Below are 56,008 nucleotides of genomic sequence, written 5' to 3'. Positions count from 1 at the left end.
CCCTGTCCGGCGACTACGACTTCCAGTTCATGCTCGAGGAACTGGCCGTCGGGGCGCAGCACAAGATCCCGTACGTCCATGTCCTCGTCAACAACTCCTACCTCGGCCTGATCCGCCAGGCACAGCGGGCGTTCGAGATCGACTTCCAGGTCAACCTGGAGTTTGAGAACCTCAACTCGCCTGAGCTGGGCGTCTACGGCGTCGACCACGTCAAGGTCGCCGAGGGCCTGGGCTGCAAGGCGATCCGGGTGACCGACCCGAACGAGCTGGGCGCGGCCTTCGAGGAGGCCAGGAAGCTGGCCGCCGAGTTCCAGGTGCCGGTGGTCGTCGAGGCGATCCTGGAGCGGATCACCAACATCTCGATGTCCGGCACCAACGACATCAGCAACGTGGTGGAGTTCGAGGAACTCGCGACGGAGCCCGGGCATGCGCCGACGTCGATCAGGAAGCTGAAGGTCTGACGCCTGTCCTGGACAAACGGCAGCGAGGGGCCGCGCACCCGCCGCGAGTGGGCCGGCCCCTCGTCGTCGTTGTCGGGTTCAGTCCCCGCCGCCTCCGCCACCCCCGCCGCACCCGTATCCGCCGCCTCCGTAGTGGTAACCGCCGGATTCGCCGTCGCCCTGGCCCGGTGCTTCCTCCGCGCCGAACGTCCGGCGGAGGTCGTTGCCCCGGCCGAACGGGAAGCGCCCCTCGTCAGCGAGCACGCTCCGGCCGACGAGCCCCGAGGCGTGGGCGAAACGCGGCAGGAGGGCGGTCAGGGCCCGGTCGCCGAACAGCGCGGCCGCGAGCAGCAGCTCCTCCTCCACCAGCCCGTCCGGGTGCGCGGGGAGCGGGTGCCGCTCGCGGAGGGCCGCCAGGTGGCGGCGGGCGGCGCGGGTCGGGCCGGGCAGCGTCGAGCGCAGGAGCCCGACCGCGGCGAGTTCGCCGCGCATCCGCGCCAGGGCGCGACGTACCACCGACCGGCCGAGCAACTCCCGTATGCCGGCGGGCCGGTAGAGGCCGACGCGTACCGCCTTCTCCAGCGGGTGCAGTGGGGCCGGGGCGTCCGCGCCCGGCGGCGTCGCCTTGCGCAGGGTCCCCGGTCGGCCGGCTTCGACGATGCCCCGCAGATGCAGCGCCAGCACGGCGACCGTGACGGCGGCGCGCGGGCCGCCCCGCAGCAGCGCGATCTCGTGCGGCTCCAGCCGGTCCGTCGTTCCGTCACCCATGACACACCCCCGACCCCACGGGGCCCGCCACCCCCGTGCCGGCGGTCCCATGTGAGGGGTATCTGCCCGCGTCGGCGCGGGGGCGAAGCATCCCGGGGCGGGTTCAGAGGTTGATTTGAGGGTGCCGTAGCCGGCGTACGTCCCTTGACGTACACGCGTCATTCGGTGCCGGGCTGCTCGTGATGCTCCGACAGCCCGGGCCAGTCGTCCGGGCCGCCGCCCTGCCATTCGATGAGGTCGCTCTCCTCGACCTCGATCGTGTCCAGATCGGCCAGACGCAGGATCTCGACGACGTCGTCCAGGTGAGTGGCGATGCCGAGGGTCTCGTCGCCCGAGGTGACCCGGCGGGAGCCGTCGAGGGCAGGGGGGTGCACGACGACGTGCGGGGGCTGTGTGGGGTGTGCCATGCCTCCAGGTTGCTGCGGGCGGGGCGAATCCGCACGTCAGCCGGGAGGGCGGGCGGGTGTGTGACGTTGTGGCCGTCCGGCGGTGCGAGGCTGGGCGCGACAGGACGTTCGCGCCGCCGGACGGAGTCGGTGTGGCTGGGACCGCGGCGGTGCGACGGAACCGGGGCGCCTTCCCTCAGGTCGAGAAGGGAGCCTCGGGACCTTCACCACCGCACTGGCTCGCACGCCGCCGCGGTCCTCGCCTGCCCGCCCCGTCCGAGCGACCACCCCTCATTCGGGTCGCTCGGTCTCGGCGGGCTGTGCGCCCGGGATCCGACCTCCCGTCAGATGCCGGACGCAGTACAGGGGGCGTGGGTTCCGGGCGGTGCCGTCGCCTGGGCGCGACAGGACAGGTGTCGGCGGCGGCGCCGCCCGGAGGTTTCAGAGTTGGGCGCCGGAGAGGCGCTCGACCGCGCGCAGCAGCGCGGAGTGGTCCAGGCCGCCGTCGCCCTGCGTGCGCAGGGAGGCCACCAGCTGGGCGACCACGGCACCGACCGGCAGGGCCGCGCCGACGGTGCGGGCCGCGTCCGTGACGATCCCCATGTCCTTGTGGTGCAGGTCGATACGGAAGCCCGGCTTGAAGTCCCGGTTGAGGAAGTTGTCCTTCTTGCGGGTCAGCACGGTCGACCCGGCCAGCCCGCCGCCCAGGACGTCCAGCGCGGCCTTCAGGTCCACGCCGGACTTCTCCAGGAAGACCACGGCCTCGGCGCAGGCCTGGATGTTCACGGCGACGATCAGCTGGTTGGCGGCCTTCACGGTCTGGCCGGAGCCGTGCGGACCGCACAGCACGATGGTCCTGCCGAGCGCCTCGAAGATCGGCTTCGCCTGGTCGAAGTCGGCCTGCTCGCCGCCGACCATGATGGACAGCACGGCCTCGATGGCGCCGGCCTCACCGCCGGACACGGGGGCGTCCAGGACGCGGATGCCCTTGTCCTGCGCCGCGGCGGCCAGGTCGACCGACGTCTGGGGCGTGATCGAGGACATGTCGATCAGCAGGGCGCCGGACCGTGCGTTCTCGAGGATGCCGTCCGGGCCGTAGGCGATGGCCTCGACCTGCGGGGACGCGGGCACCATCGTGATGATCACGTCGACGTCCCGGACCGCCTCGGCGATGGAGGCGGCGGCGGTACCGCCGGCGGCGGCCAGCCGGTCCAGCTTCTCCTGCTCCAGGGTGTAGCCGGTGACGTCATAGCCCGCCTTGATCAGGTTCTCGGACATGGGGGAGCCCATGATGCCGAGGCCGATCCAGGCGATCTTGGGGCGGTTGCTCATGATGGGAGTGCCTCTCTCACTGCATGTGCAATATCAGGGGGTCAGCGGGACAGCCAGTCGAAGGCCTCGGAGCTCGGACGGTCGCCCGGCTTGTACTCGAGGCCGACCCAGCCGTCGTAACCCGCCTTCGTCAGCTGGTCGAGGAGGTCCTCGAGGGGCAGCGAGCCCGTGCCGGGCGCTCCGCGTCCCGGGTTGTCCGCGATCTGGACGTGGCCGGTCTTCGCCGCGTACTCCTCGATCACCGTCGGCAGGTCCTCGCCGTTCATGGACAGGTGGTAGAGGTCCATGAGGAAGCGGGCGTTGCCCAGACCCGTCGCGTCGTTGACCTTGTCGACGATCCCGACGGCGGTCGGCGCCGAAACCAGCGGATACCGCGGCGACTCGGGCTTGTTCAGGGCCTCGATCAGCAGGATCGCGCCGATGCGGTCGGCGGCGCGGGCCGCGAGGGCCAGGTTCTCCAGCGCGAGGGCGTCCTGCTCGGCGGGGTCGACGCCCTCGACCCGGTTGCCGTAGAGCGCGTTGAGCGCCCTGCAGCCCAGGGAGGCGGCGAAGTCGGCGGCCACGTCGATGTTCGCGCGGAACCTCTCCGACTCCACGCCGGGCAGGGACAGGGCGCCGCGGTCCGGGCCCGGGAGCTGTCCGGCGTAGAAGTTCAGGCCGGTGAGCTGGACGCCCGTGTCCTCGATCGCCTTCTTCAGGGCGTCGAGCTCGGACTGCGCGGGGGTGGGGGAGTCGACCCAGGGCCACCACAGCTCGACCGCGGTGAAGCCCGCCGCGGCGGCCGCCGCCGGGCGCTCCAGGAGCGGGAGTTCCGTGAAGAGGATCGACAGGTTGACGTTGAAGCGCTGCTCTGTGAATCCCATGGGGTCGGCGCCCCTTCCCTGCTATTTCCGTATTGCGGAAGTTTATTTCTGCTTAATGGAAGCCTGCCCGGGATGGTCGAGGGCTGTCAAGAGCGACCAGCAAAAAAGGCGCCCCCGCGCAAAGGGCGCGGGGGCGCTGCGGAGACGGTGGCTCAGAGTGCGTCGACGGCGCTCACCTTCCATCCCTCGGACGTGCGGGTCATCGTCATCCGCACCCGGTTCAGGTCCACCCGGGAACCGGTCACCTGGGTGCTCCTGGTCACCTGGTTGACGAAGAGCAGGACCACCGCCTCGTCCGCCGAGGCCGACACCACGGAGGCCGCCGCGGCGCCGCCGGCCGGCTCCGCGACCGTTGCCTTCACCACCCCGTCGTACTTCTTCGCCGTCGGCCCGACCACCGTCCGCGTCGTCTTCCCGTACTCGTCGCGGAACTTGCCGGTGAGGTGGGCGCGCGCCGCGGTGAAGTCACGGTCCAGATGCCGGTGGTCGTACGAGAGCACGACGGGCGCCGCCTTCCGCGCGGCCGCGAGCGCCTGCGCGCGTGCCTGCTCGGCCTGCACGCCCTCCCGGTAGTGCACCCCGAGCACGGCGACGGCGACCAGTCCCGCCACCAGCAGCACGCACAGGATCGCGGTGAGCAGCCCTCTCCGGGAGCCGTGCACGGCCGCCGTCTCCTCCAGGGCGTCCGCGTCGAAGTCCTCCGGCGACGGCTCCGGCGGATCGTCCCAGCCGTCCGGGGGCTCGATGACGACGGTGCGTCCGGCGAGCGGCCTCAGCTCTGCGACGGCGGTCGCCGGGCCCCGCTCCGCACGTTCCGCGCGCTTGGCCGCCGCGCGGGCCGCGGCCGTCATCGTGTGCCGGGTCGGGGAACCGGAGCCGCGGCCTCGGGTGGTGGTTTTCGCCACGGTCTTACTCCTCCACTGGGTGATACGGCAGGGGGTCAGCCCACGAACTCGACGTCGGAGGTCAGCCAGCGGCCGCCCTCGTGGACGAGGTCGAGCTGCAGCCGGTAGGTGCGCGCCTCCCCCTTGGGCACGGCCGTGTTGGTCACCTTGCTGTCGGCGACCACGAGCACGCGGGCCGAGCGCTCGTCGGAGCGGACGATGCCCGCGTCGAGGACCTGGCCCTCGGACACGGACTTGTTCTGCGCGACGAGCTCGGTCAGCTCCTCGGTCTGCGCGGCGAACTCCTTCCTGAAATCGCCGGTGGCCCCCTTGAGCACGTTGGCGCTGTCCCGGTCGTAGCGCCGGTAGTCGAGCGAGGTGAAGTTCAGCGCCGACTGCCGGGCCGCCGCCAGAATGTCCTGCCGGCGCTGCTCCGCCGCGCGCTGCTCGTAGAGGCGGCTGCTCAGCCAGAGCGCCGACGCCGTGCACAGGACGGTCGCCACGACGAGCCCCACGGACAGGGCCCTGGAGCGTCCGGCCCGTGTGAGAAAACTCCGGGTCGCATGGAAAAACACGAGCCCGCTCATGCCATGGGTCCGACGAGCAGCCATTGCCACGACTCCTTTCCGAAGACGGTCTGCTGGCCGCCCGTCGAGCCGATCTCGACGGGCGTTCCGTCCGGGCCGGTGAGAGTTCCGGTCTCCGGGTCGTACGGCGTGACGTACGCCGCCTGGTCGGTGGCCCCGCCGCGGGACGACGCCCCGGGCGCGTTCTGCGCGCCGCGCACCGAGGTGGCGCTGCCACGCGGGGCCGTGCAGCGCGCGTCGGTGTTCGCCTCGCGCGTGCTGGTGTCCGCCGGGTCGCGCCGGGCCGTGCCGTACCCCTGGGTGCAGGGCGGCGGGTCGTCGGCGTTCACCACCAGGCCGAAGTGGGTGGTGCCGTCACCCGGAATGACGGTGTAGCTGCCCGCGACCACCACCGGGAAGGTGACCAGGGCCTGCTCCACGCCGGGCAGCCGCGCGAGCGTGACCTGCCCGCCGCTGATCAGGTTGGCCAGCAGGACCGACAGCCGCGGCTCGATCGACTTCAGCAGCGAGTTGAGCTCGACCGCCGCCGGTTCCGCGTTGCCGATGAGTTTGCGCAGGTCCCCGTCGCTCGACTTCAACTCCTCGGTGAGCAACGCCAGATCGCGCGAGAACGCCTTGATGGACGAGCCCTGGTCGGCCTGCGTCTTCAGCACCTTCCGGGAGTCCTCGATCAGCGAGATCGTCTCGGGAAGTGACTCGGACGCGGATTCGACGAGCGCGTTGCCGGAGTCGACCAGCCTGCTCAGGTGCGGTCCGGTGCCGGAGAAGGCCTTGCCCAGCTCGTCGACGGTGACCCGCAGATCGTCCTTGCCGACCGAGTTGACCAGCCGGTCGAGGCTGAGCACGAGGTCCGTCGTGGGCAGCGGCACGCGCGTGCGGCCGCGGGGGATCGTGCTGCCCTGAAGCAGATACGGCCCGCCGGAGGTACGCGGCTGGAGGTCGACGTACTGCTCGCCCACCGCCGAGCGGTTCGCCACCACGGCGAGGGTGTTCGCCGGGATGCGGGGCGCGCCGTCCTCGATGTCGAGCGAGACCGAGACCCCGCTGGCGCCGGTCAGCCGCAGCGCGCCGACCCGGCCCACCGGGACCCCGCGGTAGGTGACCTCGGCGCCGGTGAAGATGCCCCCGGAGTCGGCGAAGTCGGCCTGCACGGTGTAGCCGCGGCCGAGCATGCTGTCCACCAGGCCCGTGTACTCGGCGCCGACATAGGACACGCCGACGGCGGTGACCGTGGCGAAGGCGAGCAGTTGGGCCTTGACCGTACGTGTGATCACGGCTGTATCCCCTTCAGCATCAGCTCCGCGAGCGCGAGGTCGATCCCCGGCGGCAGGCCCCGGTGGGTGCCGTATCCGGCGGTGCACACCGGCGGGCACAGCAGGTCGCCGCCGGACGGTGCGGAGGGGGTGGCGGGCGCGTCGGGCAGACCGGGCGTGGGCGTGGGCACGCTCGGCAGGTCGGGGAGATCGGGGACGTCGGGAAGGTCCGGAGGATCCGGAAGATCCGGTGCGCTTGGGGCATCGCCCTTGTCATCCGGCTCCTCCGTCAGGTTGCCGTAGAGGCTCGCCAGATCGAGGTCCGCGGTGACGCTGAGGTTGACGTAGTCGCCCTTGATGGCGTCGACCGCGTTGCGCGGGAAGGGGTAAGTGGTGAGCAGCTCGAGGGAGTTGGGCAGGTCGTCGCCCGCCTTGTTGAGCTGTTGCAGGATCGGCCGCAGCTGCTTCAGGTTGGCGACCGTGTCGTCCCGGGATGCGTTGACCACCTTCGTGCCGGTCTTGCCCAGCTTCGACAGAGCGGTGAGCATCTTCGTCAGATCGCGCCGCTGATCCGCGAGCACCTTGAGCGCGGGCGGCATCGTCTCGACGGCCTTGGCGATCGTCTTCTTCTCCTTCCCGAGCCGCTTGGCGAGCCGGTCCACGGCCTTCAGCGCGCGGACGATGTCCCCCCGCTGGTCGTCCAGGCCGCCGAGGAACGTGTCCAGCTCCTTGAGCAGGGACCTGACCCGGTTCTCGCGGCCGTCCAGGGCCTTGTTCAGCTCCACGGTGATTGTCTTGAGCTGGGCCACTCCGCCGCCGTTGAGCAGCGCGGACAGGGCCGACAGCACCTCCTCGATCTCCGGGTTGCGGCCGCTGCGGCTGAGCGGGATGCGGTCGCCGTCGCGGAGCCGGCCCACGGGGGCGGTGCCGGGCGGGGCCGACAGCGCCACGTACTTCTCGCCGAGCACGCTGGTCTGCCTCAGCTCGGCGACCGCGTTGCCGGGAAGCGTCACCGAGTCGGCGACCCGCAGCCGTACGCGCGCATGCCAGCCCTCCAGCTCCACCTTCTCGACGGCGCCGACGGTCACGTTGTCGACCTTGACGGCCGACTGCGGCACCAGGTCGAGGACGTCACGGAACTCGACGGTGACGCGGTACGCGCGGCCGTCCGAGGCCGCGCCGCCGGGCAGCTCGATGTCGTACCAGCCGTTGAACTCACAGCCGGACAGCAGCAGCGAACCGACCGCCGCCCATGCGACCGCACCGCCCTTGCGCAGCCCGCTCATGCCTCGCCCTCCAGGATTCCGCCGAGGGTCCGGTCGACCGTGCCCGACACCGCGGGCTCGCTCGGCACCTCGGGCAGCGAGTCGAAAAGCTTCTGCAGCTCCGCGCAGTCGGGGTTCTCGCCGCCCTCGTCGCCGGTCGTCCGCAGTACGGAGCACAGCAGGGCGGCCGGATCCTGCGGGTGCTGCGGGTTGTTGCGGGTGTCGAGGGTGCCGGAGGAGGCGTTGTAGGCGTTCTGCAGGTTCGACAGACCCGTGGGGGCGACCTCCAACAGCTCCTCCAGCGCGGCGCGTTGGGTGACGAGCACCTTGGTCACCTTGCTGAGGCCCTTTACGTTCGAGGTCAGCGACTTCTTGTTCTTCTTCACGAACGCGGACACGTCGCCGAGCGCCGTGCCGAGGTTGCGCAGCGCCGCCGCGAGGTCCTTGCGTTCCCCGGCCAGCTGCTCCGCCACCTTGGCGAGGCTGGTGTTGAACGACCGCACGCTCTTGTCGTCGGCCGCCAGCGCCGCCGTGAACACCTGCAGGTTCTCCACGGTGCCGAACAGGTCCCCGCGCCCGTCGGACAGCGTGGTGACCGCCTCCGAGAGGTCCTTGACGGTCTGGTGGATGTTCCCGCCCTGGCCCTGAAGGTTGTCCGCGCTCACCCCGAGCAGCCGCGACAGGGAGCCGTCCTTGTTGGCGCCGTCGGGGCCGAGCGCCTCGGCCGTGGTGTGCAGGCTGTCGAAGATCCGGTCCAGCTCGACCGGCACGGCCGTGCGCGACTCGGGGATGACGGCGCCGTCCCGCAACACCGGACCGCTCCGGTACACGGGCAGCAGTTGCACGTAGCGGTCGCTGACCACCGAGGAGTTGATGATCGCGGCCTGCGCGTCGGCCGGCACCTTGCGCCCCTCGTCGTACTCCAGCTCCACCCGCACCCGGCCGCCCTCCGGCGTGATCTTCCGGACCTCGCCGATCCGGACCCCGAGGACGCGGACGTCCGAGCCGGGGTAGATGCCGACGGTGCGCGGGAAGTAGGCGGTGACCTGCACCTTCTCGGGGCGGGGCCACAGCACGAAGGCGAGCCCGGCGACCAGGGCCAGTACGAGAAGCAGCGCCAGACGTTTCCTCATCGCGAGCCTCCCGTGCGCGGCACCACCGGGGCGGCGACCAGGTTCTGGACGTAGGAGTCGAACCAGCGGCCGTTGCCGAGGGTGTTGGTGAAGACCCGGACGTAGGGGGCGAGCAGCTGGACGCTGCGGTCCAGGCTCGACTGGTTGCGTTCGAGCATCTCGACCACGCGGTTCAGGCCCTTGAGCGCGGGTCCGATCTCCTTGTCGTTGTCCTCGACCAGGCCGGAGAGCTCGACGCCGAGCGCGGCGGAGGACTTCAGCAGCTTGCTGATGGCCTTGCGCCGCTTGCTGATCTCTTTGAACAGCTTGTCGCCGTCGTCGACCAGGGCGGTGAAGTCCTCGGAGCGTTCGGCCAGTACGCCGGTGACCCCGTTGGCGTGGTCGAGGAGCTCGCGCAGCGCCTTGTCGCGCGAGGCGACCGTCCGGGAGATCTTCGACAGGCCCTTGATGGACGCCCGCACCTCGGCGGGCGAGTCCTGGAAGGTGGTGGAGATGGTGTCCAGGGCCGTCGCCAGCTGGTCGGTGTCGACCTCCTCGGTCGTGGTGGTCAGATCGCTGAACGCCTGCACCACGTCGTACGCCGGGACGGTCCGCGTCAGCGGGATCTCACTGCCGGGCGCCAGCTGACCCGGCCCCTTGGGGTGCAGCGCGAGGTACTTGGCGCCGAGGATGGTCTGCACCCGGATCGAGGCCCCGGTCGCGGTGCCGAAGTCCGGGTCGCCCTTGACCTTGAAGGTGACCTTGACATGGTCGCCGTCCAGGTCGACCTCCTCGACCTTGCCGACCTTGACCCCGGCGATCCGCACCTCGTCGCCGGGCTTGAGACCGCCCGCTTCAGCGAACGCCGCGCTGTACGTCTCGCCGGCGCCGATCACCGGAAGGGAGTCGGCGTTGAACGCGGCCACGGTCAACAGCGCGAGGGTGGTCAGACCGACGGCGCCGATGGTGACGGGGTTGCGCTCACGGAAGGGGGTGAGGCGCGGTCGCCCTCCGATCCGCGGGAGCCGGAGGCGCGGCAACCGCGGCGGATCGATGCGCACCTTGACCAGCGGCTCCGGGCGAGGCCTGCGTTTCCTGCGCAGCGGGATGGTCATCCTGCGCACCTCGCCCTCGCCACGTGCATCTCCGGAGTGAGCACCTGCTTCGTCTTCGGCAGCACGATCCGGCCGTCGAAGTCGCAGAGGTAGAAGTTGAACCACGAGCCGTAGGACGCCGTCCCGGTCAGCTCGTTGAGCTTGTTCGGCAGCCGCTTCAGGACGCCCTCCACGGTCTTCTCGTTCCTGTTCAGCGTTCCGGTGAGCTCGGTCAGCTCGGCGATGTCGTCCTTGAGCGGCGGGCGGGCGTCCGCGAGGAGTCCCGACGTCGCCTCCGTCAGGTCGCCGATGCTCACCAGCGACTTCCCGATGGGCTTGCGGTCGGCGGACAGCCCCGAGATCACCCGGCGCAGCTGCTTGAGCAGCCCGGAGAAGCGGGTGCCGCGCTTGTCGAGCGTCTCCAGCACGGTGTTGAGGTTGTCGATCACGGAGCCGATCAGCTGGTCGCGGCCGGCGAGTGTGGTGGTGAGCGACGCCGTGTGCGCGAGCAGGCTGTTGACCGTGCCGCCCTCGCCCTGGAGGGTCTTGATGATCTCGGTGGCGAGCTGGTTGACGTCCTGGGGGCTGAGCGCGGCGAACAGTGGCTTGAAGCCGTTCAGCAGCGCGTTCAGGTCCAGCGCGGGCTGCGTCCGCGACAGCGGGATCGTGGCGCCGGGCCGCAGCCGGGTGCCGTCGCCCGCACCTTCGGTCAGGGCGACGTACCGCTGCCCGACGAGGTTCCGGTAGCGGATGACCGCGCCGGTGCCGGTCAGCAGCGGGCGTTTCTGGGTCACCGTGAAGGTGACCTCCGCCCGGGTCCGGTCCTTGATCCGGATGCCCTCGACCTCACCGACGCGCACCCCGGCCACCCGGATGTCGTCGCCCTCCTCCAGGCCGGTGACGTCGCTGAACACCGCGCGGTACGTGTGCTGGGGCGTGAAGGAGAGGTTGCCGATGGTGGCGGCGAGCAGGGCCGTCGCCAGGATCGTCACCAGCGCGAAGAGGCTGAACTTGATCAGCGGTCCGGCGGTCCGGCGCGCCTTCGTCGTGCCGCTGCTCATGCGACGCTCACCGCCGTCCCGCGCGCCATCGGCCCGAACAGCAGCGTCGCGACCGGCGGCACCTCGTCGGCAGGCACGCCGAGCACGGGTGCCACGAGCGAGCCGACGGCGCGCTGCTCGGCCCGGGTACCGGACACCTCGGACGAACTCGCCGCGGCCGTACCGTCATTGAGGTGGGGCTTGGGTCCGGGCACCGGAGGGTGGGGCATGTCGCGGCAGTCCGGCCCCGACCGCTCGCCGTAGTGGGGCTCCTCACCGGGTTCGTACGCCGGTTGCTGCCGCACCACTTCGAGCGTGATGCGCATCTTCCCGCCCCGGAACGCCTCCTCGGAGGCCTCCTCCTGCCGTACCAGGCCGTCCAGGAGGCAGGGGTACTCGGGTGAGTAGCGGGCGAACAGCTCCAGCGTGGGCCGGGAGACCCGGCCCAGGGTGATCAGCCGGTCGCCGTTCGCGGCGAGGAAGCCGTCCGCCGTGCGGGCGGTGGTCGTGGTCGAGGTGAGCGCTGCGGCCAACTGTTCCTTCTTCTCCACCAGAGTGCGGCTGGTCGTGACCGTGTTGCGGAGGATCTTCATCAGGTCGGGCGCCGCGTCGCCGTACACCTCGGCGACGTCCGCGAACCGCGCGATGTCCTCCTTCAGGGACGGCAGATGCGGGTTGAGCTTGCGCAGATAGGCCTCCACGCGCGTGAGGTTGTCGCCGATCCGGTCGCCGCGCCCTTCGAGCGCCGTGGCGAACGCGGAGAGGGTGGCGTTGAGTTCGCCCGGCTTCACGGTCCGCAGCAGCGGCAGCAGGTCGTTCATCAGCTGCTGGAGCTCGATGCCGACGCGGGTGCGGTCCTGGGTGATGACGTCCCCGGCGCGGATCGACCGGGCGGACGAGCCGGCGGGGACGACCAGGTCGACGTACTTCTCGCCGAACAGCGTCTTGGGCAGCAGCCGTGCGTGCACATCGGCGGGGATGTACGAGACGTGCTCCGGCTTGAGCGCGATGTCGAGCGTCGCCTTCGTCCCGTCCGCGCGCACCTCGCGCACCTCGCCGACCAGCAGCCCGCGCAGCTTGACGTCGGCACGCCGGTCGAGCTGGTTGCCCAGGCTGTCCGCCTCCAGCGTGATCCGCACGACCGGCGTGAACGCCTGCCGATAGACGGCGACGGACAGGGACAACAGCAGGGCCAGCACGGCGATGAACACCAGCCCGTACACCCGCAGTCTCACCACTCGCACCCGGCTCACCCCGCTATCCGTACGGTCGTGTTGGCGCCCCAGATCGCGAGGCTCAGGAAGAAGTCCAGGACGTTGATCGCCACGATCGAGGTCCGCACGGCCCGTCCGACCGCGACGCCGACGCCCGCCGGGCCGCCGCTCGCGTAGTAGCCGTAGAAGCAGTGCACAAGGATGATCACGACGGCGAAGACGAGCACCTTGCCGAAGGACCAGAGCACGTCGACCGGGGGCAGGTACTGCTGGAAGTAGTGGTCGTAGGTGCCCGTCGACTGCCCGTAGTAGCCGGTGGTGATGGTGCGGGCGGCGAGGTACGAGGACAGCAGCCCGACCACGTACAGCGGGATCACGGCGACGAACCCGGCGATCATCCGCGTGGTCACCAGGAACGGCAGCGACGGCACGCCCATGACCTCCAGGGCGTCGGTCTCCTCGCTGATCCGCATCGCGCCGAGCTGCGCGGTGAACCCGGCGCCGACCGTCGCGGACAGCGCGAGCCCGGCCACCAGCGGGGCGATCTCACGGGTGTTGAAGTACGCCGACAGGAACGCCACGAAGTTGGAGGTGCCGAGCTGGTTGAGCGCGGCGTACCCCTGCAGGCCCACCTCGGTGCCGGTGAAGAACGACAGGAAGGCGATGACGCCGACCGTGCCGCCCACCACGGCGAGCGCGCCCCGGCCGAAGCTGACCTCGGCGAGCAGCCGCAGGATCTCCTTCTTGTAGCGGCGCAGGGTCCGGCCCGTCCACGCCAGCGAGCGGCCGTAGAAGGAGAGTTGAGCGCCCAGGTCCTCGAGGGACTTCAGGGGGCGGTCGAGAAGTCTCATCGGCTAGCCCCTCTGCGGAACGACCTGGAAATACACCGCGGTCATCACGAAGTTCGTCACGAACAGCAACATGAAGGTGATCACCACCGACTGGTTCACCGCGTCGCCCACGCCTTTCGGGCCCCCCTTCGCGGTGAGTCCCTTGTACGAGGCGACGATCGCCGCGATCGCGCCGAAGACGAGTGCCTTGATCTCGGCCGCCCACAGGTCGGAGAGCTGGGCGAGGGTGGTGAAGGAGGCCAGATACGCGCCCGGTGTGCCGTCCTGCAGGACGACGTTGAAGAAGTAGCCGCCCGCCACCCCGACCACCGACACCAGGCCGTTGAGGAGCACCGCCACCACCATCGAGGCCAGCACGCGCGGCACGACCAGCCGGTGGATGGGGTCGATGCCCAGCACCTGCATCGCGTCGATCTCCTCGCGGATCTTCCGCGCCCCCAGGTCCGCGCAGATCGCCGTCCCGCCGGCGCCCGCGATCAGCAGCGCCGTGACGATCGGCGAGGCCTCACGCAGCACCGCGAGGACGGAGGCCGCACCCGAGAACGACTGCGCGCCCAACTGCCGGGTCAGGCTGCCGATCTGCAGGGCGATGACCGCACCGAAGGGGATGGAGACCAGGGCGGTCGGCAGGATGGTGACGCTGGCGATGAACCAGGCCTGCTGGATGAACTCCCGCACCTGGAACGGCCGTCGAGGCAGGGTCCGGACGACGTCCAGAGCCATCGCGAAGAGGCTGCCGGAGTGGCGCAGCGCGCCGACGGGGTTGAGGCTCATGCGCGTGCCACCTCCTCCTCCCGCTTCGCGATGGCCTGCCAGCGGGGTGGCCGGGAGATGCCGGGGCTGGGCAGCAGCCGGGGAGTGAGGTGCTCGGGATCGGTGGTCTCGCCGATCTGGGCCAGTTCCTGCTCGACCTGGGCGGCGTCCTTCTCCTCCGCCATACCGATCGGTCCCTGCATCCGGCCGTTCAGGAACTGCCGTACGACCGGTTCGTCGCTGGTCAGCAGTTGGTCGCGGGGCCCGAACATCACCAGCTCGCGGCGGAACAGCAGCCCGATGTTGTCCGGGACCTGGCGGGCCGAGGCGATGTCGTGGGTGACGATCAGGAAGGTCGCGTCGATCTGGGCGTTGAGGTCGACGATCAGCTGGTTGAGATACGCGACGCGCACCGGGTCGAGCCCCGAGTCCGGCTCGTCGAACAGGATGATCTCCGGGTCGAGGACCAGCGCCCGCGCCAGCCCGGCGCGTTTGCGCATACCGCCGGAGATCTCCCCGGGCAGCTTCTCCTCGGCCCCGATCAGACCGACCATGTCCATCTTCTCGAGCACGATCCGCCGGATCTCGCTCTCCGGCTTGCGGGTGTGCTCGCGCAGCGGGAAGGCGATGTTGTCGTACAGGTTCATCGAGCCGAACAGCGCGCCGTCCTGGAACAGCACGCCGAACAGCTTCCGCACCTCGTACAGCTCGTGTTCACGGAGCTTGGTGATGTCCCGACCGGCCACCCGGACCGAGCCGCGGTCCGGCTTGAGCAGTCCGACGAGCGTCTTGAGGAACACCGACTTGCCCGTGCCCGACGGGCCGAGCATGACCGAGACCTCCCCGGCGGGCAGGGTCAGCGAGACGTCCTGCCAGATGACCTGGTGACCGAAGGACTTGGTCAGCCCTTCCACACAGATCTCGACACCCATCCGGTTCACCCTTCGTCCGTGCAGTCACCCGTGGAGCAGCTCCGACATCTGCTCTACGGGGAGGGGCGGGGCGTCCGTCGCGGCGAAGGCGAATTTTTTTTGCGGATGGGTTTGAGAAGGGTTACGGCAGCGGGTCCACGGGTGCTTCGAGCGTGGCTGAAGCAGTGGGGTGGTCCGGCACCTCTGGAAGATCCGGCACGTCCGGGGCCGCCGAGACGCGGGGCAGCTCGGGTACGTCGGGCACTGCGGGCACCTCAGGCACCGCGGGCACCTCAGGCACCGCGGGCACCTCGGGAGTCGGCAGCTCCGGCCCCGAGGAGAGGGGGACCTCCGGCAGGGACGGCACGGACAGCGGCAGCAGCGGCCGGTCGCCCGGGGTCCGCGTCGCCTCCGGGGCGCCGGTCCTCGAGGCGGTCGGCAGCTCGCGCGCGTCCGGGGATGTCCCCCCGCCCTCGCTGTCCGCCCGCTGCCACGCCTCCGGGACCGGAGAGACGGAGGGCCGCGGCGCCGTGCCCTGCCCGTCCCAGTCGTGGGCGTACGGCAGGACGAACCCCGCCACCGCCAGCGTCGCCGCCGTCCCGGCCACTGCCGCGGCCTGCGCGTGCGATGCCCCGCGCGGCCTGCCCCGGCCCCACAGGAACAGGGCGAGACCGAGCGTGCCTGCCAGCGAGTTGCGCAGTGTCCGGCGGGCGCGGGCCAGCAGCGACTCGACCGTCCGGTAGCTCAGGCCCATCCGTACGGCGACCTGGCCGACGTCCAGGTCCTCGGACTTCAGCCGGAGCGCCTCCGCCTGGCGGGCGGGCAGCTCACCGCTGCGGACGGCGAGCCACTTGGCCTCGGCCCGGTCGCACACCGCCTCCTCGACCGGCACCGGACCGGGCGCGATCAGCGTCGGGCTGGTACGCACCTCGGCCTCGCGGTTGACCTGCCGGTACCGGTCCACGCACAGCCGGATCGTCACCGTCGTCAGCCAGGCGGCCAGCCGTTCGTCGTCCAGGTCGGGGCGTTCGGCCGCGCGCAGCATCGCCTCGTGCACGGCGTCCTCGGCGTCCTCCAGGGACATCGACCTGCGGCGGGCCACCTTGAGCAGATGCTCGCGGTGGCTCCACATGCGTTCCCACCGGTCGTGGGCCGCCTGTATCTCCGCGGGCATGTCCGTCGTCGCCATCAGGGCCCCTTCGCGCTCACCCGCCGGTCATGTGCGCCCGGCGGGGGGCGACATTACCGCCCGGTAGTCGCGGTTGTGGAGGGGGCTGCGACCCTTGGGTTCTCATCGTTGCCGGGGAGCGGAGCCGTGCTGGGCAGCATGTCCTCGGCGGGCGGGGCGACTTCGGGGTCGGGGAGCGGTACCAAGGGGGCCGCCGATTCTTCGGCGGACGGGCTGCTGTGCGTCGGCCGTGGCTCGGAGGGGCTCGGGGACGGGGACGGCGTACCGGAACCCTCGCCCGCCGGGCGGGCTGGCGGCGTCGGTGACGCCTCGCGCCGCACCGGCGGGGAGGACTCGGGCTCCGGGCTCGCACCGCCCGCCGCCACGGCGTCCGGCACCACCCGATGCCCTTCCAGGAAGTACGCGAACCAGGCCCGCACCGTCCGCAGATAGGCCCTGGAGTGGTTGTAGCCGAGGATCGCCGCGTCCAGGTCGCCCGGCACGGACAGGTCGCGCCCGCCGGCGCACAGGTAGCGCCCGGCGGCGAGCGCCGCGTCGAAGATGTTGTGCGGGTCGGCCCGGCCGTCGCCGTTGCCGTCCGCGCCCCAGACCGCCCAGGTCGACGGGATGAACTGCATCGGGCCGACCGCGCGGTCGTACACCACGTCCCCGTCGTACGCCCCGCCGTCGCTGTCCCGGATCAGGGCGAAGCTGACGCCGTCCAGCCGGGGGCCGCGGATCGGCGTCAGGGTCGTACCGTCCGCGTCCACCCTCCCGCCGCCCGCCTGCCCCGACTCCACCTGTCCGATGGCGGCCAGCAGCTGCCACCGCAGCCGGCAGCCGGGCGCGGAGTGCGCGAGCCGTGTCTCGGCCCGCCGGTAGGCGGCGAACACGCTCGCCGGGAGCGCGCCACCCACCTGTGCTGTCTCGGCTGTCTCGGCCTTCCGCACCCGCAGTGGAGGGAGCTCCATGCGGAACGGCGTGTCCCCGGACACGCTGGGCCCGCGCCCGGCGGCGGGTTCCGCGGGCGCCGCCGCCCGCGCCGATGTCGTCCCAGGCGCCTGCGACGCGGTCAGCGCCGCCATCGCCGCCGCCGCGAGTGCCGTACCCCTGATGCCTCTGACCCTGTGCCCTGCCACGTCGCGGTCCCCTCCCTGTGGTTTCTCCTCGTCTGCTCTACGGGGCAGTGAGGGCGGTCCGTCGCAGAGATCCCGTGCCGGTGAGGACTGCCCGAAAATCCGTGCAGGGCGTTAGGTTGAGCGCGTGCGACTGAGAGTGGAATTCACGACCGAGCCGTTCGACCTCGACGAGGCACCCGCGCACGCGCTGGTGGCGCGTGAGGTCGTGGAGACGGCGGAGCTGGACGCGGTGGACGTCGGTCCGTTCGGCAACACCGCGGAGGGCGGGGCCGACGCCGTGCTCACCGCGGTGGACGCGCTGCTGCGCAAGACTCTCGAGGCCGGCGCCACCCGGGTCTCGCTCCAGGTCAACGTGATCGCGGAGGGCGAGAAGTGAGCGAGGACGAGCCCTTCATCACGGCCGTGAAACCGCTGGTCGACGCCATGGGCGGCGAGATGCTCCCGCCGGACGAGGCCGGCCCCGACGACGTCGTGCTCTCCTGGGAGGGTTCCGATGTCGTCGCCGTACGCCTCCCGCAGCTCGCCGACTCCCTCGATCACATCCTCGCCGCCATGGAACGCAAGAAGGGCAAGCCGCTGGCCGAGCTGGACCGCAAGTCCAAGCAGGAGGTCGTACGGATACTGGAGGCGCGGGGCGCCTTCTCCGTGCGGCACGGCGTGGAGACCGTGGCGAGTGCGCTCGGCGTGAGCCGCTTCACGGTCTACAACTACCTGAACCGCGAGAAGAACGTCTGAGGCGGCCTGCTCAGGTTCCGTTACCGCGAATTTTCAACAAAGTGTTGACGTCTCGTCGTCGCAGGGCGTTAGCTATCGGCACGCCCGTTCAGCACGAAGGCCCTTCGCGGCCACGGAGGCTCCCGTGACGTCGAATTCCACGCCCCCGGGCCTGGCCCGGTTCAACGCCCTGGAGGAGCACGCGGCCTACGCCGCTCTCCACGAGGCGTGCGCCTCCACCACATGGGCCAAGCGGCTGCTCGCCGCCCGCCCCTACGCCACCTCCGACGACCTCTACGCCGCCAGTGACGCCGCGATGGCCGAGCTGACCGCCGTAGACCTGGAGGAGGCGATGGCCGGGCATCCGCCGATCGGCCGCCCCAAGCCGGGCGACCCGACCTCGGCCCGGGAGCAGCGCGGCATGGCCGGCGCCTCCGCGGAGCTCAAGGCGGAGATGCTCGAACTCAACCTGGCCTACCAGGACAAGTTCGGCCATGTCTTCCTGATCTGCGCGACCGGCCGGACCGGCGAGCAGATGCGGGACGCGGTCAAGGAGCGGATCGGGAACTCGCCGGAGCGGGAGCGGGAGATCGTCCGCACCGAGCTGGGGAAGATCAACCGCATCCGACTGGCCAACCTCGTAGAGGAAGATCAGACATGAGCACGAGCACCACCGCCTCCGTGTCCACCCACATCCTGGACACCAGCATCGGCCGCCCCGCCGAGGGCGTCGCCGTCCGCCTCTCCGCCCGCGCCGGGCAGCGCGCCCATTACGGGCAAGGAGGGGACTGGCAGGCGCTCGGCGGCTCCGCGACCGACGCGGACGGCCGGTGCAAGGACCTGCCGGCGCTGCCGGAAGGGACGACCCATGTACGGCTCGACTTCGTCGTCGAACCGTACTTCGAGAAGTTCGCGAAGAAGCAAGCCGATGCGCAGCAGGACGCCCCCGCGAATCGGGACAGCGGTGCCGTGTTCTTTCCGGAGGTGGCCATCACCTTCGCCGTGAAGGCCGGCGAGCACTACCACGTACCGCTGCTGCTCAACCCGTTCGGCTACTCCGTATACCGAGGGAGCTAGCAGACACCATGACCGACATTTCCCGCCCTGCCCGCCCTGCGATTCTGGGACAGAACCAGTACGGCAAGGCCGAGAACCGAGTCGTCAAGATCACGCGGGACGGCGCCACCCACCACATCAAGGACCTGAACGTGTCCGTGTCGCTCTCCGGCGACATGGACGAGGTCCACTACTCCGGCTCCAACGCCAACGTCCTGCCGACCGACACCACCAAGAACACGGTGTACGCGTTCGCCAAGGAGCACGGCATCGAGTCCGCCGAGCAGTTCGGCATCCACCTGGCCCGGCACTTCGTGACCTCGCAGGAGCCGATCAGGACGGCCCGTATCCGCATCGAGGAGTACGCCTGGGAGCGGATCGACAACTCCGGGAAGGGCGAGCACTCGTTCGTCCGCAAGGGCCAGGAGACCCGGCTCGCCCAGATCACGTTCGACGGCTCGTCGTGGGAGGTCATCTCCGGTCTCAAGGACCTGACCGTCATGAACTCGACCGACTCCGAGTTCTGGGGCTACGTCAAGGACAAGTACACGACCCTTCCCGAGGCGTACGACCGCATCCTGGCCACCTCCGTCACCGGCCGCTGGCGCTTCAACTGGTCGGCCGACGAGCAGGAGATGCCCGACTGGGACACGTCCTACGAAGAGACCAGGACGCACCTGCTCCAGGCCTTCGCCGAGACGTATTCGCTGTCGCTCCAGCAGACCCTGTACCAAATGGGCACGCGCATCATCGACAACCGCAGCGAGATCGACGAGGTCCGCTTCTCGCTCCCGAACAAACACCACTTCCTCGTCGACCTGGAGCCGTTCGGGCTGAAGAACGACAACGAGGTGTACTTCGCCGCCGACCGCCCGTACGGCCTGATCGAGGCCACCGTCCTGCGGGACGGCTGCGAGGCGAGGATCCCGGTGGACCTCACCAACCTCTGATCAACCCCGTATTTCGGCACCCGCGGCCGGGGAACACGGTTTTCAGAAGGCCCCCCGGCCGCGGCACTCAAAACTCCCAGGGTCCTGCCGTGCCCTTTCCACATCAGCGCAAAGGACGAACCATGGCAGCAGACCGGCGCATCGTCATCGAGAACTGCGCGATCGCGACCGTCGACGCGAACGACACCGAGTACGCGAACGGTTACGTCGTCGTCGCCGGCAACCGCATCGAGTCGGTCGGCGCGGGCAGGGCCCCCGAGGGCCTGGAGAACGTCGACCGCCGTATCGACGCCTCCGGTCACCTCGTGACCCCCGGCCTGGTCAACACCCACCACCACTTCTACCAGTGGATCACCCGGGGCCTGGCCACGGACCACAACCTCTTCAACTGGCTCGTCGCCCTCTACCCGACCTGGGCACGCATCGACGAGCAGATGGTGTACGCGGCGGCCCAGGGCTCGCTCGCGATGATGGCCCGCGGCGGCGTCACCACCGCCATGGACCACCACTACGTCTACCCGCACGACTCCGGCGACCTGTCCGGCGCGATCATCCGTGCCGCCCGCGAGACGGACGTCCGCTTCACCCTCGCCCGCGGTTCCATGGACCGCAGCGAGAAGGACGGCGGCCTGCCGCCGGACTTCGCCGTCGAGACCCTCGAAGGCGCGCTGGCCGCGACCGAGGAGACCGTCAACAAGCACCACGACGCCTCCTTCGGCGCGATGACCCAGGTCGCCGTCGCGCCCTGCTCACCGTTCTCCGTCTCCACCGAACTCCTCCGGGAGGGCGCCGAGCTGGCCCGCCGCCTCGGCGTACGGCTGCACACGCACGGTTCGGAGACGGTCGAGGAGGAGAAGTTCTGCCACGAGCTGTTCGGCATGGGCCCGACCGACTACTTCGAGTCCACCGGCTGGCTCGGCGAGGACGTGTGGATGGCGCACTGCGTCCACATGAACGACTCCGACATCGCCGCCTTCGCCCGCACGAAGACGGGTGTCGCCCACTGTCCGTCGTCCAACGCGCGCCTCGCGGCCGGCATCGCGCGCGTCCCCGACATGCTGGCGGCCGGTGTCCCGGTGGGCCTCGGCGTCGACGGTACGGCGTCCAACGAGTCCGGGGAGCTGCACACCGAGCTGCGCAACGCGCTGCTCATCAACCGCCTCGGCGCGCATCGCGAGGCCGCCCTGAACGCCCGGCAGGCGCTGCGGCTCGGGACATACGGCGGCGCCCAAGTCCTGGGCCGTGCCGCGGAGATCGGCTCGCTGGAGCCGGGCAAGCTGGCCGACCTGGTGCTGTGGAAGCTGGACACCCTGGCCCACGCCTCGATCGCCGACCCGGTGACGGCGCTGGTCTTCGGGGCGGCGGCTCCGGTCACGGCCTCTTTCGTCAACGGCCGTCAGATCGTCGAGGACAACCGCCTGTTGCACGTCGACGAGGACGCGATCGCGCGCTCGACGCGGGCGGAAGCGCAGCGCCTGGCGCAGATCTCGGCGCAGGCCTGATCGCCGTACTGAATCTCCTTACTGCATACGGCACTTGATCTCCGGCCGGGAGGGACGGCTCCCGGCCGGCAGCCGTGGACCCGAGCGGGGTCCATGGCGGCCGTCTCCGGGGCGCGCGTCGGACGCGTGCGCCCCGGTACGGTCACCGTTCCCCTCCCTGAGAACGGGTCCGTCCTGGTCCCGCACGACCACACGCATCACCTCCATGAAACCCACGTCAACGCCGACGTGTCAGCCGCTCGGAGGAGCCGCCGTGTCCGATCAGCCAGTCGACGCGACCCACCCCGTCGACGAGAAACTCCCCGCCCTGAAAATGGCGACCACCGGCCTGCAGCACGTGGCAGCCATGTACGCGGGCGTCGTCGCCCCACCCCTGATCGTCGGCGCGGCCATAGGCCTGACCGCCACCGACCTGACCTTCCTCACCGGTGCGTGCCTGTTCACCGCGGGCCTGGCCACCTTCCTCCAAACCCTGGGCATCTGGAACATCGGCGCCCGGCTGCCGTTCGTCAACGGCGTCACCTTCGCGGGCGTCGCCCCGATGACCGCGATCGTCGCGCCCACCGAGGACAAGTCGGATGCGTTGCCGATCATCTTCGGCGCGGTGATCGTGGCGGGTCTCCTCGGTTTCCTGGCCGCCCCCTTCTTCAGCAAGGCGGTGCGCTTCTTCCCACCGGTGGTGACCGGCACGGTCATCACGCTGATCGGCATCTCGTTGCTCCCGGTCGCCTTCGGCTGGGCGCAGGGCCCCAACCCGGCGGCGGACGACTACGGTTCGGCGACGAACCTGGGCCTGGCGGCCGGGACCCTGCTGATCGTGCTGCTCCTGCGCCGCTTCACCCGGGGCTTCGTCAAGCAGATCGCCGTGCTGCTCGGCCTGGTCGCCGGCACGTTGGTCGCGATCCCGTTCGGCGTCACGGACTTCGGCCCGGTGGCGGACGCGGACGTCATCGGCTTCCCGACCCCGTTCCACTTCGGCGCACCGCAGTTCCAGCTCGCCGCGATCATCTCGCTGTGCGTGGTGATGGTGGTGTCGATGACCGAATCGACCGCCGACATGTTGGCGTTGGGTGAGATCGTCGACCGCCCGGCCGACGAGAAGACCATCGCGGCCGGCCTGCGCGCCGACACCCTCGGCTCGGCGATCAGCCCCCTCTTCAACGGCTTCATGTGCAGCGCCTTCGCCCAGAACATCGGCCTGGTGGCGATGACGAAGATCCGCAGCCGGTACGTCGTCGCCACGGGCGGCGCCTTCCTGGTCCTGATGGGCCTGTGCCCGATGGCCGCGTCGCTCATCGCGGTCGTACCGCGCCCGGTGCTCGGCGGCGCGGGCGTGGTCCTGTTCGGCTCGGTCGCGGCCAGCGGCATCCAGACCCTGGTCCGGGCCGGCCTGGACAAGGACAACAACGTCCTGATCGTGGCAGTCTCCCTGGCCGTCGGCATCATCCCGATCACGGCCCCGGAGTTCTACCACGCCTTCCCGGAGACCGCGAGGATCGTCCTGGACTCGGGCATCTCGACGGGATGCGTGGCCGCGGTGGCGCTCAACCTCGTCTTCAACCACCTCGGCAAGGGCCGGGACGCGCAGGACGTGACCCATCCGATGGAGGCGGGGGAGGAGATCACCGGGGCGGCGACGACCCGGGCCCCGGCCACTTCATGAGGTTGGCGAACAGCTCGGCCTGCTCGACGGCGTCGTCCAGCGCATGGTGGGTGTGGCGACGCCTCGACAGCAGCTCGCGCGGCATCGTGCCCTTGGCCACCGCCCGCAGGGGCAGGCCCGCCTTCGTGCCCGCCGATCCCGAGGGGTGGACGGCCGCCGGGCTTTGATGCCGCGCGGTACAAGAAGCACAACACCGTCGAGCGGGCGGTCGGATACCTCTACCTCGGCACAGTGACCGCCGCCGCGCTCCTCGTCTGGCTCCGGCCGTGAGCGAAGATGTCGAGGCTACGCCCGGGTGCCGGTGTGCAAGACGGCGAACACCCCCCGGGCGCGGGAGCCATCCGGCAGCTGCCAGGAGCCGCTGACGTGGCCGGTCGCTCCCTGTGGAGGAGCAAACGGGCCGTCCGGGGCGGGCTGCAGGACCCGGTGCAAGCGGAGGGTCGTGCCATGCGGCGTAGCCAGTCCGGTGCCTTCCTGATCGTCGGTGACGGTGACGGTGACGGTGGCGTCCGTGGAGGTGGAGCCTTCACCGGTGCAGGAGGCGATGACCTCCCGGTCGGGGACATCGCTGATGTTCTGGTCCTGGGCCTGCACCCGCCCCTCGATCAGGGCCAGCAACTGGGCGACCAGCACGGGGTCGTAGCAGCAGTCGTAGGCCCAGCGCTGCCCCAGCACACCGTGCTCCATGGTGCCGAGGAGGGCGTGCTCCGCCCCGTCGAGCGGGGCGCCGCGATAGGTGAGCGCACCAGGTAGGTGATCAGGTGAGGGCCGGAGGCGTCGGTGACCACGATGAACTCGATGCCGACCTCGCCTTGCGGGTCGTCCAGCCGGAAGCCGCCGGCCTTCGCCAACTTCGGTTCGCCCGCGCCACCGCGGTACCACGGGCGGGAGGGCAGCCAGGAGGTGAGCAGTTCCAGCTTGGTCGGCTTGAGGACGGTGTGGTGGATGACGACCATGCCAGAGGATCTCTTCCCTTGAGCAGATGCGATGCACGAAATTGTGACAGCCGCCGACAACGGAAGGGCGCACAACCCTCGGCGTATTGAGCCCAGTTACTGACCTTCACGGCGTAGCGTGATCATGGGCGAGCCGGAGGGCTCGGTTCCGCTGTTCATCAGGCGATTCCGTGGCATTTTCAAACCAGACGGACTTCCGGGTGTGAAAGCGACCGAGACGGATGGCCGAGCCTCCGCCCCGGAGAAGGTCATTCGCCGCCTACGGGATGAAAGCCCTCAGAGCAGGGCAGGGACGAGCGTCGCGTATAGGGCCTGACCTGCATAAACGCCTCGTCGTCGGCGTGATGTGCAGCGGTGCGACGGGGCACGTCGGGGTCGCCGTCGAGGTCAAGGACGCCGTCGGGAACCCGTTCGTGGTGGCCGCCTCCACCACGGATGTCTCTGCGAACGGCAGCGCGCAGCAGGTCGTTCAGGTGCCGGTCGCGGTGAGCAAGGTGTGCGTGACGGTGACGCACTGCGTGCCGTGACCGTGCGGTTGTCGGGCCCGCGTCCCCTGCGGTGTTGGCGCGGGCCCGCCCGCGTGCTGAGGCGGCCCTTGACCGGGGGCGCGGCGCGTGAACGGAAATCGGCTGACGGGTGGGATGCGAGGGGTCCGCCCGCAGCGGCAGCACTCCTGGGTCAGCCCGGGCAGCAGTTCGGGGCTAGAGAACACCGCGCGCTTCCACGCCGGCGGCCCAGTTTCTGGTCGGTCTCCCGCGCCAGCAGCGGCTTGGCCTCATCTCCCGCCGCGCTGGCGCGGGCAACCGCTTGACCGCCGCCGACATCCGCTTGCCCCAGAAGCGGCACCCAGGGCAGACGCCCCCTTCAAGAACACATCGGCGGATCGAGGTCCTAACCTCGCCGCTCCCGTTACCTCTGCCGAACCCCACGGCGTCCGGCGCTGGGGGCGTGGGTTAGATTTCGGCACGCATCGCGCGAGTCCGGCCGCGGAGAGGGGCAGGTATTTGTCGACACATGAGTCCGCGGGCTCCGAGTGGCAGCGGCTGTGGAGCCACCGGGAGGCGCTGCTGAAGGTGGCGCGACGCCGGTCCGTGAGCATCGAGGACGCCGAGGACGCGGTCCAGGAAGCGATGGCCCGCGCCGTGGAGAACCCGGAAGTCGATCGTGAGCGGCTGGGTGCCTGGCTGACCTCGGTGACCGTACGGCTCTGCGTCGACCGGCACCGGCAGCTGAACCGGGACGCGGCGCTGGGCCTGCGTGCACGCTCCGTCCTGACCGGCCCTCACATCGAGTCCCCCGAGGACACCGTGTGCGACAGGGCCGAAGCGCAGTGGCTCGCCCTCCAGAGCACGGCACTCCCCCGGCGCCAGGCGGAGGCGCTGCACCTGAAGGCACAGGACCTCGACGTGACACAAGTCGCCCAGCGGATGGGGCTGACGTACAAGGCGACCGAATCCCTGCTGGGGCGGGCACGGCAGACCCTGCGCGCAGCGCTGGCGACGACGCTGGCCCTCGTCATGGGCCTGTGGCGGGGCCGTCCGCGGGTGGACGGAGGATCGTCGGCCGCGGCGCCCGCGACGGCACTGGCGTCCGCGGGCGTCGCCGTGGCGATCGCGGGCTTCGTGCTGGTGGCGCCCGCGGAGGTTGAGGGTCCTCCGGTTCCCCGGCCGTCCCTGTCCGGCCCTGCCGACACGGCGGCCTCGCTTCTCCTGGACGAGGCGGGCTCGGCGAAGGCCGGCGAAGGGGCCAATGCCGCCGACCCTGCCGGACCCGGCATGCCGGAGGAGGTGCGGTCGGCGGGCGCGACGGGCGGTGCCGTACCGGCCGAGGCCGCTCCCGGGCAGGGTACGGACGGCGGGCCTGCCGGGGCGCCGTCCGGTCCGCAGCCGGCTGCCGGCCTCCCGGCCCTGCCCGAGGCTCCGGCGCCGGACCTGCTCGTGGTCCCGGAGGCTCCGGCGGCGGGCCTGCCGCCGCTGCCAGGGGCACCCGACCTGTCGGCGGACCCGGTCCTCCCCGCCCTGCCGGTCGTACCGGTGCCATCCGAGGAGCCCGTCCCCCTGCTGCTGTCCTGATCCGGCCGCCCCGCAGGCTCGGAAGGATCTCCGAGAAGATTTCCGACTTCTCCGGGGTCGAGTAGGAACCGCGCAGAGAGTGCAGTTTGGTGTCACATGATTTGACACCCCGGCTGAGCTGACTGTTCTCTGTGCCGCGTGGATGAGGTGAGTGACCCGCGGGTGGGGTTCCTGCGCTCGGATGTGGAGCGGTTCTGCCAGCAGTTGGACGGGCTGGCCCCGGCGCTGCGGATGCGGCTGCTGGGGGAGCTGCGCAGCGCGCTGGTGGGCGCGCTGGACGAGGCCCGGGTGGAGGCGATGGCGGCTGCCGCGGATGAGGGGTGGGGGCTGCGGCGGATCGGGACGTTCTGCGGCGTATCCCACGAGCAGGTACGGCGACTGCTGGCCGAGCGGCAGGCCGGGGGCGGCCGGCCGGTCAGCTGACGACGGTCTCCCGCGTGGTGCGCAGGGGGCGGAGCTTGCCGGCGGCGAGTTCGGGTGAGAGGCGGAAGTGGTAGCGGCCGATCATGCGGATGTGGTCGTGTCCGAGCGGGGAGAGGCGGGCGAGGTCGGCGTCGGACACGTGGTGGCCCTCGGCGCGGAGCTGGTTGACGGCCTCCTGGATATACACCGAATTCCACAGAATGCAGGTATTTAGGACGAGTCCCAGGACTGATAGCTGATCTTCCTGACCTTCTTTGTACTTCTGTCTGAGTTCGCCCTTCTGGCCGTAGAAGATGCGGCGGGCGAGTTCGTGGCGAGATTCCTGCCGGTTGAGCTGGTTGTTGATCTTCCGGCGGAAGAGTTCGCTGTGGTAGTAGCGGGCGAGGAAGGCGGAGCGGTCCAGGCGGCCGATCTGCATGACCGCGCGGCCGAGCGGGCTGGGGCGGCCCTGGCCGGCGAGGACGGGCAGGATCTGGGAGGCGCGGACGGTGCCCTCGCGTAGGGAGCCGGCGAGGCGGAGCAGATCGTCCCAGTGATCGGTGATGGTGCGCAGCCGGATACGGCCGCCGGTGAGCGGGTTGAGGGGGCCGTAGTCGGCGGTGGGATCGGCGCGGTAGAGCAGGGTGTGTCCGGCGTCCGCGAGTCGTGGAGAGAACTGGTAGCCCAGGAGCCGGAACAAGCCGAAGATCATTTCGGAGGCGCCTGCGGTGTCCGTGGCGATCTCAGTGGGGTTCAGCGAGGTGGGCTGGTCGAGGATGCCGTCGAGCAAGTAGAGGCTGTCGCGGCGGGTGCCGGGGATGACGATGTGGTTAAAGCCGCTGTACTGGTCGGATAGGTAGTTGTAGAGCGTGATGCCGCGGGCGGCGAAGTACTTCGGGTTCGGCCCGGAGTTGAGGACCCGCAGAGGGGTGGCGAAGCGCAGGCCATCGGCGGAGGCGAGTTCACCGCCGCCCCAGTGCCCGACGATGGGCAGGGTCGCCTGGTAGTCGACCAGGACCGCGTTGGCCAGGCGGAGGGTCTCGGCGCGCAGGTAGTTCTGCTCGACCCAGAACAGCTGGTCGCGGGAGCGGCCCGGCTCGTCCTCAGAGACCATCGCCTGGATTCCGATGTTGCACGCCTCGGCCACAAGAACCGCTGCCAGCGAGACGATCAGATGCTCGGCGCGGCTGCCGGCCTCGGAGACGTGGTGGAAGTGGTTCAGGAACCCGGTCCAGGCGTGGACTTCGAGGAGGAGCTCGGGAAGGTCGACTGTGGGGATGCGGGCGTCGACCGCCTCGCGTAGGTCTTTGAGGCTGGCCGGTTCGGTGAGCTTGTCCAGGCCGGTGAGCACGAGGTGGTCGCGCATCTTGCCGTTCTCGGTGCGCTGCTCGATGCGGACGTGCGGGTTGTCGGCGAGCCCGGCGGCCAGGCGCCGGTAGTCGCCGTCGAGTTCGCGGCACCACTGGTTCAGGTCGACTCCGGGCTTCTCGGACAGGCCAAGGCTGCGGCACACCCGGGTGCGGGCGTTTTCCCAGGCCACGTCTTGCAGTAGGGCTTTGCGGGGGTCGCCCCACTTGTCCAGGCCGGGCACGAACACGTCGTGGCGGCGCAGAGCGCCGCGCAGGGCCTCGGCGGTGCCGACGATCCAGGCGTGCTTGTCGACGCCGCCGGCGTGCTCGCCCTCGGTGGGGAATACCCGGGTCTGCCAGGTGGGTCCGAGGTGCTCGACGGGGACGGAGGGAAACAGTTCGCTCTGGCGGCTCTTGGCCAGGGTCCGCTCCAGCTTCGGCAGGAACTTCAGCGCCTCCATGAGCGGGCCGGCCTCTTCGACGCTCTCCAGGCCGAGGTGCTTCGCCAGCCGCCGCAGGGGCTGGTTGATGGTGCGGTAGCGGGCGGTCAGCTCGGCGGCGATGGTCTCCGCTTCGGGCCGGGCGAGTTCGCCGACGGTGCGCGCGGCCTGGTGCATGGCGGTGATGTCGAGCAGGTCGAAGCCGCTGCGGACGTCGCTGTCGGGGTCGGCGGCCGAGTGGCTGAGGGTGATCCATGCCTCGCGCAGCATCAACGCGGCGGCGTCCAGGTCGCCCAGGGTGCGCATCCGCTGCTTGGCGGCGTGGTTCGCCGAGGCGCGGGCCAGGTCGGACATCAGTATGTCGAAGACCTCGATCGCCTCGTCCGCGGCCCGGTTCCGCGTCGCGGCGGCGAACGCCACCAGGGTGGCCATCCGCCGCGGTTCGGCGAGGTCGGCGACCGCCTTCGCGCGCACAGAGCTGGCATAGCGCGACAGCGCCGTGAGTCGTCCGGCGGGGATGCCGGAGAGATCCCAGCCGGACGCGCCGAGCTTGTTGAGCTCGATGAACCGGTCGATGGCCTTGCCCGCGCCGGGGCCGGTGATGTCGCGCGGAGAACGCCGCAGCCGGTCCAGTTTGGAGGTGCGGCGGCTGTCCTCGACGGGCAGCAGCGCGGTCAGGGCGGCGCGCTGGGCGGCGTCGGGTTGGGCGGCCAGGGTGCGCCAGGTCTTGCGGTTGGTGTGCTCGCGGATGGAGCTGACCAGGCGTTCGAGGACGGTGGCGCCGGGCAGCAGCACCTTCTTCTCGACCATGTGCAGGGTGGCGAGGTCGAACAGGGCGATGGGGCGTTCGTTGCCCGACCAGCACCGGTCCCATAACCAGCGGACCAGCTTCCACCAGGCGTCGCCCTTCAGGTCGGTGTAGCCGTAGGCGTCCTTGATGGCCTGTCGGTGGTCGAAGCGGGTACGCTCGGAGCCGTACCCGGCCAGCACCGAGGCCGGGTGGCCGAGCTGGTCGGCGACGTACGCGACGACCTCGGCGGGCGCGTCCTCGGGGTTGTCCAGGAAGGCGCCCAGGAACCGTACGGTGCCGAGCTGGACGCCGTACCCGAGCTGCGACCTCGCACCCCGGCAGGCCATCGCCCGCCGCCTCGCGTCGCGGTCCAGCAGGAAATACCCGGCCAGCTGCCCGTCGTCCGGCACCGTGGTGAACGTGCCGTAATTGCGGCGTTGTTCATCCGTCAGGAACGCCACCAGCCCCGCCCCTCCTCATCGCTTCCCCCATGCTGTGACGGCGCTCACCTTAAGTCACTTGATCATCAGGGACGCAACCGGGGGTACCGCAGCACCCTCCAGGTGCCCGGAGCCGGACTGTAGAGCAGCGAATCGACCCCGGTGCTTTTCGGCGTCCTGAAGCGCGCCGACGCCCTCGCCGACCGCATGTTCCACGCGGCGATCGACCTGCGGGACGAGGCAACCGTGGCCCTGCTGCTGGCAGGTGAGACCGAGCAGGACCGCCAGGCGGTTGCCCGGTATGCCGGCACTCTCACCCGGGCCCGCCGCAGTCGGCCCGGGTTGAGGGTCGCAGCGGTGCACGACGACCTCGCCCGCCGACTCCTGCTGCGGGTGTTCTGATCATTTGTGCAGGTGGAAAGCATTCGTGGAGCCTGGCTGACATGTCCATCGCGAATTGGTCACGTAGTGACTCTTGAGTTGATCTTGCGTGTGCAACGTGTGATCTTGATCTGCGAACGCAGGCAGCGCTCAGCTGACCTGCTCGGAATAAGGGGGGAACTTCCCTATGCGTTTGAAGAGTCTGGTTACTGCTGCTCTCGTGGCGGGCAGCGCGCTCGCGATGGCCGCGCCCGCGTCCGCCGCTGAGATCTACGCGTCTCTCGACGGGGCCGGCACGGCCCGGACCTGGTACTCGCGTACCGTCGCCGAGGTGTGCGACCAAAGCGCCGACAACCACGATGTGGCCGTTGAGTACTACCGGGAGACCAGCGCCAGCACCCTGCGTACCATCTGGGTCGGTACCGGCTACTCAACCTGCAACAGCAGTGGGTCAGGCAGCAATATTCTGAAGCTGCGGATCCGCGAGCAGATGATCGCCGGTGAAGACCGTTACGGGTCGTGGCACTACTGATCCGTAGCTGACAAGGCGCCGCTGTCGACGTGCACTTCGGCAGCGGCGCCACCGTTGCTTTGCTCGTCCCCCGCTTAAGGAACCACATGGCGCCTCCATCCGTCCCTGCAGAACAACTGGTGCTGTCCGCGAGGGGCTTGCGCTATGAGATACCGGGCCGCACGCTTCTCGATGCCGCCGAACTGAGCGTGGCTGCTGGTCATTCGGTAGCCGTGACAGGACCTTCCGGCAGCGGCAAGTCCACGCTGCTCATGTGCCTGCTCGGACTTGCGGAGCCCAAGAGCGGGTCTATCGACATCGCCGGTGAGGACATCACACGCATGCGGGCCGGCCGAGTGGCCAAGCACCGTCGGGACAACATCGGCATGGTGTTCCAATTTGCCGAGCTGCTTCACGAGCTGTCGCCCGTGGAAAACGTCGCACTGGCTGCACTCCTTGCCGGCCGGGACCGCAAGGATGCATTCCGCCGCGCTGAAGAGTTGCTGGACGAGCTCGGTGTGCCGGCGCGAGGCACGGCCACGGCGGACCTGTCGGGCGGCGAGCGCCAGAGGGCTGCTGTGGCGCGCGCGCTGGTCAATGAACCCGCTCTTCTGCTTGCCGATGAGCCCACTGGTGCGCTCGACGAAGAGAACCGCGACAGCGTGGGGCAGCTCCTGTTCTCGCTCCCGCAGCGGTGGAACTGCGGCCTGCTCGTGGTGACCCACGATCACAGCATCGCGGCGCGCGCGGACGAGCACTTGGAGCTGCGCCAGGGCAAGCTGCTGGCCGTGCGTTCGGAGGCAGCGGCCACGTGAAGAAGCAACGTACCTCGTCACCCCTGGGGCTGACGGCCGCTTTGCTCCGCATCGGCCGCAGTGCCGCGAGGGGCGCGGAAAGCGGCAGGCTGCGGCTGGTGGCTCTGTGCGTGGCCACCTTTGCACTGGCCATGTCGTTCGCAGCCTGCGCTGTGGTCGCTGCAACCTACGAAGGCCGGGAGAAAGCCCAAGTCGCGCGCAGCCCCCAGGTGGTGCCTGAGAATCAGAAAGACAAGGCGATCGCCCGGTGGCTCGAGAGCTCGGACACGATCAACGGCGCGCAGTACACCGTCATCTACATCGAGCCGCTGACTGACGACGCTCCGCCGCCGCCTGGGCTGCGCCGCTGGCCTGCTCCTGGCCATTCCGCGCTGTCCTTCGGTGCCGAGGTAGCCGGACTGACCGAAGGCATCACATCCCGGTTCGGTGAGATCGACAACCGCATTCAGCCAGAGGGCCTGGCCAGCGACGCTGAACCGCTGATCTACGCACGCCCCGCCGAGTCGCTGACGGAGGGCTTCTACGTCTCTGCGTGGGGCAATGAGGAAGGCGTCGTCTTCGGTGAACCGCTCACGATCCAGCCGGCGAAGAGCTTCTACATCCTCATTACCGTCACCTGGCTTGCCCCTGCCGCCGCCCTGACGGTGATTGCTGCACGCACCGGCTCCGCCATGCGCGACCGCCGACGCGCAGTGCTGCACGCGATCGGCACCGGACCTCGGCACCGGCTTTTGATCGACCTGGGAGAAGCCGGCCCGCCGATCCTGGTGGGAGCAGCGCTCGCCACCCTGACCATCTGGCTCTACCAAGGCACCAGCTGGCCGCTGCCGAAGGTCAACTACGTGATGACCGCCAGCTACCTGGAGCCGTACCTCGGCATCCTGTACAGCTGCGTGGGCCTGGCAGCGCTGGTCGTGGCCGTGGCAGCCATGTTCCTGCAGCCGAGGGCTACCGCTGCTGGGAGCACGAGGCCCCGCCAGCGCCAGCAGCGCGCTCTGCTGCGCAGCGCCACGTGGCTGTGCCCGCTGGCGTTCGCTTTCGCGTTCATCGGCCCAAGCCTCTTGGGTGCCAAGGACAACGAGCTGCTTTTCCTGCTCCCCTACTCCATGGGAGCGCTGACCGCACTGATTCTGCTACCTGCCGCCCTGGCAACGCTCACCATTCGGTTTGGGCAAGCCCTTGCGTGGTGGGGACGGCGTTCACGTCGGCCTGCGCCCCTGCTTGGTGGACGCTGGATCGCGGCCAGCCCCGCAGCGATAGCTCGCGTCATCACCAGCATTGTCCTGCTTATGGGCATTTCAGCACAGCTGTATACCTGGAACAACCGTGTTACCGAGTCGGATCTCGCCGCCAAGCAGGTACAAGAGGCGCTCGGCTCCTCCGTTGTCCGAGTCGAAGGCGTTGACCGTAATTCCGTCAAGCGTCTGCATACCTTCATCGACGCCCTGCCAAGTGATACAGAGGTTGTCGGTGTCTACATCGGCAGCGTCCCCGGCCAACAAGTCGGCACCCAGGTCGTGGGAAGCCGTGCTGCTATCGAAATGGCAGGCTTTTCCGCACCCGCCGGCTCCGAGGCGGCCCCCCTCGCGGCTGGCGACGCCACCTCAGCCCGTGGCCGCGCCCTGCTCAAGGGGCTGTCCATGACTGGCGACAGCTCCATCGCTGCTCGCGCGGGAGAGATCGACACCGTTGAAAACCTCGTGTCCCTTCAGGTGATAGCTCCTGCAGGCAGCCGCCTTGCGGAGTCAGAGATCAAGCAGGTCGCGAACAACAAACTGCTTCCTGGCTGGCGGGCCAGCGTGCCGGGCACGGAGTGGACTGCGACGCTGGCCACGTACCAGGAACACAGTTGGTGGCTGCCGTTGTTTGCGTTGGGCACGATCGCCATCCTTGCCTTCGCAACGTGCCTGGCCAACATGGGTGAATTCCTGCGATTCGCCCGTTCCTTGGCGCCTATCACTGTGATCACCGGTTCTCGTCGGCCCTTCGTTTCGACCACGCTGCTCGTCTTCCTCGGGGCGTTCGGTATCGCCCTCACTCTGGGAGCAGCAGCAGCCGTCCTCCTTACGGTGCCGATGCTGGGTGCACCTGTCCACGCCAACGGTTTGCCTACCACCCTGGTGATCACCAGCATCCTCATCGTCGGTGCGATCGCCCTGGTTATGACGCTGTGGGCAACGCGCGTCGCGCTGCGGGAATCGGGACGATGGCGCCCCACGGCTGAATAGTCCCGACGCAAGGGATCATCAGCGCGCACCCGTGCAGCAACGGCCCGCCCCGCGCTCCTTCCGCGGCGCGGGCCGTCTGCCATAGACCTGGGCGACATCTGGCGCCAGTGCCGCCCCCGGCCTCGTCCGCCGCCACATGGGCAACCTCACCGACCGGGACATCCGCCTCTGACACCTGGTCGCGGCCACCGTCATCGCGGCAGAGATCGCACTGCCCCGGCGCTGCTCATCCCGCAGACGATGCCGATTGCCGTCGCCACCGGCATCGGGACGCACACCGCCTTCACCTGCCTCAAGCCCCGCCAGCTCATCACCTTCTCTGGCCTCACAGTCGGCACCTACTTCGCCTTCGCCGCCTGACCCTCCCCCTCCGGGTCCAACCACGCGGCCGAAGCCAGGCCGATTGTGGAGGTCAACCAGAACGCGTCGGAAACGCGCCGTCGACCCGGGACGGCTGGCCGTCACCTCTTCCTCATCGCCGCGTCGATCCGGTCGGCATACGCGCGGTACGCCTTGCGCCCGGCCGGTGTGGAGTCGCCGCCGGCGAGGGCGGCGCTCTGCTTCAGCGCGGCTTGGTGGAGCGCGAGCGGAGCGGTGACGCGCACCGAGTAGCCCTGCCCGCGGCGGACGGTCCGGCCGCTGCGCAGTGCCTCGTGGACGGCGGTGTCCCGGGTGCCCTCAAGGTGGTCGGCGAGCAAGCCGGGCAGGTCGATGGCGTGCGGCGGCTCGGGCGCCTGCTCCTGGTCCTCGACGTCGGCGGCCATACCCTCGAGTTCCTCCAGGACGTCGCCGCCGGCGCGGGCGCCGGCCGCGTCGAGCACCCTGCGGATGGTCTTGGGCGCGACGTCGTGCTGCCGGGCGAGTGCCTTCACCGCGGCGCCCTTGGCGTACGCGTCGACGACGTCGGCCGCCTGGTCCGCGTCGAGCGCGGCTGGGCGCCCCAGCGTCTTGCCCGCAGCCTCGGCGGCGGCGACGCCTTCCTTCGTGTTCTCCGAGATCATGTCGCGCTGGAACTCCAGGACCCCGGCGAGCATGGTGACGAACAGCTTGGTCTGCGGGTCGTCGGCCGCGAGATCGAAGCCGGACCATGCGCCGGTCGCGATGTGCAGGTGCAGGCCGCGTCGTTGGAGGACCTCACGGATCTGGATGACGTCCTTGGTCGAGCGGAACAGCCGCGCGGCATCCGCGATGCGGAGGGTGTCGCCGACCGCTGCCTCGTCGAGCAGCCGGCGGAACCCGGATCGGTTGATCGCGTAGACGCGGGAGGACGTGGCCGGGTCCTCGTACCTGGGCGCGCCGGACTTGAGCAGACTGTCCAGAGCATGGAGTTGGCGAGCATTGGTCTGCTTGTCGGTGGAGTGTCGCAGATACAGACGGTTCGTCACGTATCATCCCTCTTCGCTCATCCGGCGGGCGCCGGATCGCGACCATAAGGGGGCTAAATGGGGAGGCGCAAATGTGGAGCGAACCCGATTGGATCGGCACGCCGATTTGCCCCGCTGTGCCCGGATCGGATCATTGGATCAGCGAAGGGGGTTCAAACGACCGTTTCCGCCCCCATCCGTCATTCGATCGGCGCCGAGACGATCAACCGGCGCCTGGCCAGGGTGTCACATCATGTGACACCAAACTGCACTCCCTGCGCAGTTCCTACTCGACCCCCTTCTCCGCGAGGGACCTGCCTCCCCCGTGCGTAGAGCAGGTGACACAGCGCCGGGCCGAGGCCCGGTGAGCCACACCAGCGGAGAGTCAATGGCATACACAACGAAGGGCGGACGCCGCCGGAGGCGGGGACCCCTGCTCGCGCTCTCGGTCTCCATCGTCTGCGCCCTCACTATCGGCGCGCCGCCCGCTCATGGGGCAGTCGAGGAGACCAGCCTCGGCAGGCGGTTCAACGACGGCCTCGACACCCGGCTCAGCGCCACCGCGTTCCGCGACGCGGCACGCTCGCTCGGCTACACGGGCACCAGCCACACCGCCGGGCGCAGCGCGGACGACGCCTGGGTGGACGGCCTGGATGCAGGCGTTTTCGCCTTGTTCGGGCATGCGAACGGCGGCATCTTCCAGACAGACGAGGGGCCTTCGGACGATCAGGACGCGATCCTCGCCGCCGGTCGTACGCAGGACCTTCTACCGCTCTACGCGAACCTGCGGTTCTTCACCGAGTACCTGCCGTACAACGATGTGGACGACATGCGTCTGCTCGTCCTCGCGGGCTGCGACACCTCGCTGACGGGGCAGCTCGGGAACTTCAACGAGGTCGCCGTCTCCCGCGGTATCGACTCGGTCATCAGCTTCTCCGACCTGGTCATGTACCCGGCCACCACGTCAGGCACGCTGCCGAGCGCGACGAATTACTCGGGCAACTACTTCTGGAACCGGTTCTCGTACCACGTCACCACCGGCGTGAGCGTGTCCACTGCGCTCGCACGGTCCCGCTCCGACCTCGTCGCGAAGGAGGGATCAGCGGACGGCTGGGACAGGTACGTGATCCGTGGCGCCGTGGCGAACCCTGGCGCGGTCACGCTCAAGCCGGCCCGTGCCGGTGAGCCGTTGAACAGCAAGCCGGTCGCCACACCGGCGTTCTCGTCCCCGGCGTCCTTGACACCCGTCGCCACCACCTCCTCGCAGGGTCCCGCGGGCGAGCCGCTCACGGCGGTACGCAGCGCCGAGGGCGTCGAGTACCGGACGGCCGCGGACGGCTCGCTGTTCGATCTCGTCGGGACCCCGTCGACAAGCGGTGAGGCGCTGCTCGGCGCGGCCGAGGTCCGTGCGGCCGCCGAGGAGTTCGTGGGGCGCAATGTCGCTGCCTGGGGGCCGGACTGGGAGCTGGTGGCCGAGGAGGCCATCAGCCATGTTGAGGGCGACGCCGTGACGCTGCTGCGCTGGCGTCCCACCGAGGCCGGGCACCCCGGGGCGCGCGAGGTGACGGTCGAGATCGACCGCCGTACCGGCGCCGTCACCTACCTGTCCGCCACCCACGGGACCGCGGACACGACGGGCTTCGCGCTCACCGCCGAGGAGGCTCTCGCCGCCGCCCGGGCCGCGATCGGCGACCAGCGGGGCACCGCCATCGCGACGCCCGACACCTGGAACGCCTCCCGTTGGACGGTCACCGTCGACCGCGGACTCACCGGCCGGCCCGGCGCCGAGACACCGAATGTGGAGCGCGTCGAGCTCGACGCCCGCACTGGCGACGTCCTTTCCCGCACCAAGAGCTGACAAAGATCCCAGATTTCGGAGCAACACATGACGTTTCGACAGCTGAGCCTGTGGAGCGCGGTCGCGGCGAGCTGCCTGGCCCTGACCGTGCTGCCCGCCACGACGGCGAGGGCGCAGGCCGAGGCCCCCGACTCACAGACGACGGTCTCGGCGACCGCTGCGCAGGTGCAACCGAAGGTGACACGTCTGCTGTTCGCCGTCCCCCAGACCCTCGACGAGCTCAAGGTCTCCCTGTCTGGGCTCAACCCGCTGCTGCTGCGCTACACCGGTGACTTCGGCGGCGGATCCCAGCCCGGTCCCGGCGTCCCGGCGGACCAGGCCATCGAGAGCATGCGCCAGAGTGTGACCGCGGAGTACGGCGTGGAGCCGCTGGTCTTCCTCGTGGTGGTGGACGGTGAGATACCCTCGGCCCGGCTCTCGGCCCTCGCCCCGGCGCTTGCCGAGACCACCGTCTTCGACTCCGATGCCGCGACGGTGGAGCAGCTTCCGCTCGGCACCCTCGAGAAGGCCGCCGATGCCACCCGGGACCGGGAGACGCTGCTGGGCCGCCGTGCCGCGGTGCTCGCCGCCGTCGAGGCGAGCCGGCAGCAGCCCGCCGCGGAACAGCAGACGACCGCCCCGGGCGAGGAGCCCGCTTCGAGCGCGGAGGAGCCGACCGTACCAGCCAACATCGGCAAGGCGTGGGCGCCCGTCTCGGTGGAGATGCAGGCGTACCGCTATTCCGCGAGTGCGAAGCCGCGTCACTTCCGGCACTACATGCGCTGGAACTCCACCACTGACCTCGCCGCCTTCGGCGACGACTTCGGCTACGAGCACAACCTGTCGCTGTACAACTACGACCTCGTGGACATCTTCCCGCGCCCGTACTGCGCGGACAGCGCGTACACGGAGTTCTGGGCGGCCTGGTCGACGGGCTTCAAGTGGAACGCCGTCGACTACGGCTGGAACTTCCCGAGCAGCTCTGTCGCATACTGGGACTGGGACGACACGACCGACTCCTGCCAGAAGCTCGACTTCTCCGTCGGAGTCGGCTACCCGAAGAAGCTCACCGCGGGTGTGACCTACAACTTCTGGATCCACGCCGAAAAGGGCGCGAAGACCAGCTCTCCCTACGCACTCGCGGGCCAGAAGCTGAGCAACGACTGCAACGACGCGGGCATGGACCCCGGCAGCTCGTGCATGGGCCTGAACTACACGCGTCCCGGTTCCGACACCGAACTCATGGTGAACAGCAGCCGCAACTGGCATGTGCCGAGCTGCGCGGAATGGGTCCGCGGCGGCTCCCCGACCGCGCGGGCCAATGGCACCTTGGGCTGCCCGGCCAACAGCTGACCCCGCCCTCCGAGGAAGATGAGCGCATGACCACACACGACCAGCAGGGCCGGCACACCCACGACCACGACCGCCTCCTGCGCAGGGTGGGTCTGGCGGCGGCGCTCGGGCTCGCCGCCCTGGCGGCATTGCTGTGGTTCGTCGCCGACGCCACCGCCACCAAGGAGTGTTTCGACACCGGCTACGGACTGGGCGACAGCATCAGCATGACCGAGGAGGGCTGCGAGGTCACCGTGCGAGCCGCCGACGGGGTACGCAGCGCCGTGCTGCCCACCCTCAGCGAACCGTTGGCGACGGCTGCCCTGGTCACAGCGGTGGGGAGTGCCCTGCCTCCCACCATCTGCCTGTGGCTGGCGACCCGCCGCCCACGCTGACCGGCCGACCGGTGGCCGTGGCACAGCGTGTCGCCCGGCTCGCCCAGTCCGGCCTGGCCGGGCGGGCGGCGGGCGACGCGCTGCCCGCGTCGCCCAACTGGGGCGCAGCTCACCTGGTTCCTGCACCACGAAGGGCCCGGCAAAACGGTCCGCGCCGCCCTCCCACCGGGCCCAGTGGACCTGTAATCCCACCCCACCCCTGTGGCTCCGCCCGTTCCAGCGACAGCCCCGCCATACGCCCATCCCTTCCTCGACGCATAACGCAGCTCAAGGCGGGGACGGGATCCAGCTCCCGGCGTCAGGCAGCCACACCCCTCCCCCAGGCAGCCTGACACCGGGGTTCACGTGCGTTCGCCCGCGTCCGCAAGGCGGCGAGCGGCGGCCGCCACCAGGACCACGACGTCGGCGCGGCTCAGCAGTCCGGGGCGCAGGACCCGAGCGAGCAGGAGCTTTCGGAAGCTGCGGGCCCCGGCCCAGGGGCGAGCTCATGAAGGGTGAGACGACCCTGGTCATGTCCGCCGTCAACGACCTCGGGCGGGAGGGTGCGCAGCGCATCTTCGGCGCCGGCCTGGTGCGGCGTGCCCTGCAGCTGGCGAGCGGCGCCCGCAGCTCGCTCATGACCATTGGACGCCGGTAGGAAGCGGCCGCGACCCAGCCGGCTGTGCACGCGAGAACGGGACTCTTTTGTCGACGACTTCGGGAGTCACCTCGTGCCCCGCTCGCGTGATCAATGTTGATGAGTTTGGGAGCCACTGCCCCCTTCCCAGCGGGCCGAGTGTGGCCGTCGCTCGCCGCTGCTCCAGGTCGTTCGACCGCTACTGCGCACGCCACCGCCGTAACCACCCACACGCCCCCCTGCCGACCCGCTGGGAGTACGAACACCGGCGCACCGGCGCCAGGAGGCCCATCCGAGCAGCCGCTGCTGACCCACTGGGGTGCCGTGCCGGCCGTTACCGGCACGGCACCCGACACGCACCCTGACCCCCTTTACTGACTTCGGCTGGTCAGGATGACGTTGGATCGTCGAGGGTCAGGCCAGTGCCGACTATGAAGCCGTCGAGAGTGTCCGGCCGGTACGGAAGGCGTTTGAGTCGGTTGGGTACGAGGGCCTCGAGTCGGTCGAGGGCGACCACGGCCAGGTTGGCCAGGCTGCGCTTGACGTGCGCCCACACCCACTCGACGGGGTTGAGGTCGGGCGAGCAGGCGGGCAGCAGGAACACCGTCAGCCAGGCCCGTTCGGCGATCAACTCGGGTCGGTGCAGGTCGCGGCGGTGGCGGAGGCTTCAGCGGACCCGGCAACGGGTCAACGCAATGCAGCGGGGAGAGCAGGCGGAGTGCCCGGTGTGCGGGCGGTCGTGGACGGTGGGGGTGGAGCGGTCGAAGGCGGCCGTGTACTGCTCGGACCGCTGCCGGGTGAGGGCCTGCCGACAGCGGCGGGCGTCACGGAACGGCGTTACGGAAACGCCGTAGCTGAACGCCTCCCGAGTACCTCGAACACCCCTTGTTCTGCGGAAGAGTTGAGGCAATCGCCGGGTGCTCCGAGCGCCCCTGGTTCACGCTCTGCCCCGGCGTGTCCCGCCCGCGTCACCGTGGACGGTGGCCGGAGTCGGCGCCCCGTTGACCGGTCACGTCGTGGCGGCCGGACCCGGGCAAGGGCGGTGGTCACTATGGCCGACGTGGCCGACCGGATCGGGAACGTCACCCGGCAGCGTTACGAACAGCTCGTCACCCAGGCGAAGGAGCTGGTCGCGCAGGTCGCCCGCGCGCAGTTCGCCCTGGGGGACATGGCGCTGGAGATCGAGCCCATGCGTTCGGTGGGCGGGGCGATGCCGAACGGCACGGACGACCTGTTCACGGTGACGGAGTCGTTGCAGCTGTTCGCGGACGACATCGGCGTCGAGCGGCGGACGGTGGAGGACTGGCGCTACACCGCCAACCGCTGGCCGAAGGCCAGGCGCAAGGATGGCGTGTCGTTCACCGTCCACCGCATCCTGGCCTCGGTCGTGGACGATGACGAGCGGTGGGCGGCTATCGAGGACGCGCCGTTCAACCCGCGCACCGGCGCCCGGCAGTGGACTCCGAACGGTGCGAAGCGCGTCGTCGGCCAGCGTGTCGACCGGCCCGTCACGGTGGACGAGAAGGTCGCGGCGGTCGCCGACCTGACCCGCGACGACGAAGTCGCCGCCCCGGTCGCCACCGACCTGTTGAAGCGGCCCGCTGTGACCGAGCACGTCACCCCAGCCGAGAAGGTGCGGGTCGTCAACGAGCTGACCAGGGACGACACCCGTTGCCCAGCAGGTGACCACGGACCTGCTGCGCCGCCCGGCCGTGGCCCGGAAGACAATGAGGGACGACACCGCCCGGATGCTCGTCAATCGCGCTCAGTTCGACAACTCCCACGAGACCCGCGACCGGATCCGCGAACGCACCCCGGCGGTTCGCGCGATCGAGCACACCATCGAGCACCTCGACTTGGTCGGCTCCTGCCACAGCTTCGTGGCCACCCTCGGCCGGCTGGTCCCGCAGCTGCGCGGGCAGCAGTTCACCGACGACGAGCGCGAGACCGTGCGCCGCCAGATCGGCCGCGTTCGCGCGGCGGCGGACTGGCTCGAAGGCGCCCTCGACAACGGCGAGTTCACCCTGGACGAGCAGCTGGTTCAGCTCCTCAAAGGCGAGGAGTAGCCATACCACAACGCCGGGAGGCGCGGCCGCTGGCAGAGCACTACGGCGACCTGGTCCGCGTCGCCCTGGTGGAAGCACGCCCCGCAGGCCTGCACACCTACCAGCTCATCGCCGCCACCCGTCTCATCCGCTCCCAGGTCGGCCGAGGGGTGAGGCACATCCGTGAAGTTCCACCCTGGGGCTGGACAGCCTGATACTGGGACGACAGGTCCCGGAGGAAGCAGTCCCAGGTAGTGAGCAAGAAGAGCAACACGAGCAAGCGATACTCGGCCGAGTTCAAGAGGGACGCGGTCGCGTTGGCGTTGTCGTCGGAGAAGACGGTGACGGAGGTCGCCCGGGACCTGGGCGTGAGCCCGGAGGGCCTGCGGGGCTGGGTGAAGCAGGCGAAGATCGACCGGGGCGAGGGGCCGGCGGGTGCTCTGACCAGCGACGAGCGCGAGGAACTGTGGCGTGTGCGCCGCGAGCTGGCCGAGGTCAAGAAGGCGAACGAGATCTTGGTAAAAGCCGCGGCCTTCTTCGCGAAGGAGATCGTGAAGTAGGCGCCGTGTGCCTCTTCATTGATGCGGAGAAGGCCACCGAGGGCAACCCCGATGGCTACAGCGTTGCGCGGCTGTGCCGCGTGCTGGGCGTCAACCGCTCCACTTACTACTCGTGGCTCGCCGGCCGGGAGACCGTCGCCGAGCGGCGGCGGGCCGAGGACGAGCTCACCGAGGAGATAAGGGAGATCCACGGGAAGTCCCGCGGTGCCTACGGTGCCCCGCGTGTGACGGCGGTCCTGCGGCGCCGGGGCAGGCGGATCAATCGGAAGAAGGTCGAGCGGATCATGCGGGAACGCGACATCCGCGGTATCACCCGCCGCAGGCGCCGTAGCCTGACGAGGGCCGACACCAAGGCCGCCCCCTCACCGGACCTGGTCGGCCGTGACTTCACCGCCACGGAGCCCGGCACAAAACTGGTCTCGGACATCACCTACCTCCCCACCCTCGCCGGCTGGTGGTACCTCGCGACGGTCCTCGACCTGGCCACGCGCGAAGTGATCGGTTACGCCATGGCCGACCACCACCGGGCCGAACTGGTCGTCGACGCCCTTCGGATGGCCGCGGGCCGCGGCGGACTGAAGGAGAACTGCATCACGCACTCCGATCGCGGTTCGGAGTACACCTCGCGTGAATACCGCACGGTGATACGGGAGTTGGGTCTGAGGCAGAGTATGGGACGAACCGGCTCATGTTACGATAACGCCGCTGCCGAGAGCTTTTTCGGTCTGCTGAAAGCGGAGATCGGCACCACGGTCTGGGAGTCCCACGAAACCGCCCGAGCCGATCTGTTCCGCTTCATCGAGGTCGAGTACAACCGCACCCGCCTGCGCAAGCACCCCGAGTACGGCTACGTCACCCCGCTCGAAACCAGAGCTCTGGCGACGCAAGACCTCACCCCCGCAGCGTAACCACCCGCTGTCCACGAACAGGGTGGAACTTCACGTGTCCGCCTACCCCCAACCGCACACCACCCTGCGCGCCCTGGCCCTGGCCGTCGGCCGAGCGGCCACCCGCACCGTCACCTGGCGCCAGGGCAGCAAGGCCACCAGACGCAACCCGAACGCCGAGATGCGCTCGCAGTTCCTGGCCCTGCGGGTCCGACCGGCCAACCGCACCATCCGCCGCGCCGCCGACGGCTCCCTGCCCGACTGCTGGCTGCTCGTCGAGTGGCCACCCGACTCCGCCGAGCCAACCGACTACTGGCTCTCGACGCTTCCCGCCGACACCCCACTGCGCGAACTGGTACGAATCGCCAAGATCCGATGGCGAGTTGAGCACGACTACCGCGAGCTCAAGGACGGTCTGGGCCTGGACCACTTCGAGGGCCGCAACTACCTCGGCTGGCACCGCCACGTCACCCTCGCGTCCCTCGCCCAGGCCTTCTGCACCATGCTCAGGCTCGACCCAAAAGCCCCTGCGCCGGCCTGACCCTCTACGCGGTCCTCCGCGAACTCCAGGCCCTCCTGGCCACCTGGACCGGCGCCTGCTCGATATGCGGCCAACCCGCACCAGCACCCGAACCCCACCACAGGACCTAACAAAGCCCTACTAGAGCCCGAACAGGCTCGGGTCCGATGCCAGCTCTTTGAAGACCTCCCGGGGATCGGTGACCAGTCTGCGCTCCTCGAGTTTGAGGAGGCCGCCGACCGCCGTGATCTCGGCCGCCACCGTGCCGTCCGTCTTGCGGATCGTCTGCTCGATGCGGAACGTCTTGCCGCTGCCCCAGTCGAAGGCGCACGTCACCTCGACCTCGTCGCCCGCGAGCAGCTCACGCTTGTAGCGGATCGTCGTCTCCAGGGCCACCGGACCCACGCCCTTGCCGATGAGACCGGCCTGGCTGATACCGGCGGCCTGCAGTAGCGACCAGCGGGCGTGCTCCGCGTAGTTGAGGTACACGGCCTGGTTGAGGTGCCCCTGCACATCCGTCTCGTATCCCCGGACGGTCACCGGAACGGAAAACGGCTCGGTCACGACTTCCCCTTCTCCTGCCGCAGTTGGTGGTTCAACCGATCCTCACATGTGCCCCTTACATCCGTCGCGGAGACGCCAGGAGATAGCGAGCCCTCGTCCGCGGCTCCGTGTACTCGCCGACCTGCCAGCCCGCCTTCTCCAACGTGACCGCGCAGGCCCGGAGCCCCTCGGGATCCGGTTCGCGGACGGCCACCGCCTCCGGCTGCGGGGTCGCCCGAACCCGGTAGCCCGCGGCATCCGGCTCCGGCCCGGCCGGGAGGTGCCCGGCCGCCTCCAGGGCGAGCGCGGCGGCCTGCACCAGATGCCTACGCTCCCACCCGCACGGCCGGTCCATGGCACCGTCCGGATTGGTCATCCGGCGCAGCTCCAGCAGCCCCTGCCAGGCGCTGTGCACCTCACGGACGCGCGCCGGACCCATCTCCGGGGCGCCCTCCTCACCGCCGATACGGGCGGCGAACACACCGGTGGCGGCGGGAGCCTCCGCTGCAGGCTCGGGGGGTTCGGGTGCCGCCTCCCGTATTCGATGCCCCGCCGGCGTCAGAAAGTGATCGTGCGGCGGCCGCGGATGCCGGAAGGCGAGCCCCCGCTTCACCAGCGCCGCGAGCTGTGCCTCCGTACCGCGCAGCCGCCCGGTGACCGGATCGGCGGCGTCGATGACACGCCGCTGCGCGGCGGTGGGCGGTCGTGTCACGGCGTGCCCCTTCCCGGCGCTGGTCACTGTCCCCATCGCTTCGAAGGCTACGACGACGGTCTGACATTCCACCCGGCGATCACCGGCCGCCCGTGCTCCGTGCTCAGCCGGCACAGCGTGCCCGTCGCCAGCTGGAACAGCGCGCCGGCCGCCGGCGACAGCCCCAGCCGCCGCGCCGTCAGGACCCGCAGGAAGTGCCCGTGCGACACCAGCACCACACACCCCTCGGTGTTGGCGAGCGCGGCGTCCACCTTGGCCAGCATCCGGTCGGCACGCTCCCCGACCTGCTCCACGCTCTCGCCGGGATGCTCCGGCGGCCCGGGCGGCACCCCGTCCGCGAACAGGAACCAGCCAGGCCGGTCACGCTGGATCTCGACGGTGGTGATCCCCTCGTAGCCGCCGTAGTCCCACTCCGCGAGATCCGCATCGACCCGTGGGCCATGCAGCCCGATCAGCTCCGCCGTCTCCCGCGCTCGCTGCAGCGGGCTGACGAACGCGGCCCCGATCCGGTGCGAGCGGATCAGCGGCACCAGCGCGCGTGCCTCGTCCCGCCCGTGCTCGGTCAGCGGCACATCGGTCCGCCCGGTATGCCGCCCGGACCGCGACCACTCGGTCTCCCCGTGCCGGACGAGAAAGAGATCACCCATGCGGCACAGGCTAGGGCCTGTCCGGCGGATCAGGTCGCAGGGAAGCGACGGTGACTGATCGGCGCAGGTAAGCGGGGGCTGGTGCGTCCAGCTGCAAGGCGGAGGAGGGCGGCGACGCGATGGGGGTCCCTCCCGCGCGAGCGAAGCCGAGCGTGGGGGAGTCGGCAACCGACGACAACGCGGCAGATGGGCGTGCCAGCCCCCGTGTCTGCGACAGGATCCGTCGGACAGGCCCTAAGAGCCTGCTACTGCCGGTACCCGGACAGGAACCGCCCGATCCGCCCGATCGCCGCCTCCAGATCATCCGCGTGCGGCAACGTCAGGATCCGGAAGTGATTTGGCGTCGGCCAGTTGAAGCCCGTGCCCTGGACAACCTGGATCTTCTCCCGCAGCAGCAGGTCCAGGACGAACTTCTCGTCGTCGTGGATCTTGTGCACCTTGGGGTCGATGCGCGGGAACGCGTACAGCGCACCCTTGGGTTTCACGCACGACACGCCGGGGATCTCGTTGAGCTTCTCCCAGGCCACGTCGCGTTGTTCGCGCAGCCGTCCGCCCGGCGCGGTCAGCTCGTGGATGGACTGGCGGCCGCCGAGCGCGGCCTGGATGGCGTACTGGGCGGGCGCGTTGGCGCACAGCCGCATGGAGGCCAGCATGGTCAGACCCTCCAGGTAGTCGCGCGCGTGCTGCTTCGGGCCCGTCACCACCAGCCAGCCCGAGCGGAAGCCCGCCACCCGGTACGTCTTCGACAGGCCGCAGAAGGTCAGGACCACCAGGTCGGGCGCGAGCGCGGCGGTCGAGTGGTGCACAGCGTCGTCGTAGAGGATCTGGTCGTAGATCTCGTCGGCGAACACCATCAGGCCATGCCGGCGGGCGAGGTCGAGGATGCCCTGGATGATCTCCTTCGGGTAGACCGCGCCGGTGGGGTTGTTGGGGTTGATGATGACCACGGCCTTGGTGCGGTCGGTGATCTTCGCCGCCATGTCGTCCAGGTCGGGGTACCAGTCGGCCTGCTCGTCGCACAGGTAGTGGACCGCCTTGCCGCCCGCGAGGGTCGTCACCGCCGTCCACAGCGGGAAGTCGGGGGCCGGGATGAGGACTTCGTCGCCGTCCTCCACGAGTGCCTGTACGGCCATGGAGACCAGCTCGGAGACGCCGTTGCCGAGGAAGACGTCGTCGACGCCGATGTCCAGGCCGAGGGTCTGGTAGCGCTGGGCGACGGCGCGGCGGGCGGAGAGGATGCCGCGCGAGTCGGTGTAGCCGTGCGCCTGCGGGAGCATCCGGATCATGTCCTGGAGGATCTCCTCCGGCGCCTCGAAGCCGAAGACGGCGGGGTTGCCGGTGTTGAGACGCAGCACGCTGTGCCCCGCCTCCTCCAGCGCGTCGGCCTGCTCGATCACCGGGCCGCGGATCTCGTAACAGACCTCGCTGAGCTTGCTCGACTGCCGGAACTCCATGCGCCCCTCCGGTATCTGGTGTTGCTTGGTTTTACCAAGTTTCAGCTTGGAAAGTCCAACGACACGTCTAGACTGCGTCGCATGCCACCTCGCCGAAGCTACGACCAGTACTGTTCCGCAGCCCGTGCCCTCGACGTCGTGGGCGACCGCTGGACCCTGCTGATCGTCCGCGAACTCCTCGCCGGCCCCCGCCGCTACACGGACCTGCACGCGGATCTGCCGGGCGTCAGCACGGACGTACTCGCCTCGCGGCTGAAGGACATGGAACGGGACGGGCTGTCGACACGCCGCCGACTGCCGCCGCCCGGTGCGGCCTACGTGTACGAACTCACCGGGCGGGGACGTGAGTTGCTGCCGGTGTTGCAGGCGCTGGGCGCGTGGGGTCAGGCCGAGTTGGGGGAGCGGCGGCCGACGGACGCGGTGCGGGCGCACTGGTTCGCGCTGCCACTGCTGCGGGCTCTGGAGGGTGAGGGGCTCGTCGAAGTGCGGCTGGAGGAGGGGGACTTCCATGTGTACGCCGGTGCCGTGGACGGTCCCGTGTACGGTGACGGGCCCGCCCCCGCCGAGCCCGACGTGCGGCTGGTGCTGGACACCGACACCTGTGCGGCCGTGGGGCGGGGGGAGTTGAGCGTGACGGAAGCGGTGCGGGACGGGCGTATCACCGTGACCGGCGACGGGACGCTCGCCAAGGCACTGCGCGAGGCGTAGCGAAAGGCCCGCCGCACCGGCGGGTGCAGCGGGCCTCATCGGCAGGGATCAGGCCCTCGGGGGCCGCCCCGAGCCGCGCGTCAGCGCATACCCGCCGACGCCCGCGAGCGCGGCCAGCACACCGCCCACCGCCGTCCACACCCACCGGTCGGACCACCAGCCCGACGCCCAGCCGTCCTCCGGCTCGATGCTCGACAGAACGGCCGACGCCGACGAATCCTCCTCGGGCCGGGCGGCGGCCCCTGGCACCAGCGGCTCGGCCAGCGAGCCGTCGACCGCCGCCGATCCGCCGATGTCCTTGCCGTCCACCCGCACCTCGGTGCTCACTGGCAGACCCAGGTCGGACGTCGGCAGGCCCACCGCGGTGAGGCGGATGTAGTACGTGCCGGGCAGCGGGTCGTTCGCCCACGGCTCCGACCAGGCGCGGACCGGACGCAGCGTGCAGGCCAGCTCCACGGAGGACGTGTTCGCCGCGGCGGTGCGCGTCTGTGGTCCGTACTGGCAGGCCTGGCGGCGGCGCAGTCCGTCGTGCACGTCGATCTGCCAGGTCTCAGCGGCGTGCGTGTCCGGCAGCTTCACCGTGGCCTTGACGGTCGGGCGCTGTCCGGCGTCCGCCGGGAACGACCAGTACAGGTAGTCGCCTGCTGAGGCGTTCGCCGTGGCTGTCCGACCCTGGTCGACCTCGGTCGCCGTACGGAACGACGTGCCCGCCTCGGTCGGGGCCGAGCTGTCGCCCGAAGGGGACGGCGTGGAGTCGGCCACCGCGGGAGCAGCGGCCAGCCCGAGCGTCAGCAGGGCTGCGCCCAACATCCTCGTAGTATGCATCAGTTGGTCCTCCAGACCGCGACCCGCCAGCGCGACAGCCAGCCCCACAGCAGACCCCCGACGAAGCCGGTCAGCACCAGGATGCCGAGCAGCCACCAGCCGCGCCCGAGGCCGAAGGCGGCCACGTCGCTCGACGGCGACGGTCCGTCCACCACGTCGATCGTCAGCTCCAGCGGCAGACCCGGCGTGGTCTTGACGCCGGCGACCGCCGAGAAGGAGTGGGTGAGCTGGAGGCACACGGTCTCGGCGGCGGGCTTGTCGGCGTCATCGTCGTCGCCCTCCCGCTTCGGGTAGCGAAGTCCCGTCGAGATCACATCCGTACGGCCGTTGCCCGCCGCCTCGCCGCGCACGATCTCCCGGCCGTGCACAGTGACCGCACGCAACAGCACCCCGTAGCCGGGATTCACGTCCCGGTCCGCCGACGCGCTCACCGAGGCGCGCAGCTCCCGGCCCGGCAGTACGTCCACCCGGTACCAGCGCTGCTGCCCGAACTCCGCGCGGTCGGTGTACAGGCCGGACTCCAGCGTCGGCGCCTTCGCGCATTCCGGGGCGCCCTCCGTCGCCACCGGCGTCACCACCGGATCGGCGGCGCGGTCGACCAACTGGTTTACCCGGTCGGTGAGTTCGTCGGTGTGCTCCACCGAGGTGTACGTGCCACCGGTCGCCTCGGCGATACAGCTGAGCTGCTGCCGCATCTTGGTGTTGGGCACCAGGCCCAGCGTGTCGATGGTGAGGCCGATGCCCTTGGCCGCGATCTCGCGGGCCACCTCGCACGGGTCGAGCGGGGCGCAGGTGTCCTCGCCGTCACTGATCAGCACGATGCGCTTGGAGCCGGTGCCGCCGTCGAGGTCGTCGGCCGCCTTCAGCAGTGCCGGCCCGATCGGGGTCCAGCCGGTCGGCGCCAGGGTGGCCACGGCCGCCTTGGCCTCGGTGCGGTCCAGCGGGCCGACCGGGTAGAGCTGCGCGGTGTCCTTGCAACCCGTCTTCTGGTCGTCGCCCGGGTAGTCGGCGCCGAGCGTGCGGATGCCGAGCTGCACGTCCTCGGGCGTGGCGTCCAGTACCTCGTTGAACGCCTGCTTCGCCGCGGCCATCCGCGACTGCCCGTCGATGTCCCGCTCCCGCATCGAACCGCTGACGTCCAGTACCAGGTTGACCTTGGGCGCGGCGGCCGTGGTCTCGTCAGCGAGCGCCGCGGACGGGAGAGCGATCCCGGCCGTCAGCGCGGCGAACAGGACGCAGACTCCTGCCACCCGCCGTTGTCTTGTGATCATCGGCGGATCTTATGGAGCAGTGGTGTCCCGCACCAAAACGGAAGATCACAGAAGGGGATTGGGCAGCTCGGCCCACCGGTCCCCGGGCCGGCCCGGGGACAGCCGCATCAGCGTCAACGCCTTCGCGGGCATGGGTTCCTCGCACAGTGCGACGAGATCCGGGGTGCGCGGCAGATCCCGTACGGCGGTCTCCAGCGCGGCCCGCAGGGCCGTCCCGGACCCCGCCGTCCCGGCCAGTGCGCCCGCCACCAGCGACCCGAACAGCTTGCGGCGCAGGGCCGGCACGTCGTCCGTGAGGATGCGGGCGGGCAGCTCCGGGACCGGGATGCCGTGCCGGGCCAGCCGGGCCGGGCTGACCCGGATGTCGGCGAGGTCGCGGTACACCAGCCGCAGCGGGGCGCCCGTCGCGGACAGTACGACGAGGAGGTTCTGGCCGTGCGCCTCCAGGGCCACGCCCAGCTCCAGCAGCCGCAGCCCGACCGTGACGGCCAGCCGGGTGAACTCGCCGAGCCAGGCGGTGGATTGCGGCAGCTCGGTGGTCGCGAGGGCGGCCACCGGCAGCACCCGCTCACCGGACCCGGCGTACTCCTGCGGCGACTCGCGCAGGACGGCCCCGAGATCGGGTGAGCCGTCCGTGACCGCGCCGAGCGTGCGGGTGACGTGCAGCAGACCGTCCGCGTGCGCCGCCATGTCCTCCGCGAACGCGGACAGCGTCATGGAGGCGGCGATCGACCCGACCGAGATGTCCCGCACCGAGGACGTCAGGCGGGCGCTCAGCGCCGTCTTGACGTGCGGTCCGCCGTCCAGGGCCAGCGTGCGCAGGGACATCAGCGGGTGTCCGGTGAGCTGTGCCTCGCACGGCCGCTTCAAAACATGCGCCGCCTGCCACGGGTGCACCGGGACCAGCACCCGTCGCCCGTCCCGCAGGGCGTCCGGCCACTCACCGGTGACCAGGCACGCCTCCGCCGGGACCGGCACCAGACCCAGCCCCACGCGCGGCCCGTGTTCGGGCGCGTAGGCGAGCTGCTCGGCCACCGAGAAGCCCGGCCGGGAACGGCAGTTGGGGTGGAACGGATGACCGTCCACCACCCGCTGCTCCCACTCCCAGTCACTCGTGGGCCACTCTTTCGGGTGCGCCGGCCGCCCGGCCCGCGACAGCGCCAACGATGCGACACTGTGGTCGAGTTCGGCCACGAGGTCGGCTCCGTGCGGTACGGCGAGGTCCGTCATCAGCCGTGCCGGACGGTCGTACGTCACGTCGTCCAGCCGTACGGCGGTGACGTACGCGGCGGTCGCGTACGGATCCGGGGCCGGCCCATGCAGTCGGCGGCCGTCCCGAAGGCGCAGGGTGAGGCCGTCCCGGTCGGGGGTGCGGTCCTCGACCCAGGTCAGCGGCTCATGGGTGAGCGCCCGCCACAGCCGGGTCAGCACGGCCGCCCGGGCGCCGGGCAGCTCGGCCGCGTACCGCGCGGCGAGGTCCGGGCGCAGGACGGACAGCTCGTCGGCGACCTCGGCCTCGGCGGTGGGGGAACGGTGCACGGGCGGGCTCCTCGGAACGGGTCGGGCGCGGGCAGGGCGGTCACGGCGGGCTGTGACGACAGCGATACTGATCGTCTCCGCACATATGAACCGTAGGGAACGAGTGGAACGCGTGGACCCCATCCTCCCGCCCGTCGGCGCAGCCGCCCCAGCACGTGACGACGTCGCCGACCGGGCCGACGCGTATGCGGCGGCGCCGCTGCTCAACTGCCTGCTGCGCGAGGTGGCGCTCCCGCTCCCGGGCCGGCCGGGGGTCCACCGGCTGCCCGGCGTGGACCGGCTGCTGCGGGTGCGTGGCGGGCGGCGGCCCGCGGAACCAGAGCTGTACACGGCCGGCCGCTGGCATCGCCTCGACCACGCGGAACTCGTCAAGCTCGTGGCCGAGGAACTGCGCCGGCACACGGGCCTGTCCAACCACGAGCTGCCCGCGGAGATGCTCGACAGCCGCAACGCCGTCGCCGCCCTGCTCGCCGCCCGCGCCCGCGCCACCCCGCCCGACGACCCCTACCTGCGCTCCGAGCAGTCCCTCGTCACCGGCCACCCCCACCACCCCGCCCCCAAGGCCCGCGGCGGCGGCCCGGTGGCAGGCTGGCTGCCGTACGCCCCCGAGGCCCACGCCCGTTTCCCGCTGGTCCTGCTCGGGCTGCGCGAGGACACCGTCGTCGAGGAGGGCGACACCTCGGCGCTCGACGCCCTCGGGCAGGCCCCGCCCGGCTACCGGCTGCTGCCGGCCCACCCCTGGCAGCTCGAGCTGACCGCCCGCGACCTCGCCCCGGCCTTCGCCGACGGCCGTCTGATCCGCCTCGGCACCACCGCGTTCCCGACCTGGCCGACAGCCGCGATCCGCACGGTGTACGCCCCCGAGCGCGACCTGTTCCTGAAGTTCAGCCTCGACGTGCGGATCACCAACGACGTACGGCGGCTGTGGCGGCACGACCTGCTGAAGCTGCGCCGCATCGACACGGCGGTGACCAGGGCCTTCGCGGGCGGCCCGGCGGCCTGGCTGACCGACCGCGGCTACCGCACCGCAGGCTTCGCCTTCGAGGAACTCGCCGTCCTCGTCCGTGACGGAGCGCGCGGCCATGTGCTGCCCGGCGCGACCCCGTTCCTGGCCGCCGGGCTCGTGGAGGGCTTCGCGGGCAGTCCGCTGGACGGTCCGGTCGACCCGGCCGGCTGGTGGGAGGCGTACCTGCGCCAGGTCGTGCCCCCGGTCCTGTCGGCCTTCGCCGACCATGGCGTCGTACTGGAGGCGCACCTGCAGAACTCGCTGGTCGCCTGCGCCGCCGATGGCACCCCGGTGCAGGCACTGTTCCGGGACGCCGAGGGCGTGAAGCTGCTGCCGGACGTGTCACGGGCGGCCGGCTGGGAGCGGCTGGTGTACTGCCTGGTCGTCAACCATCTGGTGGAGCTCGCCGAGGCCCTCGCCGAGCGTCACGCCGGCCTTGACCCGTGGCCGGCGGCCCGCCGCGAACTGGCCCGGCACGACCTCCCGGAGGTCAGGAGCCTGCTCACCTCGCCCACGCTCCCCGCCAAGACCAACCTCCTGCTGCGCTGGACCGGCGCGGACGGCGCCGCCGCCCGCTACCGGCCGCTGCCCAACCCGCTGGTCAGCGCGTAATTGCCGATCGGCACGGAAGCCACCTGCCGTACGCTTGCCGGTGTGCTGCGCGACGTGACTGCCGTTCGATACGTGACCCCACTGCGGTCCGGCGGCTCCGTGCCCGGAGTCGTCGAGGCCGACGACCTGGGCACGTACGTCGTGAAGTTCACCGGCTCCGCACAGGGCCGCAAGGCGCTGGTCGCCGAGGTGATCGTCGGTGAACTGGCCCGCGCCCTCGGCCTGCGCTTCCCCGAACTGGTCCTGGTGCACTTCGACCCGGCGATCGCCGATCACGAGCCGCACCAGGAGGTGCGCAACCTGCACTCGGCCAGCGCCGGCGTCAACCTGGGCATGGACTACCTGCCGGGCGCGAAGGACTTCACGCCGGAGCTCGCCGGGACCTTCCCGGTCGACTCGCTGGAGGCCGGCCGGATCGTCTGGCTCGACGCGCTCACCGTGAACGTCGACCGGACCGTACACAGCTCCAACCTGATGGTCTGGCCCACACTCGGCGTCGCACCGCCACGCCTGTGGCTGATCGACCACGGCGCCGCTCTCGTCTTCCACCATCGCTGGGACACCTCCGTCCCCGACAAGGCGTACGACTTCCGCCACCATGCCCTCGGCCACTACGAGCCCGACGTACGGGCCGCCGACGCCGAACTGGCGCCCCGGGTGACCGAGGAGCTGCTGCGCGAGGTGCTGGCCGAGGTCCCGGACGCCTGGCTGGCGGACGAGCCCGGCTTCGCGACGCCCGACGAGGCGCGGCGCGCATACGTCGACTATCTGCACGCGCGCGTGGAGGCGTCCGAGGCCTGGCTGCCCACGGACTTCCCCACCCGGGAGGAACTCGCCGCCGAGCAGGCCCTGCGCGCGGCGAGGACACAGCAGGGCCGCCCGAAGTGGCTCAAGCGGGTCCCCGACCTGCACGGCAAACCGGCGGCGGAACAGGATTGGTCGGTGCACCTGGGATGACCCACCGAGTCCAGATCGAGTACTGCACCCAGTGCCGGTGGCTGCCCCGCGCCGCCTGGCTGGCGCAGGAGCTGCTGACGACGTTCGAGGCCGAGCTGACCGAGCTGTCGCTGAAGCCGGGCACCGGCGGGGTCTTCGTCGTGCGGGTGGACGACGAGGTGGTCTGGGACCGCCGCGAGCAGGGCTTCCCCGAGCCGACGGCGGTCAAGCGGCTCGTACGCGACCGAGTGGCCCCGGAGAAGTCCCTGGGCCACTCGGACAAACCGGCGTGAGTCTCAGCCCTTGAGCTGCTCGTACGCGGGCAGCGTCAGGAAGTCCGCGTAGTCCTCGTCGAGAGCGACCTTAAGCAGCAGGTCGTGGGCCTGCTGCCAGTTGCCGGCCGCGAAGGTCTCCTCGCCGATCTCCGCGCGGATGTTCGCGAGTTCCTCGGCGGCGACCTTGCGGGCGAGGTCGGCGGTGACCTGCTCGCCGTTGTCGAGGACGACGCCCGCGTTGATCCACTGCCAGATCTGCGAGCGGGAGATCTCGGCGGTGGCCGCGTCCTCCATGAGGTTGAAGATCGCGACCGCGCCCAGGCCACGCAGCCAGGCCTCGATGTAGCGGATGCCGACCTGCACGGCGTTGACCAGTCCCGCGTAGGTGGGCTTGGCGTCGAGGGAGTCGATGGCGATGAGGTCTTCCGCCTTGACGTCGACGTCCTCGCGCAGGCGGTCCTTCTGGTGGGGCTTGTCTCCCAGCACCCGGTCGAAGGACTCCATGGCGATGGGGACCAGGTCGGGGTGGGCGACCCAGGAGCCGTCGAAGCCGTCGCCCGCCTCGCGGTCCTTGTCGGCGCGGACCTTCTCGAAGGCGACCTTGTTGACCTCGGGGTCCCGGCGGGACGGGATGAACGCCGCCATGCCGCCGATCGCGTGCGCACCGCGCTTGTGGCAGGTGCGGACGAGGAGTTCGGTGTACGCGCGCATGAACGGGGCGGTCATCGTCACCGCGTTGCGGTCCGGCAGGACGAACCTGGGGCCGCCGTCCCGGAAGTTCTTGACGATGGAGAACAGGTAGTCCCAGCGGCCGGCGTTCAACCCGGAGGCGTGGTCGCGGAGTTCGTAGAGGATCTCCTCCATCTCGTACGCCGCCGTGATCGTCTCGATCAGGACGGTCGCGCGGACGGTGCCCTGGGGGATGCCGACGTAGTCCTGCGCGAAGACGAAGACGTCGTTCCAGAGGCGGGCCTCCAGGTGCGACTCCGTCTTCGGGAGGTAGAAGTACGGGCCCTTGCCGAGGTCGAGCAGGCGCTGGGCGTTGTGGAAGAAGTACAGGCCGAAGTCGACGAGGGCGCCCGGGACCTGACGGCCGTCCGAGTCGGTGAGGTGACGCTCGTTCAGGTGCCAGCCGCGGGGCCGCATGACGACGGTCGCCAGCTCCTCATCGGCCTTGAGCGCATACGACTTGCCCGACGCCGGGTCCGTGAAGTCGATGCGGCGAGTGTAGGCGTCGATCAGGTTGAGCTGGCCGAGGACGACGTTCTCCCAGGTGGGGGCGGAGGCGTCCTCGAAGTCCGCGAGCCAGACCTTGGCGCCCGAGTTCAGGGCGTTGATGGTCATCTTGCGGTCGGTGGGGCCGGTGATCTCGACCCGGCGGTCGTTCAGCGCGGCCGGGGCGGGCGCGACGCGCCAGGTGGGGTCCTCGCGGATCTGTGCGGTCTCCGGGAGGAAGTCGAGCGTGGAGGTGCGGGCGATCTCGGCGCGGCGTTCCGCGCGGCGGGCGAGGAGTTCGTCACGCCGGGGCGTGAACCGGCGGTGCAGCTCGGCCACGAAGGCGAGCGCCGCGTCGGTGAGGACCTCCTCCTGCCGGGGCAGGGGCTCGGCGTCGACGATGGCCAGCGGAGACGGCGCTGGTGCGGACATGAGCTGTCACTTCCTTCAGCGAGCTACTTCAGCGAACCACGTGCATCACCGCCGTGCCGTGGCACCGGGTGTCAGGGGCACGAAGGGGGCGGTGGACGCCCGTAGGACGGTCGGGCGCTTCTGATCAGTGGATACTAGTTTCCTCATGGTGGAAGTTCAATGGTTTGTTGATGTCGAGATTCTCCGGGTCGAGGCAAGGTGGCGCTCGGTGCCACCCCGCTCACTCAAGGTGGACCAGGTCGGCCTCGGTGTCGATGTCATAGGCACGGGCCACGTCCCCGCACTCGACGAGCGTGATCTCCTGCTCATGGGCCTTCAGATAGGCGCGTGCCCCCCGGTCGCCGGTCGCAGTCGCGGCGATGTCCGCCCAGTGCGCGGCGCCGAAGAGGACGGGGTGACCGCGCACGCCGTCGTATGCAGCCGACACCAGCGACGACTCGCCCCGGTGGGCGGCGAGCACCCGGGCCACCGCTTCCGGGCCGATGCCGGGCTGGTCGACGAGCGAGACCAGCGCGGCCCGCGCCGTCGTCCCGGCGAGCGAGTCCAGCCCGGCGCGCAGTGAGGTGCCCATGCCCTGCTCCCAGAGCGGGTTGTCCACGAGCACGCAGCCTGGCAGCTCCGCCCGCTCCCGTACGGCGTCCGCGCCGGCCCCCAGGACCACATGAACGCGGGTGCACCCGGCCGCGCGCAGCACCGCCACCGCGTGTTCGACCAGCGGCCGGCCCCGGTGTTCGAGCAGTGCCTTGGGCCGTCCGCCGAGCCTGCGTCCGCCGCCCGCGGCGAGGAGCAGTCCCGCGACCGGCTGTTCGTTGCGATCCGTCATGGGTCCTGCATACCTGACCCCGGGTGGACTCGGCGCTCTCCACGGACTGAATTTCGGTCTCCGCGGTGGCGCATCCGTACCGGGTGGCGTTTACTGGCCCGCGTCCCCCGGCGCCCGACCAACGC

At 70.4% G+C, this 56,008-nt stretch carries 55 protein-coding genes and 4 pseudogenes (1 of these 59 running past the window's edge); 28 read left to right on the top strand and 31 right to left on the bottom strand.

Annotation, left to right across the window (positions count from 1 at the left end; genetic code table 11):
• Nucleotides 1-461, top strand: the final stretch of a protein-coding gene (gcl, locus tag ACKTSN_RS09695) for a glyoxylate carboligase (RefSeq protein ID WP_409468710.1). Its footprint begins 1,324 nt before the window's first position; 461 of the gene's 1,785 nt are visible here — the last part of the coding sequence; its start codon lies beyond the left edge, outside the window; its stop codon occupies nt 459-461.
• Between the two features lie 78 nt (nt 462-539).
• Here gcl and ACKTSN_RS09690 read toward each other — a convergent pair whose 3' ends face one another.
• The 17 genes from ACKTSN_RS09690 to ACKTSN_RS09610 all read right to left on the bottom strand — a co-directional run bounded on the left by ACKTSN_RS09690 (nt 540) and on the right by ACKTSN_RS09610 (nt 17,060).
• Nucleotides 540-1,208, bottom strand: a complete 669-nt coding sequence (locus ACKTSN_RS09690; protein ID WP_409468709.1) for a TIGR04222 domain-containing membrane protein — start codon at nt 1,206-1,208, stop codon at nt 540-542.
• A 158-nt stretch (nt 1,209-1,366) separates the two neighbouring features.
• A complete protein-coding gene (locus tag ACKTSN_RS09685) occupies nt 1,367-1,615 on the bottom strand; it encodes a hypothetical protein (protein ID WP_385515177.1) in 249 nt (82 codons plus the stop codon).
• Nucleotides 1,616-2,035: 420 nt separating this feature from the next.
• Nucleotides 2,036-2,926, bottom strand: coding sequence for a 2-hydroxy-3-oxopropionate reductase (locus ACKTSN_RS09680; RefSeq protein ID WP_409468708.1), 891 nt, complete (start codon nt 2,924-2,926; stop codon nt 2,036-2,038).
• Nucleotides 2,927-2,967: 41 nt separating this feature from the next.
• Nucleotides 2,968-3,789, bottom strand: coding sequence for a TIM barrel protein (locus ACKTSN_RS09675; protein WP_409468707.1), 822 nt, complete (start codon nt 3,787-3,789; stop codon nt 2,968-2,970).
• Nucleotides 3,790-3,941: 152 nt separating this feature from the next.
• Nucleotides 3,942-4,694, bottom strand: coding sequence for a hypothetical protein (locus ACKTSN_RS09670; protein WP_409468706.1), 753 nt, complete (start codon nt 4,692-4,694; stop codon nt 3,942-3,944).
• A 35-nt stretch (nt 4,695-4,729) separates the two neighbouring features.
• The gene (locus ACKTSN_RS09665; protein WP_409468705.1) at nt 4,730-5,188 is read right to left on the bottom strand and encodes a hypothetical protein; all 459 of its coding nucleotides are present in this window, start codon (nt 5,186-5,188) and stop codon (nt 4,730-4,732) included.
• A gap of 68 nt (nt 5,189-5,256) precedes the next feature.
• On the bottom strand, nt 5,257-6,534 hold the full coding sequence (locus ACKTSN_RS09660) for an MCE family protein (protein WP_409468704.1): 1,278 nt from the start codon (nt 6,532-6,534) through the stop codon (nt 5,257-5,259).
• The gene (locus ACKTSN_RS09655) at nt 6,531-7,799 is read right to left on the bottom strand and encodes an MCE family protein (RefSeq protein WP_409468703.1); all 1,269 of its coding nucleotides are present in this window, start codon (nt 7,797-7,799) and stop codon (nt 6,531-6,533) included. The genes ACKTSN_RS09660 and ACKTSN_RS09655 overlap by 4 nt, the downstream gene beginning before the upstream one ends.
• Entirely contained in the window at nt 7,796-8,911 is a 1,116-nt protein-coding gene (locus ACKTSN_RS09650) for an MCE family protein (RefSeq protein ID WP_409468702.1), read from the bottom strand. The genes ACKTSN_RS09655 and ACKTSN_RS09650 overlap by 4 nt, the downstream gene beginning before the upstream one ends.
• Nucleotides 8,908-10,005, bottom strand: coding sequence for an MCE family protein (locus tag ACKTSN_RS09645; protein WP_409468701.1), 1,098 nt, complete (start codon nt 10,003-10,005; stop codon nt 8,908-8,910). The genes ACKTSN_RS09650 and ACKTSN_RS09645 overlap by 4 nt, the downstream gene beginning before the upstream one ends.
• The gene (locus ACKTSN_RS09640) at nt 10,002-11,045 is read right to left on the bottom strand and encodes an MCE family protein (RefSeq protein ID WP_409468700.1); all 1,044 of its coding nucleotides are present in this window, start codon (nt 11,043-11,045) and stop codon (nt 10,002-10,004) included. Before ACKTSN_RS09640 ends, ACKTSN_RS09645 begins: the two co-directional genes overlap by 4 nt.
• Complete coding sequence (locus ACKTSN_RS09635; protein ID WP_409474786.1) at nt 11,042-12,268, bottom strand: MCE family protein; 1,227 nt, start codon at nt 12,266-12,268, stop codon at nt 11,042-11,044. The genes ACKTSN_RS09640 and ACKTSN_RS09635 overlap by 4 nt, the downstream gene beginning before the upstream one ends.
• A gap of 5 nt (nt 12,269-12,273) precedes the next feature.
• A complete protein-coding gene (locus tag ACKTSN_RS09630; RefSeq protein WP_409468699.1) occupies nt 12,274-13,089 on the bottom strand; it encodes an MlaE family ABC transporter permease in 816 nt (271 codons plus the stop codon).
• 3 nt (nt 13,090-13,092) lie between these two features.
• A complete protein-coding gene (locus tag ACKTSN_RS09625; RefSeq protein WP_409468698.1) occupies nt 13,093-13,863 on the bottom strand; it encodes an MlaE family ABC transporter permease in 771 nt (256 codons plus the stop codon).
• Nucleotides 13,860-14,774 (bottom strand): ABC transporter ATP-binding protein, encoded by a 915-nt coding sequence (locus tag ACKTSN_RS09620; RefSeq protein WP_409468697.1) that lies wholly within the window; start codon nt 14,772-14,774, stop codon nt 13,860-13,862. The genes ACKTSN_RS09625 and ACKTSN_RS09620 overlap by 4 nt, the downstream gene beginning before the upstream one ends.
• Nucleotides 14,775-14,895: 121 nt before the next feature.
• Nucleotides 14,896-15,942 carry a sigma-70 family RNA polymerase sigma factor gene (locus ACKTSN_RS09615; protein ID WP_409468696.1) on the bottom strand — a complete coding sequence of 349 codons (1,047 nt, stop codon included), beginning with the start codon at nt 15,940-15,942 and terminating at the stop codon, nt 14,896-14,898.
• Nucleotides 15,943-15,995: 53 nt separating this feature from the next.
• On the bottom strand, nt 15,996-17,060 hold the full coding sequence (locus ACKTSN_RS09610) for a lytic transglycosylase domain-containing protein (protein WP_409468695.1): 1,065 nt from the start codon (nt 17,058-17,060) through the stop codon (nt 15,996-15,998).
• A gap of 124 nt (nt 17,061-17,184) precedes the next feature.
• Between ACKTSN_RS09610 and ACKTSN_RS09605 the strand changes: the two genes are divergently transcribed.
• The 7 genes from ACKTSN_RS09605 (at nt 17,185) to ACKTSN_RS09575 (ending at nt 22,945) form a co-directional block, all read left to right on the top strand.
• Nucleotides 17,185-17,436, top strand: a complete 252-nt coding sequence (locus tag ACKTSN_RS09605; RefSeq protein WP_409468694.1) for a hypothetical protein — start codon at nt 17,185-17,187, stop codon at nt 17,434-17,436.
• A 47-nt stretch (nt 17,437-17,483) separates the two neighbouring features.
• Nucleotides 17,484-17,795: a helix-turn-helix domain-containing protein gene (locus ACKTSN_RS09600; RefSeq protein WP_409474785.1), complete on the top strand. Its 312-nt coding sequence runs from the start codon at nt 17,484-17,486 to the stop codon at nt 17,793-17,795.
• 124 nt (nt 17,796-17,919) lie between these two features.
• Nucleotides 17,920-18,435, top strand: a complete 516-nt coding sequence (gene uraD / locus ACKTSN_RS09595) for a 2-oxo-4-hydroxy-4-carboxy-5-ureidoimidazoline decarboxylase (RefSeq protein ID WP_409468693.1) — start codon at nt 17,920-17,922, stop codon at nt 18,433-18,435.
• A complete protein-coding gene (gene uraH, locus ACKTSN_RS09590) occupies nt 18,432-18,851 on the top strand; it encodes a hydroxyisourate hydrolase (RefSeq protein ID WP_409468692.1) in 420 nt (139 codons plus the stop codon). Before uraD ends, uraH begins: the two co-directional genes overlap by 4 nt.
• A gap of 8 nt (nt 18,852-18,859) precedes the next feature.
• Complete coding sequence (gene pucL / locus ACKTSN_RS09585) at nt 18,860-19,780, top strand: factor-independent urate hydroxylase (RefSeq protein ID WP_409468691.1); 921 nt, start codon at nt 18,860-18,862, stop codon at nt 19,778-19,780.
• Nucleotides 19,781-19,902: 122 nt separating this feature from the next.
• Nucleotides 19,903-21,282: an 8-oxoguanine deaminase gene (locus ACKTSN_RS09580; protein WP_409468690.1), complete on the top strand. Its 1,380-nt coding sequence runs from the start codon at nt 19,903-19,905 to the stop codon at nt 21,280-21,282.
• Nucleotides 21,283-21,487: 205 nt separating this feature from the next.
• Nucleotides 21,488-22,945, top strand: coding sequence for a nucleobase:cation symporter-2 family protein (locus ACKTSN_RS09575; protein ID WP_409468689.1), 1,458 nt, complete (start codon nt 21,488-21,490; stop codon nt 22,943-22,945).
• Here the strand turns inward: ACKTSN_RS09575 and ACKTSN_RS09570 are convergent.
• A complete protein-coding gene (locus ACKTSN_RS09570) occupies nt 22,905-23,045 on the bottom strand; it encodes a hypothetical protein (protein ID WP_409468688.1) in 141 nt (46 codons plus the stop codon). The genes ACKTSN_RS09575 and ACKTSN_RS09570 overlap by 41 nt on opposite strands.
• 185 nt (nt 23,046-23,230) lie before the next feature.
• Nucleotides 23,231-23,901, bottom strand: a pseudogene (locus tag ACKTSN_RS09565) (maltokinase N-terminal cap-like domain-containing protein).
• A gap of 344 nt (nt 23,902-24,245) precedes the next feature.
• Here ACKTSN_RS09565 and ACKTSN_RS09560 point away from each other — a divergent pair.
• The 3 genes from ACKTSN_RS09560 to ACKTSN_RS09550 all read left to right on the top strand — a co-directional run bounded on the left by ACKTSN_RS09560 (nt 24,246) and on the right by ACKTSN_RS09550 (nt 26,396).
• On the top strand, nt 24,246-24,428 hold the full coding sequence (locus ACKTSN_RS09560) for a hypothetical protein (protein ID WP_409468687.1): 183 nt from the start codon (nt 24,246-24,248) through the stop codon (nt 24,426-24,428).
• A 477-nt stretch (nt 24,429-24,905) separates the two neighbouring features.
• Nucleotides 24,906-25,973 (top strand): sigma-70 family RNA polymerase sigma factor, encoded by a 1,068-nt coding sequence (locus ACKTSN_RS09555; RefSeq protein ID WP_409468686.1) that lies wholly within the window; start codon nt 24,906-24,908, stop codon nt 25,971-25,973.
• A 138-nt stretch (nt 25,974-26,111) separates the two neighbouring features.
• Nucleotides 26,112-26,396 (top strand): hypothetical protein, encoded by a 285-nt coding sequence (locus tag ACKTSN_RS09550; RefSeq protein ID WP_409468685.1) that lies wholly within the window; start codon nt 26,112-26,114, stop codon nt 26,394-26,396.
• Here the strand turns inward: ACKTSN_RS09550 and ACKTSN_RS09545 are convergent.
• Nucleotides 26,389-29,415 carry a Tn3 family transposase gene (locus ACKTSN_RS09545; RefSeq protein WP_409468684.1) on the bottom strand — a complete coding sequence of 1,009 codons (3,027 nt, stop codon included), beginning with the start codon at nt 29,413-29,415 and terminating at the stop codon, nt 26,389-26,391. The two genes, ACKTSN_RS09550 and ACKTSN_RS09545, sit on opposite strands and share 8 nt — an antisense overlap.
• Nucleotides 29,416-29,556: 141 nt before the next feature.
• Here ACKTSN_RS09545 and ACKTSN_RS09540 point away from each other — a divergent pair, with 141 nt between their 5' ends.
• From ACKTSN_RS09540 to ACKTSN_RS09525, 4 genes are all read left to right on the top strand, one after another.
• Nucleotides 29,557-29,796, top strand: coding sequence for a hypothetical protein (locus tag ACKTSN_RS09540; RefSeq protein WP_409468683.1), 240 nt, complete (start codon nt 29,557-29,559; stop codon nt 29,794-29,796).
• 199 nt (nt 29,797-29,995) lie between these two features.
• Nucleotides 29,996-30,307, top strand: coding sequence for a hypothetical protein (locus ACKTSN_RS09535; RefSeq protein ID WP_409468682.1), 312 nt, complete (start codon nt 29,996-29,998; stop codon nt 30,305-30,307).
• Between the two features lie 86 nt (nt 30,308-30,393).
• Nucleotides 30,394-31,101, top strand: a complete 708-nt coding sequence (locus ACKTSN_RS09530; RefSeq protein ID WP_409468681.1) for an ABC transporter ATP-binding protein — start codon at nt 30,394-30,396, stop codon at nt 31,099-31,101.
• A complete protein-coding gene (locus ACKTSN_RS09525) occupies nt 31,098-33,329 on the top strand; it encodes a hypothetical protein (protein ID WP_409468680.1) in 2,232 nt (743 codons plus the stop codon). Before ACKTSN_RS09530 ends, ACKTSN_RS09525 begins: the two co-directional genes overlap by 4 nt.
• 461 nt (nt 33,330-33,790) lie before the next feature.
• Here ACKTSN_RS09525 and ACKTSN_RS09520 read toward each other — a convergent pair whose 3' ends face one another.
• A complete protein-coding gene (locus ACKTSN_RS09520; RefSeq protein ID WP_409468679.1) occupies nt 33,791-34,714 on the bottom strand; it encodes a recombinase family protein in 924 nt (307 codons plus the stop codon).
• 367 nt (nt 34,715-35,081) lie between these two features.
• On the opposite strand from ACKTSN_RS09520, the gene ACKTSN_RS09515 reads away from it, so the two are divergent.
• The 4 genes from ACKTSN_RS09515 (at nt 35,082) to ACKTSN_RS09500 (ending at nt 38,894) form a co-directional block, all read left to right on the top strand.
• Nucleotides 35,082-36,551: a PepSY domain-containing protein gene (locus tag ACKTSN_RS09515; protein WP_409468678.1), complete on the top strand. Its 1,470-nt coding sequence runs from the start codon at nt 35,082-35,084 to the stop codon at nt 36,549-36,551.
• A gap of 27 nt (nt 36,552-36,578) precedes the next feature.
• Nucleotides 36,579-37,883 carry a hypothetical protein gene (locus ACKTSN_RS09510; RefSeq protein ID WP_409468677.1) on the top strand — a complete coding sequence of 435 codons (1,305 nt, stop codon included), beginning with the start codon at nt 36,579-36,581 and terminating at the stop codon, nt 37,881-37,883.
• Between the two features lie 26 nt (nt 37,884-37,909).
• A complete protein-coding gene (locus ACKTSN_RS09505; RefSeq protein ID WP_409468676.1) occupies nt 37,910-38,257 on the top strand; it encodes a hypothetical protein in 348 nt (115 codons plus the stop codon).
• Between the two features lie 487 nt (nt 38,258-38,744).
• A complete protein-coding gene (locus ACKTSN_RS09500; RefSeq protein ID WP_409468675.1) occupies nt 38,745-38,894 on the top strand; it encodes a hypothetical protein in 150 nt (49 codons plus the stop codon).
• A 367-nt stretch (nt 38,895-39,261) separates the two neighbouring features.
• Here ACKTSN_RS09500 and ACKTSN_RS09495 read toward each other — a convergent pair.
• Nucleotides 39,262-39,507 (bottom strand): annotated as a pseudogene (locus ACKTSN_RS09495) (transposase); the annotation flags it as partial.
• Between the two features lie 417 nt (nt 39,508-39,924).
• On the opposite strand from ACKTSN_RS09495, the pseudogene ACKTSN_RS09490 reads away from it, so the two are divergent.
• The 5 genes and pseudogenes from ACKTSN_RS09490 to ACKTSN_RS09470 all read left to right on the top strand — a co-directional run.
• Nucleotides 39,925-40,482 (top strand): annotated as a pseudogene (locus ACKTSN_RS09490) (DUF6192 family protein); the annotation flags it as partial.
• Between the two features lie 73 nt (nt 40,483-40,555).
• The gene (locus ACKTSN_RS09485) at nt 40,556-40,939 is read left to right on the top strand and encodes a DUF6192 family protein (protein WP_409468674.1); all 384 of its coding nucleotides are present in this window, start codon (nt 40,556-40,558) and stop codon (nt 40,937-40,939) included.
• 233 nt (nt 40,940-41,172) lie between these two features.
• On the top strand, nt 41,173-41,478 hold the full coding sequence (locus ACKTSN_RS09480) for a transposase (RefSeq protein ID WP_409468673.1): 306 nt from the start codon (nt 41,173-41,175) through the stop codon (nt 41,476-41,478).
• 5 nt (nt 41,479-41,483) lie between these two features.
• Nucleotides 41,484-42,386, top strand: a complete 903-nt coding sequence (locus tag ACKTSN_RS09475) for an IS3 family transposase (RefSeq protein WP_409468672.1) — start codon at nt 41,484-41,486, stop codon at nt 42,384-42,386.
• A 46-nt stretch (nt 42,387-42,432) separates the two neighbouring features.
• Nucleotides 42,433-42,906, top strand: a pseudogene (locus tag ACKTSN_RS09470) (transposase); the annotation flags it as partial.
• Between the two features lie 120 nt (nt 42,907-43,026).
• Here the strand turns inward: ACKTSN_RS09470 and ACKTSN_RS09465 are convergent.
• The 4 genes from ACKTSN_RS09465 to ACKTSN_RS09450 all read right to left on the bottom strand — a co-directional run bounded on the left by ACKTSN_RS09465 (nt 43,027) and on the right by ACKTSN_RS09450 (nt 46,241).
• Entirely contained in the window at nt 43,027-43,449 is a 423-nt protein-coding gene (locus ACKTSN_RS09465) for an acyl-CoA thioesterase (RefSeq protein WP_224737075.1), read from the bottom strand.
• Nucleotides 43,450-43,504: 55 nt separating this feature from the next.
• On the bottom strand, nt 43,505-44,140 hold the full coding sequence (locus ACKTSN_RS09460) for a hypothetical protein (RefSeq protein WP_409468671.1): 636 nt from the start codon (nt 44,138-44,140) through the stop codon (nt 43,505-43,507).
• A 47-nt stretch (nt 44,141-44,187) separates the two neighbouring features.
• On the bottom strand, nt 44,188-44,787 hold the full coding sequence (locus tag ACKTSN_RS09455; protein ID WP_409468670.1) for a histidine phosphatase family protein: 600 nt from the start codon (nt 44,785-44,787) through the stop codon (nt 44,188-44,190).
• A gap of 245 nt (nt 44,788-45,032) precedes the next feature.
• Nucleotides 45,033-46,241 carry a pyridoxal phosphate-dependent aminotransferase gene (locus ACKTSN_RS09450; protein WP_409468669.1) on the bottom strand — a complete coding sequence of 403 codons (1,209 nt, stop codon included), beginning with the start codon at nt 46,239-46,241 and terminating at the stop codon, nt 45,033-45,035.
• A gap of 81 nt (nt 46,242-46,322) precedes the next feature.
• On the opposite strand from ACKTSN_RS09450, the gene ACKTSN_RS09445 reads away from it, so the two are divergent.
• On the top strand, nt 46,323-46,949 hold the full coding sequence (locus ACKTSN_RS09445; RefSeq protein ID WP_409468668.1) for a winged helix-turn-helix transcriptional regulator: 627 nt from the start codon (nt 46,323-46,325) through the stop codon (nt 46,947-46,949).
• 48 nt (nt 46,950-46,997) lie between these two features.
• Here ACKTSN_RS09445 and ACKTSN_RS09440 read toward each other — a convergent pair whose 3' ends face one another.
• Genes ACKTSN_RS09440 through ACKTSN_RS09430 form a run of 3 tightly spaced genes read right to left on the bottom strand, consistent with a single transcriptional unit; the run spans nt 46,998 to nt 50,584 of the window.
• Nucleotides 46,998-47,774, bottom strand: coding sequence for a hypothetical protein (locus ACKTSN_RS09440; RefSeq protein WP_409468667.1), 777 nt, complete (start codon nt 47,772-47,774; stop codon nt 46,998-47,000).
• Entirely contained in the window at nt 47,774-49,045 is a 1,272-nt protein-coding gene (locus tag ACKTSN_RS09435; protein ID WP_409468666.1) for a VWA domain-containing protein, read from the bottom strand. Before ACKTSN_RS09435 ends, ACKTSN_RS09440 begins: the two co-directional genes overlap by 1 nt.
• Nucleotides 49,046-49,090: 45 nt before the next feature.
• Nucleotides 49,091-50,584, bottom strand: coding sequence for an IucA/IucC family protein (locus tag ACKTSN_RS09430; protein ID WP_409468665.1), 1,494 nt, complete (start codon nt 50,582-50,584; stop codon nt 49,091-49,093).
• Between the two features lie 103 nt (nt 50,585-50,687).
• Here ACKTSN_RS09430 and ACKTSN_RS09425 point away from each other — a divergent pair, with 103 nt between their 5' ends.
• Genes ACKTSN_RS09425 through ACKTSN_RS09415 form a run of 3 tightly spaced genes read left to right on the top strand, consistent with a single transcriptional unit; the run spans nt 50,688 to nt 53,431 of the window.
• Nucleotides 50,688-52,202, top strand: coding sequence for an IucA/IucC family protein (locus ACKTSN_RS09425; protein ID WP_409474784.1), 1,515 nt, complete (start codon nt 50,688-50,690; stop codon nt 52,200-52,202).
• A gap of 42 nt (nt 52,203-52,244) precedes the next feature.
• The gene (locus ACKTSN_RS09420) at nt 52,245-53,159 is read left to right on the top strand and encodes a HipA family kinase (protein WP_409468664.1); all 915 of its coding nucleotides are present in this window, start codon (nt 52,245-52,247) and stop codon (nt 53,157-53,159) included.
• Nucleotides 53,156-53,431 carry a SelT/SelW/SelH family protein gene (locus ACKTSN_RS09415; protein WP_409468663.1) on the top strand — a complete coding sequence of 92 codons (276 nt, stop codon included), beginning with the start codon at nt 53,156-53,158 and terminating at the stop codon, nt 53,429-53,431. Before ACKTSN_RS09420 ends, ACKTSN_RS09415 begins: the two co-directional genes overlap by 4 nt.
• Before the next feature lie 3 nt (nt 53,432-53,434).
• On the opposite strand, the gene aceB is transcribed toward ACKTSN_RS09415, so the two are convergent.
• A complete protein-coding gene (gene aceB, locus ACKTSN_RS09410) occupies nt 53,435-55,060 on the bottom strand; it encodes a malate synthase A (RefSeq protein ID WP_409468662.1) in 1,626 nt (541 codons plus the stop codon).
• A gap of 220 nt (nt 55,061-55,280) precedes the next feature.
• Nucleotides 55,281-55,883: a nucleotidyltransferase family protein gene (locus tag ACKTSN_RS09405; protein ID WP_409468661.1), complete on the bottom strand. Its 603-nt coding sequence runs from the start codon at nt 55,881-55,883 to the stop codon at nt 55,281-55,283.
• Between the last annotated feature and the right edge of the window lie 125 nt (nt 55,884-56,008).

This window comes from Streptomyces flavusporus (genome assembly GCF_046267975.1).
GTDB lineage: Bacteria > Actinomycetota > Actinomycetes > Streptomycetales > Streptomycetaceae > Streptomyces > Streptomyces flavusporus.
Note: the sequence above shows the minus strand (reverse complement) of the source record. Positions and strands in the feature narration are given on the sequence as shown.

Excerpts from the sequence above, each read along its gene's own strand:
- ACKTSN_RS09440 (WP_409468667.1), bottom strand. The coding sequence starts at position 47,774 with ATGCATACTACGAGGATGTTGGGCGCAGCCCTGCTGACGCTCGGGCTG.
- ACKTSN_RS09645 (WP_409468701.1), bottom strand. The coding sequence starts at position 10,005 with ATGACCATCCCGCTGCGCAGGAAACGCAGGCCTCGCCCGGAGCCGCTG.
- ACKTSN_RS09685 (WP_385515177.1), bottom strand. The coding sequence starts at position 1,615 with ATGGCACACCCCACACAGCCCCCGCACGTCGTCGTGCACCCCCCTGCC.
- ACKTSN_RS09650 (WP_409468702.1), bottom strand. The coding sequence starts at position 8,911 with ATGAGGAAACGTCTGGCGCTGCTTCTCGTACTGGCCCTGGTCGCCGGG.
- ACKTSN_RS09615 (WP_409468696.1), bottom strand. The coding sequence starts at position 15,942 with ATGGCGACGACGGACATGCCCGCGGAGATACAGGCGGCCCACGACCGG.
- ACKTSN_RS09575 (WP_409468689.1), top strand. The coding sequence starts at position 21,488 with ATGAAACCCACGTCAACGCCGACGTGTCAGCCGCTCGGAGGAGCCGCC.
- ACKTSN_RS09505 (WP_409468676.1), top strand. The coding sequence starts at position 37,910 with ATGACCACACACGACCAGCAGGGCCGGCACACCCACGACCACGACCGC.
- ACKTSN_RS09600 (WP_409474785.1), top strand. The coding sequence starts at position 17,484 with ATGGGCGGCGAGATGCTCCCGCCGGACGAGGCCGGCCCCGACGACGTC.
- aceB (WP_409468662.1), bottom strand. The coding sequence starts at position 55,060 with ATGTCCGCACCAGCGCCGTCTCCGCTGGCCATCGTCGACGCCGAGCCC.
- ACKTSN_RS09405 (WP_409468661.1), bottom strand. The coding sequence starts at position 55,883 with ATGACGGATCGCAACGAACAGCCGGTCGCGGGACTGCTCCTCGCCGCG.
- ACKTSN_RS09530 (WP_409468681.1), top strand. The coding sequence starts at position 30,394 with ATGGCGCCTCCATCCGTCCCTGCAGAACAACTGGTGCTGTCCGCGAGG.
- ACKTSN_RS09630 (WP_409468699.1), bottom strand. The coding sequence starts at position 13,089 with ATGAGACTTCTCGACCGCCCCCTGAAGTCCCTCGAGGACCTGGGCGCT.
- ACKTSN_RS09675 (WP_409468707.1), bottom strand. The coding sequence starts at position 3,789 with ATGGGATTCACAGAGCAGCGCTTCAACGTCAACCTGTCGATCCTCTTC.
- ACKTSN_RS09680 (WP_409468708.1), bottom strand. The coding sequence starts at position 2,926 with ATGAGCAACCGCCCCAAGATCGCCTGGATCGGCCTCGGCATCATGGGC.
- ACKTSN_RS09625 (WP_409468698.1), bottom strand. The coding sequence starts at position 13,863 with ATGAGCCTCAACCCCGTCGGCGCGCTGCGCCACTCCGGCAGCCTCTTC.
- ACKTSN_RS09640 (WP_409468700.1), bottom strand. The coding sequence starts at position 11,045 with ATGAGCAGCGGCACGACGAAGGCGCGCCGGACCGCCGGACCGCTGATC.
- uraH (WP_409468692.1), top strand. The coding sequence starts at position 18,432 with ATGAGCACGAGCACCACCGCCTCCGTGTCCACCCACATCCTGGACACC.
- ACKTSN_RS09435 (WP_409468666.1), bottom strand. The coding sequence starts at position 49,045 with ATGATCACAAGACAACGGCGGGTGGCAGGAGTCTGCGTCCTGTTCGCC.
- ACKTSN_RS09510 (WP_409468677.1), top strand. The coding sequence starts at position 36,579 with ATGACGTTTCGACAGCTGAGCCTGTGGAGCGCGGTCGCGGCGAGCTGC.
- ACKTSN_RS09560 (WP_409468687.1), top strand. The coding sequence starts at position 24,246 with ATGTGCAGCGGTGCGACGGGGCACGTCGGGGTCGCCGTCGAGGTCAAG.
- ACKTSN_RS09690 (WP_409468709.1), bottom strand. The coding sequence starts at position 1,208 with ATGGGTGACGGAACGACGGACCGGCTGGAGCCGCACGAGATCGCGCTG.
- ACKTSN_RS09450 (WP_409468669.1), bottom strand. The coding sequence starts at position 46,241 with ATGGAGTTCCGGCAGTCGAGCAAGCTCAGCGAGGTCTGTTACGAGATC.
- ACKTSN_RS09455 (WP_409468670.1), bottom strand. The coding sequence starts at position 44,787 with ATGGGTGATCTCTTTCTCGTCCGGCACGGGGAGACCGAGTGGTCGCGG.
- ACKTSN_RS09655 (WP_409468703.1), bottom strand. The coding sequence starts at position 7,799 with ATGAGCGGGCTGCGCAAGGGCGGTGCGGTCGCATGGGCGGCGGTCGGT.
- ACKTSN_RS09620 (WP_409468697.1), bottom strand. The coding sequence starts at position 14,774 with ATGGGTGTCGAGATCTGTGTGGAAGGGCTGACCAAGTCCTTCGGTCAC.
- ACKTSN_RS09500 (WP_409468675.1), top strand. The coding sequence starts at position 38,745 with ATGAAGGGTGAGACGACCCTGGTCATGTCCGCCGTCAACGACCTCGGG.
- ACKTSN_RS09445 (WP_409468668.1), top strand. The coding sequence starts at position 46,323 with ATGCCACCTCGCCGAAGCTACGACCAGTACTGTTCCGCAGCCCGTGCC.
- pucL (WP_409468691.1), top strand. The coding sequence starts at position 18,860 with ATGACCGACATTTCCCGCCCTGCCCGCCCTGCGATTCTGGGACAGAAC.
- ACKTSN_RS09580 (WP_409468690.1), top strand. The coding sequence starts at position 19,903 with ATGGCAGCAGACCGGCGCATCGTCATCGAGAACTGCGCGATCGCGACC.
- ACKTSN_RS09515 (WP_409468678.1), top strand. The coding sequence starts at position 35,082 with ATGGCATACACAACGAAGGGCGGACGCCGCCGGAGGCGGGGACCCCTG.
- ACKTSN_RS09415 (WP_409468663.1), top strand. The coding sequence starts at position 53,156 with ATGACCCACCGAGTCCAGATCGAGTACTGCACCCAGTGCCGGTGGCTG.